Origin of the sequence: Azohydromonas caseinilytica, assembly GCF_012927045.1 — a bacterium.
GTDB classification, from domain to species: domain Bacteria; phylum Pseudomonadota; class Gammaproteobacteria; order Burkholderiales; family Burkholderiaceae_C; genus Azohydromonas; species Azohydromonas caseinilytica.
In genome coordinates this window covers 1-56,671 of the sequence record NZ_JABBFW010000027.1, presented here as the reverse complement: position 1 = coordinate 56,671, position 56,671 = coordinate 1, and the positions used below count along the sequence as shown (strand labels likewise).

Sequence of the window (56,671 nt, the reverse complement as noted above, 5' to 3'; positions counted from 1 at the left end):
ACTGGCGCAGCAGGTCCAGGGCTTGCGCATCGTCGTCCACCACCAGCGCCTGGCGGCCGCGCAGGTGGGCCGCCGGGGGTTGGTGCGCGTCCTCCAGCAGCGATGCCTGCCCGGCCAGCGGCAGGCACACCGTGAAGCAGGCGCCGTGGCCCGGCCCGTCGGACTCGGCCCGCACCTGCCCGCCATGGCCCCGCACCAGGTTGCGCACCAGCGCCAGCCCGATGCCCAGGCCGCCCTGGCGCCGCGCGGCCGGGTCGGCCTGCTTGAACATGTCGAACACGTGGGGCAGGGCCTCGGGCGCAATGCCCTGGCCGCTGTCGCGCACCTGCAGCTCGGCGTACCTGCCTTCGCAGCGCAGTCGCACCTCCACGCGGCCCCCGGCGGGCGTGAACTTCAGCGCGTTCCTCAGCAGGTTCCACACCACCTGCTCGATGCGCACCGGGTCGGCGTCGAGCATCACCGGCTCTGCCGGCAACTCCAGCGCCAGCGTGAGGCCCTTGGCCAACACCTCCTCCTGCATCGCCTGGGTGATGGTGCGCACCGTGGCGGCCCAGTCCATGGGCGTGCGGTGCAGCGCCAACTTGCCGGTGTGCAGCCGTGACAGGTCCAGCAGGTCCTCGATGATCTGCGCCTGGCTGTGCACCGTGCGCTGGATGGTCTCGGCCGCGCGCGTGACCACCGGCAGCGCGCGTGCCTCGGGCGCGCGCAGCAGCAGCTCGGCGCTGAGCTGGATCAGGTTCAGCGGGTTCTTGAGCTCGTGCGAGAGCACGGCCATGAACTCGTCCTTCATCTCGCTGGCCGCCTGCGCCTGCGCGCGCCCCGCGGCCGTGCGCTGCAGCAGTGCCTCGCGTTCGGCCTCGGCGCGCTTGCTGCCGGTGAGGTCGCGCGCGATCTTGCCGTAGCCGCGCAGCTGCCCGGCCTCGTACAGCGGCGTGGTCGTGCCGCTGCAGTACAGGCGGCTGCCGTCCTTGCGCAGGTGCCAGCGCTCGTCATCGCAGCGGCCCTGGTCGCGCGCCTTCTGGCGCTCCGCTTCAGGCTGGCCGCTGGCGCGGTCCTCGGGCGTGAAGATCATGTTCACCAACTGCCCCAGCGCCTCGGCTTCGCTCCAGCCGAACACGCGCTCGGCGCCGGGATTCCAGGTCGTCAGGCGGCCCTCGGGGTCGAAGGTGAGGATGGCGTGGTCCTTGGTGCTCTCGGCCAGCAACCGCATCGTCTCCTCGGCCCGGCGCCGGCCGGTGATGTCCACGAAGGTCAGCACCGCGCCCTCGATGCGATCCTCGCTGGTGCGGTAGGGCAGCACGCGCGCGAGGTACCAGCGCCCCTCGTGGCTGCTCACCTCGCGCTCGATCAGGCGCAGCGACTGGAAGGCCTCCACCGCGTCGTCGGCGAGGGTCGGGTAGTCCAGCTTGTGGGTGATGTCCAGCAGCGAGCGGCCGACGTCGGTGGGAATGAGGTTGAAGAGCTTGGTGGCGTGGGGCGTGAAGCGCTTGATGCTCATGGCCCGGTCCACGAACACGGTGGCGATGTCGGTGGAGGCGATGAGGTTCTGCAGGTCGTCGTTGATCTTGCCCGTCTCCTCCACCTTGGTCTTGAGCTCGTGGTTGACGGTGATGAGCTCCTCGTTGATCGACTGCAGCTCTTCCTTGCTGGTCTCCAGTTCCTCGGTGGCGGAGCGCAGCTCCTCGTTGATGGATTGCAGCTCCTCGTTGCTGGCCTTGAGTTCCTCGTTGGAGGCCCCGGACTGCTCGATGGTGGCCTGCAGCTGCTCTTTGACGCGGCGCAGCTCCTGCTCCAGCTGCGTCACCAGCGGGTCCCGCCCCTGCACGTCGGGCGCGTGCGCCTGGCCGGCCATGGAGTCTTCGACCTCGTCGAAGAGCACCAGCGTCAGCGGCGTGCCGGACGCGGCTTCCTGCACCGGGCGCACCGTCATCGTCACGTAGCGGCTGTGGCCGTTGCTGGTGAGACGCACGCGGCGCGCCTCCACGCTCTTGCCCGTCTGCGCAGCCTGGAACAGCGCGGTGCGCAGCTCCAGCCGCAGATCCGGCGGCACCAGATCGAGCAGCTGCAGCGAGGGCACGCCGCCGCCGTAGCGCAGGAAGCGGCCGGCCCGATCCGACAGGTGCACGATGTTGCCCTCGCCATCGACGAGCACCGACGGCGGCGCGTACTGCTGGGCCAGCCGCTGGTGCAGCTCGGCAAAGTCCTGGGCCGGCTGGGCCGCGCGTGGCGCTGCGGCCAAAGGCACGCGGCCGGCTGGCCTGAGCGTGGGCAGCACCGGCACCTGGTGGAGCGTGCGCGCTGCGGGGTTGGCGCGGTAGATGCGGTTCTTCTTGTCCACCACCGTGAACAGCTGCGCCGCCGTGTCGACCGACTCCGAGCTGCCCAGCACCAGGATGCCGCCGGGGCGCAGCGCGTAATGGAACATCTCCAGGAGCCCGCCGTGCACCTCGCGGTCCAGGTAGATGAGCAGATTGCGGCAGCTGATGAGGTCCAGCCGCGAGAACGGCGGGTCGCGCAGGATGTTGTGCGCGGCAAACATCACCTTCTCGCGCAGCTCCTTGCGGATGCGGTACTGGTGGCCGTCCTTCTCGAAGAAGCGCCGCAGCCGGGTGGGCGAGACGTCGGTCTCGATGGCCCCGGGGTAGCAGCCCAGCCGCGCCGTGCCGATGGCGGCCTCGTCGATGTCGGTGGCGAAGACCTGGATCTGGGGCGGCTGCGCCAGCTGTGCCGCCTGCTCGGTGAGCAGCATGGTCACGGTGTAGGCCTCCTCGCCCGTGGCGCAGCCCGCCACCCAGGCGCGCAGTCCCGAAGGCGAGTCGGCCGCCTGCTTCACGAGGTCGGGCAGGACCTCACGCTGCAGTTGCTCGAAGGTCTCGGCGTCGCGGAAGAAGTTGGTCACGCCGATGAGCAGGTCCTTGAGCAGCGCCGGCGCCTCCTCGGCGTGGTCCTTGAGGAACGCGCGGTAGGCCGGCAGGTTGGGCATGCCGTTGACCTGCATGCGCCGCTCCAGCCGGCGCAGCACCGTGGCGCGCTTGTAGTTGCGGAAGTCGTGGCCCGTGCGCGCGCGCAGCAGCACCAGCACGTCGCGCAGCGCCTGCTCGGCTTCCTGCGTGGCCTCGGCGCTGGGGGGCACGTCCACGCGCAGACCCAGCTCGGCCGCCCCGGGCAGCTCCATGACGCGGGCGTTGGCCCAGAGCTCTATGAGCTTGGCGGGCATCTGCGCCACCGGCAGTACCCAGTCCACCGCACCGGTGGCCATCGCGGCCCGGGGCATGGCGTCGAACTCCGCCTCCTGCGGCAGTTGCACCAGCGTCACGCCGCCTTCCTCCTTGATGCGAGCAATGCCCACCGCGCCGTCCGAGCCGGTGCCCGAGAGCACCACCGCGAAGGCGCGCTCGCGGTGCACCACCGCCAGCGTGCGGAAGAACAGGTCGATCGTGACGGTGTGGCCGCGCGCGCGCTCCAGCGTGCTGACGCTCAGGTAGCTGTCGTTCATCGCCAGCATGTTGCTGGGCGTGACGACGTAGACATGGTTGCTTTCCAGGGGCGTGGCGCTCTCGGGTGCCGCCACCGGCATCGGCGTGGCCGCCTGCAGCACGTTGGCGAGGTTGCTGCTGTGCTCGGGCGAGAGGTGCAGCACCACCACGAAAGCCATGCCGCAGTCGGCCGGCATGGCCTTGAAGAAGCTCTGCAGCGCCGGGATGCCGCCGGCCGAGGCACCGATGCCGACCACCGGGAAGTTGAGCCGGCTGGGCTTGAGGTTCGACTCGCTCACGCCGCTGGGGGTTGGATCGTCACTCATGGGCGGACTCCAGGCTCGGCCTGCCATTGTCTCGCTGCGCAGGCCCACGCCGGGAAACCGCTACCGGGAGCCCGGTTTGCTCCCAGGGCGGCATCTTCACAACGGACGCCGCCATGCCCCGTCGCGACATCGTGGTGATCGGCGCCAGTGCCGGCGGCGTGCACGCGCTGCGTGTAGTGGCCGCGGGGCTGTCGGCGGACTTCGCCGCCGCGGTGTGCGTGGTGCTGCACATCGGCGCCCATGAGAGCACGCTGCCTGCGCTGCTGGAGGCGGTCGGGCCGCTACCCGCCGCCCATGCCTGCTTCGGGCCACGCGATCCGGCCCGGGCGCATCCTGGTGGCCCCGCCCGACCACCACCTGCTGCTGCAGGGTGAGATGGTGCTGCTCTCGCGCGGGCCCAGGGAGCACCACACCCGCCCGGCGGTGGACCCGCTGTTCCGCTCGGCTGCGCTGAGCCAGGGCCCGCGCGTCATCGGCGTGCTGCTCAGCGGCGGGCTCGATGACGACACCGCCGGGCTGCAGGCCATCAAGCAGTGCGGCGGCCTGGCCGTCGTACAGGACCCGGACGGCGCCGAGGACCCGTGCATGCCCGGCGCGGCGTTGCAGGCGGTGGAAGTGGATCATTGCGTGCCGCTGGCGCGCATCGCGCCGCTGCTGGTGGAGCTGGTGCGGCAGACTGCCCCGGCCACGGTCGCGGCACCGTCGCCACACTTGGTACACGAGCACTTGGCCGGGCTGGGAGCTGACAACGCGATGGACGAGCTACGGCAGATCGGCGTGCCTTCGACGCTGGCGTGCCCGGACTGCAAGGGTGCACTGTGGGAGATCCAGGGCGCCCACCCGCCGCGCTACCGTTGCCACACCGGGCACGGCTTCTCGCTGCGCTCGCTGGCGGCGGTGCAGCAGGAGGCCACCGAGAATGCACTTTGGTCAGCCGTGCGCGCGCTGCAGGAGAAGGAACTGCTGCGCAAAGTCGCTGCGCTGGAGCGCTCGGCGGGTGATGAGGACCGCGCGCAGCAGGCCGAGGACGAGGCCGGCAGCCTCGGCGATCAGGCGCGGATGCTGCGCAGCCTGGTGGAAAGACCCTGAGCGACCGTCGCTGGGCTCTGCCGGCCCCGGGGAGCCTTCTGAAGGCCCGGGCGTGTCCAGGGGTTAGAGTGCCCAAGCAGTGCCGGAGCCGGTGCACCGTGATCCTGCCGAGCGGCGCGCCCATGGTGCACCGGGCTTGCCACTCCGACACGGTGGCGCTGCCGGATGTCGGCTCCTGATCGGCAGGCCTTGAAGCCAAGGTCCGCGGCAGGCGCAGCATCTGCCTGCCCAAACGGGTTGTTTCGCGAGACGACTGCCATGGAACACGACCACGACACTCAACGCGCCTCTACCGGCGTGCCCGGCCTCGACGACGTGCTGCATGGCGGGCTGATCGAGCACCGGCTCTACCTCATCGATGGCAACCCGGGCGCGGGCAAGACCACGCTGGCGCTGCAGTTCCTGCGCGAAGGCATCCGCGCGGGCGAACGCTGCCTCTACATCACGCTCTCCGAAACCCGCGAGGAGCTGCTCGCCGGTGCCGCCTCCCATGGGATGGGCCTGGACGGGGTCGAGATCGAGGAGCTCATCGGGCGCGAAGGCGAGCTCGACGGCGATGCCGAGCTGACGATGTACCACCCGTCGGAGGTGGAGCTCACCGAGACGACACGCCAGGTGCTGCAGGCCGTGCAGCGCGTCAACCCGAGCCGCATGGTCTTCGACTCCCTGTCGGAGCTGCGGCTGCTGGCGCAGAGCTCGCTGCGCTACCGGCGCCAGATCCTGGCGCTCAAGCAGTTCTTCGCCGCGCGCCGCTGCACGGTGCTGCTGCTCGACGACCGCACGGCCGAAGGGCCCGACCTGCAGCTGCAGAGCATCGCCCACGGCGTGATCGCGCTGGACCAGCGCGCGCCGAGCTATGGGCAGGCGCAGCGGCAGCTGCAGGTGGTGAAGTTCCGCGGCAGCGACTTTCGCAGCGGCTTTCACGACATGGCCATCCGCCGCGGCGGTCTGCAGGTGTTTGCACGCCTGGCCGCAGCCAACCTCGGCACCGACTTCCAGCGTGAGACCGTGCCCAGCGGCGTGGCGGCCCTGGACGCGCTGCTGGGCGGAGGCATCGACCGGGGCACGACGACGCTGCTGCTCGGGCCGCCGGGCAGCGGCAAGTCCACCGTGGCGCTGCAGTACGCGCAGGCGGCCGCGGCCCGTGGGGCCCATGCGGCGGTGTTCACCTTCGACGAGTCGCGCGCCATTCTCCTGGCCCGCTGCGCGGGGTTGGGCATGCCGCTTCCGGAGGGCGCCGGGGCGGGCCAGGTGCACGTACGCCAGATTGACCCCGCAGAGATCGCGCCGGGCGAGTTCGCCGCGCTGGTGCGCGAGGCGGTGGAGGTTTCCGAGGCCCGGGTCATCATCATCGACAGCCTCAACGGCTATCTCAATGCGATGCCCGACGGGCGCCTCCTCACGGCGCAGTTGCACGAGCTGCTGAGCTACCTCAACAACCACGGCGTGGCAACCTTCCTGGTCGCGGCGCAAAGCGGCCTGCTGGGCCCCAACATGCAAGCGCCCGTGGATGCCAGCTACCTGGCCGACACCGTCATCATGCTGCGCATGTTCGAACACGAGGGCCGGGTGAAGAAGGCCATCTCGGTGCTCAAGAAGCGCAGTGGCCGCCATGAGGAGACGATCCGGCAGATCTGGTTCGATGGCGAAGGCGTGCACCTGAGCGCGCCGCTGACGCAGCTGCGCGGCGTCCTGGCCGGCGTGCCCATGGAAATCAGCCTGCACCCCGAGGGCCTCATGTCGTGACGCGCTCGCAACGCGATGCCGACCGACTCGCCAGCATGAAACCGCCCGGACAACGCGTGCTGGTGTTGCCGCCGACGCGCCGCGACGGCGAAGTCACGCTGGCCTTGCTGGCACAGAACGGCCTCGACGGCGTGGTGTGCGCCACCCCGGCCGTGCTGTGCGAGCACATGGCGCAAGGCGTGGGCGTGGTCATGCTCACCGAAGCTGCGTTGTGCGAGCCGGCCATCGAGGCGCTCGTGGCCGCGCTGGCGCTGCAGCCGCCCTGGTCAGACGTGCCGGTGGTGGCGCTGGCGCGCGACCGCCAGCCGCCGCCGGTGGTGGCCCAGGTGCTGGAGCGGCTGGGCAACGTGACGCTGCTGGACCGTCCCGTCTCGGCCCGTTCGATGCTCAGCGCCGTCCGGTCCGCACTGCGGGCGCGCGAGCGCCAGTACCAAATTCGCGATCACCTGCTCCTGCAGGAACGTGCGGAAGTCGAGTTGCGCGAAAGCGACCGGCGCAAGGACGAGTTTCTGGCCACCCTGGCGCACGAGCTGCGCAACCCGCTGGCGCCCTTGCGCACCGGGCTGTCGGTGCTGCGCGCCATGGTCTTGCCATCGTCCGATCCGCGCCTCGCGGGCGTGCTGGGGATGATGGAGCGGCAGATGGGGCTGATGGTGCGGCTCGTCGACGACCTGCTGGACGTGGCGCGCATCTCGCGCGGCAAGATCGAGCTGGTGCGCCAGCCGCTGGAGTTGCGCGAGGTGGTGGACGCCGCCCTGGAGGGCTGTGCGCCGATGATCGGGGCCGCGCGCCACGGGGTCGAGCTCAAGCTGGCACATCAACCCATCTGGGTCGAAGCCGACCGCGCCCGGCTCGTGCAGGTGTTGGGCAACCTCATCGGCAACGCGGCCAAGTACACGCCCGATGGCGGCCGGATCACGGTGGAGCTGCGCTCGCGCGAGGGCAGGGCCGAACTGCGCGTGACCGACACCGGCGTGGGCATAGCGCCGGAAATGCTGACCCGGGTGTTCGACATGTACGTGCAGATCCGGGACGGTGCTTCGCGCACGCAGGGCGGGCTGGGTCTGGGCCTGTCGCTGGTGCGCCGGCTCGTCGAGATGCACGGCGGCACGGTGGCCGCCCACAGTCCCGGCCCGGATGAGGGCAGCACCTTCGTGGTGACGCTGCCGCTGCTGCCCGTGCCGGCGCCAGGAGTGCCGGGCACGCAGCGCACCGATCCGCCCAAGCCTGCCAGTGCGCTGCGCGTGCTCGTCATCGACGACAACGCCGACGCTGCTGACGCGCTGTGCCTGTGCTTGCAAACCATGGGCCACGCCGCATGCGCCCGGTACAGCGGCGGCGCCGGCTTGCAGGCCGCGCAGGCGCTGCAGCCTGACATCGTGTTCTGCGACATCGGGCTGCCCGACATCGACGGGCGCGAGGTGGCGGCACGGCTGCGCCAGGACCCGGTGCAGCGCGGTGTCACGTTGGTGGCGCTCACCGGCTGGGGCGCTGTGAAGGACCGGCAGCTGTCCAGCACGGCCGGCTTCGACGCCCACCTCACCAAGCCGGCCTCCATGGAGGACATTGGCCGGGTGCTGGGCTTGCGGCCGTGAGTCCGGGCCCGCCGGTTCCGGGATCTGCCGCCGCGCTCAGTTGCGGTCGGCTCGCGCAGGGCGGATGGTGGAGCGGTCCGTGTGCACGTCCACCGCCCCGTGGGCGTTGCGGCCGACGTCCACGTCGACGCCGGGCACGCCGCGTGCGGTCTCGTTGCGCGCCGGCGGCGCCTCGTTGGCATTGGCCTTGTTGACGTTGACGTCGATGGCGCCCTTGGCGTTCTTGCCGACGTCGACATCCACGCCCGGCACGCCGCGGTCCATCTCGCGCTGCGCGGCCGAGGTACCGGTGCCGACGTTGGACTGGTCCGCGGCCTGCGCGGCACCGGCAAGAGCGGCCAACGTGATGGCTGCGGCGAAGAAGCTGTGGCGGATGGCATTCATGGTGAAGTACTCCCGATATCGTTGAGCGAAGTTTCGGCCTGGATCATCAGGGGGCGCGGTCGAGTGCCTGCCCCGCTGCAGCCAGCGGCATTCAGAGCTTGTCGATGGCCCGCTTCACTTGTTCCTTGGCATCGCCGACGCCCTTGCGCACGCTGCCACCCACCTGATCGGCACGGCCTTCCTGCTGCAGTTGCCGGTTCCCGCTGAGGTCACCCGCAGCTTCCTTGAGCCTGCCCTTGGCCTGTTTAGCCACACCCTTGACCTGATCCTTGTTCATGCTTGCCTTTCATCGTGGTTCGGCACATGCCGGTGACGTGACTGTGGTGCGTGCGCGTCCTTCGTGCACTCGTCCAAGATCCCGTTGGTTTGTCGGAGGGGGCCGAACGCAATGTCAGACGAGGCTGACCCCAACCAAGGGATTCACCACGCTCGAAACTCAGTGGCCTGCAGCGCCAGCCGCCGGCCGCACGGTGTCCGTTCGAAACGGCAAGTCCGGCGGCTGGGTGCGACGTGTGCGATGCGCAGGCCATGCTCAGCAGCATCCTGGCGCGGCTCAATGAAGCAACTTCCTTCAAGAACGCTATCCACTGATGGACGGCGCACGCACGAGCCATACGGAGGACGATGCGGCCTCAACGTCACTCATGTCTTGTGCTACCATTCCCGGCTTGGCAGGGAACGACGGTGCGGCCTGGTCATGACTTCTTCTGCCGGCTTCAAGCCGGCACCACGCGCCTGTGGCGAAATTGGTAGACGCGCTGTCTTGAGGGGGCAGTGAGGAAACTCGTGCCAGTTCGAGTCTGGCCAGGCGCACCAACACCCGCCACTTGAGCGCGGACCTGCGCGAAGCGGGCCCCTGCACGAAGGCGCGCGGCGCCACGCGGCTGTACCTGCCGTCCTGCAGCGCCGACTTCAATTCCTTCGGGCAGGTCTTTTCCAAGCCCAAGCAGCTGTTGCAACGGGCTTCAGCGCGCACTGTGAAGGCGCTGTGGACCGCCATCGGCGAACTGCTGGATGCCTTCGGCCCAGCGGAGTGTCGCAGCCACTCCCGGCATTGCGGCTATGGCCGGTCAGGATGAAATGGCTGTCAGGTGAATTAGGGCAGCGGCTCTCAACAGGACTGCAATGGACGCCCTGCGCTGTCGTGCTGCGCCGCTCACCTGGGTGCGCGATAGCCGCTCTCGATCCATGCCCAAGCACTGGCCGTGTTGAGCTTGAAGTCGGGGCGCACGCGCACGCTGGCCAATTCCTCGCCAAAGATGTCCTTGGCCGACAGTACGGCATAGGGCTCGTACTCGTCGGGCACGATGTCGAGCTCGACGGTGATGCTTTCACCCCCGATGCTGACCGTGACGTTCTTGTGAAGCAGGGCGTGCCGGTGCTGCTCGGCGCGGCGCAGCACCTCGCTGGCAGTTTTCACGAGCGTGTTGAAGGCCGACACGTCCAGCGGTTTGGGATTCTTCTTGTCGCGGCCCATGGTCCACGGTCCGACCAGACTGGGCTCCGCATCGCCGTGGCGTGTCATGGACACCGCCCAGCCATCGTCATCCTCGTTCTTGATGACCTGCGCCGTCCAACCGTTGTCACTCCACAACCGCTCTTCGTGCACGGCTTCCGCTACCTCGCCAGCCAGTACCGAATTCAATGCCTCAGCTTCCATGTTCCCAGCTCGGAATACTGTATTAAACAACAGTATGCCAGATTGCAGCATCTTTCCCCGCGAGAGAGCACCGACTATCCAGGTCGGTTCAGGCCACTGCCGTCGATGCGAGGCCAACGGCCTGGGTATGCAAAGGATTTCTTCAATTCCACGGCGCGTCCTCGTCAGTCTGCGCCGCGGCGGCAGGCGGCACTGGCGCACGGTCGTCGTCCTGCGACGCGGGAAGCTTCTGCCCCAAAGGCCGGTCCGTGCTGCTCACGGCATCGCGCTTGCGCTTGACTTGGTAGGCCGTGAGGACCTGGCTGGCCACCATGTCGAGTGCCGGGCGCGCCTGGCCTTCCCGATCCGTCCAGACCTTGGGTGTGAGAGTACCTGCCAGCGACACAGCGTCGCCATCGGAAAGCGCCAGCAACGCCGCCTGGGCCGTGGCATCGAAAGCCAGGACGTTGACGAACAGCGTTTCCCCGTTGCTGGTGGCCGCCCGGACCTTGGCCGTCGCGAACGGCTTGCCGCTGTTGGTGCCCACACGCTGCTCAGGCCGGCCATAGACCTTCCCGGAAACCAGACCTTCGATCATGAGTGCTCCCCGGTCAGCTTGTTGCTCACCGCGACAAGGTAGCGCACTTGGCGTGGGCCATGCCATGTCCCTTCCGATGACCGAAGGCTGGCAACCGAGCAGGAAGCAGCGAACACGGCCTCCATAACCGGTGCGAGAGCCCCTTGCTGGCTCGCGTTCAGGACTGTGGTTGCAACGGTGGATCGTCGTCGCGGCGCTCGGACAGCGGCTGCTTGCTCCAAAGTCCGTGCAGCGTGTCGAGTGGCCGGTAGGCACGCCCGGGCAACTGCTGGAGCTCGACGGACGCCGCAATGGCGTCGACCAGGGCCTCGGGCGATACGAGCTGGGCAAACGGATTCATATGCTTCCTTTGGTTGCCGTAAGTCTCAGAATGTATCGATCGGTCGAGGACGCTTGGACCACCGACTTGCAGGGGATGGCGAGCTTTGAAGGGTCGCGACGGCATCCAGCGTGTTGCCGGTTGCGAGCGCGGTGCGCCTAAACGCTCCACCTGCCGGCAGTGCACCGGTGGCTTCAGCGGTTGACGTCGACCACGACGCGGCCGCGCACCCGGCCTGCGAGCAGCGCTTCTGCCGCGGGCAAGGCCTCTTCCAGCGCAATCTCGCTGGCCATCAGGCCCAGCCGCTCCAAATTGAGGTCGGAGGCCAGCCGCTGCCATGCCTGCAGCCGTTCGGGACGCGGGCACATCACGCTGTCGATGCCTGCCAGTGTGACGCCACGCAGGATGAACGGCGCCACAGTGCTGGGCAGATCCATCCCGCCAGCCAGGCCGCAGGCTGTCACGACACCGCGGTACTGCGTCTGCGCGCAGACGTTGGCCAGCGTGTGGCTGCCTACCGTGTCCACGGCGCCGGCCCATCGCTCCTTGGCCAGCGGGCGGGCCGGCGCGGTGAACTCGGCACGCTCCAGCACCTGGGTTGCGCCGAGTTGGCGGAGGTAGGCGGCCTCCTGAGGGCGCCCGGTGACGGCCGCCACGCTGTAGCCCAGCTTCGCCAGCACCGCCACGGCCACGCTGCCCACGCCGCCACTGGCGCCGGTGACCACGATCGGCCCCTTGTCGGGCGTGATGCCGTGCTGCTCCAGCGCCAGGACGCACAGCATGGCCGTGTAGCCTGCCGTGCCGATGGCCATGGCCTGGGCCGGTGTGAACGCTTGCGGCAGCGGCACCAGCCAGTCGCCACTCAGGCGTGCGCGCTGGGCCAGTCCGCCCCAGTGCGTCTCACCCACACCCCAACCGTTGAGCACAACGGCATCCCCCGGCTTGTAGTCCGGATGCGTGCTGCTCTCCACCGTTCCGGCCAGGTCGATGCCCGGCACCAACGGGAACTTGCGCACCACTGGCGATTTGCCGGTGATGGCGAGCGCGTCCTTGTAGTTGAGTGTCGAGTACGCGACGCGCAACCTCACGTCGCCGTCGGGCAGTGCCGTGTCATCGAGCTCACGCACCGTTGCGCGGTAGCCCGCCTCATCCTTCTCCACCAGGATCGCCTTGAACATGCTCTGCTCCTCAGAAAAATAGACTGGTCGTCTAGAAAAAGCCAAAAAAAGACTTACCGAGGCAAGCCGGCAAAAAACATGTCGGCAAAAAGACGCAGCGGTGCCGCGTCGCGCTCGAGCTTGGCGCGCAGTACCGCGCCTTCCCAGCCGATCCAGAAGTACGCCGCCAGCCGCTGGCAGTCGGCTGCCGACGCCAGCTCGCCGCTGGCCCGTGCGGCTTCAAGGCAACGCGCGGTGCGCTGTTGCCAGTCGTCGAAGACCTGCCTGAGCCTGGTGCGGTAGGACTCCGGCAGAGCGCCTGACTCCTGGCCGAGGTTGCCCACCAGACAGCCCCGCTCGAAGCCATGGCGCGCCATGGCGCTCTCGGCGTCGGAAGTGAAGTTGCGCAGGCGCTGCAGCGGCGGCTCCTGCTCGTCGAGCAGGAAGTCGTCGAGCCGGCGGGCAAAGTACTCCGCGTAACGATCGATGAGCTCGGCGCCGAAAGCTTCCTTGCTGCCGAAGTAGTGATAGAAGGAGCCCTTGGGCACGCCCACGCCGCGCAGGATTTCGTCCAGGCCGGTGGAGGAGAAGCCCTTCGTGGTCAGTGCAACCACGCCGGCCCGCACCAAGGCTTCGCGGGTGTCGCCATAGCCCTCGTGCTCTCTGGCCGGGCGTCCGCGGCGGCGCGCGACGGCAGTTTGTTGGCTCATGAGCGCATTATTGGACTGATCGTCTAGACCGGGAAGGGTTCCCCTGCTGGTTGCCGGGCCTAGACCCTGCCGCGCAAGCCGTCGGCTCAACGTGCCGTGATGGCCGCCGCCACGGCGCACACGCCCAGAACGAGGTTCACGGCCACGAGCCGGCGGATGCGGTTGAGGGTTTCGGCTGCCGCCGGCCAGGACGAGGCCGCGCAGTGCCTGCGCAGTTGCGGATACAGCACTCCGTACACGCAGGCAAACACGGCGGTCATGACCAGCCCCAGTGTCATCATGACGTGCCAGCCCAAGGGCGCCTGCCTGAAGCCGACCTGGCCGAGCAGGGCAAAACCCGTGGCCAGGAGCACGGCCACCGCCACGGCGGTGTAGCGCAGGAAACGCGCAAACACCGCCGACCACAGCCGCAGCCGGCCGGGCGGATCAAGTGCCTCGGTGGCTGCGGGCCGGAGACAGAAGTACGCGAAGAACATGCCGCCGATCCAGGCTATCGCGGCCAGCAGGTGCAGGAATATCAGCGGCTGGCGCGGCATGGTGGTGGCGGCAGGTTGCAGTGGAAGCAACAGTCTACCGAGAGGGTGAACCGACGCGCGGGGTGTGGGGTCGGTGGTGGCAACCCCGCATGCCGTCGCGGCTTGGCTGGCGGAAAGCCGCTCCGGTGTCTTTAGCACCGCCGCGCCCCTTGGGGCACGGGTGAGCGCTCAGAAGCTGGTCCACTCGTCCGCGTCGTCCTGGACCTTGGCCTTCGCCGGCGTGGCGACCAGGTTGAGCGCGGGCGCAGCGAGGCGCGGGCTGGGAGCAGGGGCAACCGTCTTCGGTGCAGCGGCCCGAGCCGGGCTTTGCGGGGGTTGCGTCATCACCGGCGTCGAGGCGGGCGCCGGTGCGGACGCCGCGGCGTCGTCGCCGAGCCGGAACACGCTCACCACTCCGGCCAGCCGGATGGCTTGCTGGTTCAAGCTATCGGCAGCGGCGGCGCTTTCCTCCACCAACGCCGCGTTCTGCTGCGTGACCTTGTCGAGCTGCTCCACGGCCGCGTCGATCTGGGCAATGCCCTGGCTCTGCTCACTGCTGGCGGCCGTGATCTGGTTGATCAGGTCGCTCACGCGCTGCACCTGCTCCACGATGCCCGTGATGGTCTGGCCCGCGTCGTCCACCAGTTGCGATCCGACCGAAACCTTCTCCACGCTCGTGTTGATGAGCGTCTTGATCTCCTTGGCCGCCTCGGCGCTGCGCTGCGCCAGGCTGCGCACCTCGCCGGCCACTACGGCGAAGCCGCGGCCCTGCTCGCCGGCGCGCGCGGCTTCCACCGCGGCGTTGAGCGCCAGGATGTTGGTCTGGAAGGCGATGTCGTCGATGACGCCGATGATGTCGGCAATCTTGTGCGAGCTGGCGCTGATCTCCTGCATCGTCGCCACGACACGGCTCATGACTTCGCCACCCTCGGCCGCGGCGTGGCTGGCGCTGCTGGCCAGCTGGTTGGCCTGCACCGCGGTGTCGGCGTTTTGCTTGACGGTGGAAGTGAGCTGGTCCATCGAGGCCGCGGTCTGCTGCAGGTTGGCAGCCTGCTCTTCCGTGCGCTGGCTGAGGTCGGCGTTGCCGGAGGCAATCTGCGCGCTGCCGGTGGCGATCGACGAGCTGTCCTGCCGTACCTCGGTGACGATGCGGACCAGGCTGTCGTTCATGTCGTGCAGGGCCTTGAGCAGTTCGCCGGTTTCGTCATGGCGGGTGACCTCGATGCGCGAGGTTAGGTCGCCCGCGGCCACCGTCTCGGCCACCTTCACCGCCTGGTGGATGGGCTCGGTGATCGTGTGGGTGAGCCACCAGGCGAAGCCCGCACCGACCAACAGCCCCAGCACGCCCAGCGCCAGCATCTGCAGCCGCCCGGAATCGACGTCCTCTAGCAGCGTCTTGGCGCTGGCATCGACCAGCTGTTGCTGCAGCACCGCCAACTGCGTCACCTGCTCCTGCAGCGCGTCCAGCGCCGGCAGCGTCTCGCCTTCGAGCACCTTCACCGCGTCATCGCGTTGGCCAGCAGCCAGCAGCTTGTCGAGCTTGTCGATGGAGGCGCGGGCCGCGTCGTGGCGCTGCCCGATCCGGTTCAACATGGCCTTGCCTTCGGCCGTGTAGGCCAGCTTGATCACGGTGTTCAGGCTCTCGACGAACTTCTGCTGGTCGGCGGCGATGAACTGGCGGGCCTTGTCGGCACGGCCGGAGTCCGTGGCCATGACCAGCTCCAGCGCACGGCGCGCGCTGGAGCGCGTGTAGGCATTAAGCGCGGCCACGGCCTCGGCCTTCACGCCGTCCACGGAGACACTCCTCTCCGATGCCCTGTCAACCTTGTTGAAGTTCAGCACGGCAATGGTGACGCTGAGCAGCAGCAGTGCCAGCACAGCGGCGAAACCCATGCCCAGTCGGGTACCGATTCGAAATTTGTTGGCGAAACCCATGGTCCCAAAATTCGTGTGTTGTCTGGCCGGCCGGTACTGCACCGGTGCTGTGTCTCCATAAAGATTGCGAGTAGAAGGGAAAGGCCTTGAAAAATTGCAGCAGAAACGCTTCAACGGGCATGCAAAACGTGTAGATCTGTGCACAAATTCACAGCCCATGGCGGAATTGGCTTCTTGGTAAAACGCCTGGCGTAAACCGGTGCTGCTGGCTGAGCTCCAGGTGCTCGACAAACCGCTGACAATGCCGCATATCTTCACCGGTTATTTCCGGACGCCACTTTCCTCGCGCATTCTCATCACGCAAGCACAGCGCCGGTGTTCCAAAGGGGTTTGGCAGCGGCGTCGATCTGAAGTGTGTTTTAGCGGATGCCGGTAACTACCGGCCAGGCATGGCGAGTTTGATGCCGTGAAGGTCATGCACGGCCGACTTTCTTTTGGAGCATGTGGCAATGGCCTGCGCTTGCTTGAGCTGGCAGACGCAGCGCGCGACGTGATTTCTTCTGCGGGACTTTCGGTGTCAATTCTTGGAAGCCGACCACAGCGCCACGCTATTTGGCTGTTCTGCTTGGTCATGACGACACCGATATGTCGCTGAAGGTGAGTGGCATGAGGTGCTTGATTGACTCGTCTGGCGCTACGTGTGGTCGCCAAGGGCAACCCCGTGTCTTTCGCCGCACCACGTGTAGCCAGGTGCCCCAGTCGCAGCGCCTGTGGACATGTTTGGCCGGCTCAACGGGCCAAGCTGATCGCAAGGCTATAGAACTGGTGCGCTGATCAGCGAAGTCGGTGGAGCGGGGCACTCCAAGCCGTCGCAGCGGCCTCAGCCCAAGCGTGCATCGCCGGACAGATGGGGGCCGTCCCTCGCTCGACTCGGCTGAAGTGGCTCCGTGCTGTACAGCCTACGGACTCTGAAAAGACGTGACTGCCTGATCGTGCTCACCAGAGGGCCGCGTGCAGCCCAAAAACCGATCTGTGCGTTATCGGCGTTTTCCAGCGCAATCGTGTTGGTTAGCGCGGTGGGCGAGACGATGCGCTATCGGACTTATGAAGCCGCCAGGCAAGAGTGCCTGACCAGGCACTACCGGGCATAAACACATCGATGACCCCGGTGTCAGTGCTGACCGCTCCACGGTCCGGGCCGACATTGGCGACGCACAAGGGTTGCTCGGCCTCATGAGTCCAAGATAGCCAGCGCGCCCCGGCAACTGCTGCGAGGACCGACGCGAATGCGGACGAGGCTTGGACCTCTACCATGATGGTTTTGATTTCTGAAGCTAGACTTCGGGATGCAAGCCTTCTCTTTCACGCATGGCCGCTGCCCTTCCGAGCCCCGGCTTGGCAGTGTGAAAGCCAAGGACTTCGCTGTATCACGGCTCTGGCGGGCTGATTGTGTCAAGCCGATGCGCCCGACTCCGGAGTTTTCTGACTCTTCGCAACTGAAAATGATTGAACAAGAAACCCCAACTGGCTGGGTAAAGCCTGTTGCCAAGCCTACGCGCGAATCTCTCAAGGCCCGCATTGCCGATTTGCGCGCCGAACTGACCGAAGCCGAAGAGCAACTCAAACAAATGGAAGAAGACGCCCGACTCGAGGCGTTGGTGAAAATCCGGAACCTTATGCGCGGCTTTCAGTTGACGCCGGAGGATCTGGGGCTGGAAGCGGCACCCAAGCGTCGCGGCCGTCCACGTAAGGTCGCCGCGTAGACGAAACTGAAAACACCGGCGGGGCCGCCTTCCTCCGAGCCCCGCTCGTCAGGCATGGCAGAGCATTCCCGCTTTGTAACGCGTGTCTGCGTACTGGCTCCACCCCGAGAAACGAGTTAGTGCGAGCGCACTAAGCTCCGTGGCCAATGAACGGTTCGACCAGTCGGTATGGCTGCTCGCAGCGGCAGTAGTTCAGGACTCAAGGCAACGCGACGGCCAGCAAGCAACGCAGCCCTTCACTCTGCTTCATGGGTCGGTGGCTGGACTCAATATTGCCCAGAACTGGTTTATTGTCACGACCGTCACAGAGTTCGGCATTCGATGCGGGAATTTGAATCGCCAGGATGGCGCTGCGCCATATCCGGTGGTTCCCCTGGCATCGCTTATGTTGGCGAGCCCCAAGCCCCCAACCTGCCTTTGCGCGGCGCGTCGGCTCTTGGCGCAAGCCCCAGTAATCAAAAAGCGTGACTACTTTTGGACTGCATCGATGCTGCGGCAGCATCGGCCTCGCATGCGTGAGCACAAGGAAGCAGCCCGAGATGATCGAATTGCTGTTTCGGTCTCTGATATGTGTGACGTGATGCTGTCATTGCCCGAAAATGAATTAAACAACTTCGGTCGAATCATATCGAGCCTTTGGTGGCTTGCTAAATATATTGATAATCGTGTTGCCCTGATGGCCGCTACTTCTGTGGCTTTTGGGTCTTCATGGGGCAGTTATCTCGTATTTCAGCTGGCGCTGAGTGATTGTCCGGAGTAATCCCTAAAAGCCACTCTATTGGCTGCAATCGAACAGGTGATCGGCAATGCACTTCTGGAAAGAGTGCGGTCTGGAGTGACTTGACGAGAAAATGCCGACATGTAGGGCGGCGTCGCCTCAGAAAGTGTGAATCAATTGACCGAGTGCGATTCCGGGCAACTTCAAGGGGTCCTTGAGCCCTTCGGCTGCCAATAAATCGCTCTGTGGTCATTTTATCAGATCACTTCTTTGGGCTCTGAGCGTTTATACGGCGGCTCCCGATTTATTCATGCATTTCTAGGGGTGCCTCTCATGTGCGCCGGGAGAGCAGGCTTTCCTGGAAGTCGTGCAGTGGTCGTCACGCCAATTCAATAAGCGACAGCGCACGGTGAAAATGCACTGACCCGAAGATCAAGTAGTCGAACACCCAAACTGCGGCGATCCAGCACATGACCACTACAAACGAATCGGCGCGCCCGGATTTCCAAAGATTGAGCGAGTGCCGGGACCACAGAATGGGCACGCCTCTGGGGTTGGGCCAGTCGATAAGCAGGTGTATCAGGCCCCCTGCCGCAAACCCGAATAGGGGCGCGCACCACCAGCAGCCTGGGAGCCCGAGATTGCTGCCATAGAGCAGCCCTGCCCAGGCTGGCACCCAATGCGTAATCGTGCGATGCGTGCACCAGCGCTTGCCTTTACGCCAAGGGATGAGTTCCAGCCAATCCGGCGCAGTGCCCCCCAGATAGCCGGCCACTACGGTTACCAATGCCCATACATGGTAAGGACCAGCCGCCTCTCGGTGCAGGATCCACGCTGCCGCTGCAATACCTGCAGCCCACCCTGTCAATTCATGCGCCTGCCGCGAAGCCAAAACTGCCAAACCCGAAATCGATAATCTTTGATTCTAAAGGTAAAGTTAGTAGGCGCCGACCATTGAACCACGGCTCGCGTAGGGTCTGTCTGCTGCCTAAAAAACTTGTTGCGCTTGAGGAGATGCTTTGTGCACTTTCCTGTGTCGGCACTTTCTAAGTGCCGACACCGATGTAAACCTGGCGCTCCCTCAATCTCTGCAGCAGAGCCCAGTTCAGATGCCGCGGGCGAATTCCCATCAGGTCAAGCTCGGCCTTCCCGTCATCTGCCGCTTGAGGTTCTTCAGCCAGTTGACCCGGCCCTGAACCTGCCCGCTGCTCCACATGGAGAACTGAACGCGGCTCACACGGCTGACAGATCAGCCTCAAACCCTGCCGCAACGCGTTGCAAATCTGGCATCGGGCAGGCGCGCGCCTGGGGCAGTCCACGATCGAATCCGTCGAGGTTACGACTCTGCGCGCAAGGCCGAACAACCGAAGCGCCAGTTCACGTGCCGCGGCCACCGTCGGCTCGATGCGGCAGAGGGTCTCGATGGAGCGTTCCCGGTCGCTGCGCTCGGTCTGCATGAGTGGGCCCTCCTACCAGCCCAGCAGCCAAGCACAGACGCGACGTGCAGACGGCGCAGAGAGCATGCGCACGGCGGCCGCTGTCGGTTGCGGCCTGCCGCCAACACTGAAGGCGGCACTGCGGGAGCTGCGGGCAGCCCTTGGACGAGGCGCAGTTGCTGCGCTTCACGCGCCACGTGGGCGACCTGCTGCAGTCAGCGACGACGCGGCGGTGACGCGGTCTGGCTCAATGTCGCCGGCGCTTGCGACCTGATCGATGCCGGGACCAAGCGCGAGATCGGCGCGCTGCAGCTCATCACCGACAACCCCTTCCTGCGCCGGCTCAGGGTGTTGCCCTCGGGGCAGTGAGCGGGCTGGAAGCGACCCGTACGCACTCGGCGGCGGGGGGCAGCGCGCTTTTCCGCAAGGGTGGGGCGCTTCGACTGCGCCGCAGCGCTGCTCGGTTCCACGGCGTACCAAGGATCGCCGCCACCCGGCAACGCCGGTCGCGCAGGCCCGGCCACACGGCGCCGTACCCGTCGCACTCCATGCGGCGGATCGCGCCTCAAAGTTTTGCCGGCTCGCCCCGAGGCGACGGGCCAGGTCGCCCATGCCCATGCAGCCTCGCGCCTTGTCGCGTGACAGCGCCGCCAGGACGGCTCACCGCTGCGTGGTCAGCTCTGCGTTCTCCACGGTTTGCGCGTTGTCATGTGTAAACATGTTGGTATATAGGCAAAAGTAGGGGAACAACGGCTCGATCAGGATTCAGCCATGCTTCCGCACTGTAGCCTTGAATGCCTAGGGAATACCACAGAACGTCGCCACGGCGCTTGGCTTGTTTATTTCTGGTGTGGTGTCTAAGATGAGTAAACATATTGACCGAACGGGGTACGTGATACCCAAGCGTGGGCCTGACCCCGCCACGCAACCGCGTCATGGCGCGCTTTCGCAAGGAAGCACGCCAGGGCAAGCCTCACCCAACGACACGCACCACCCATGAACCCGTACCTCGATGACGACCTGGTGTCCCTGGCCGACCATGCCCGCCGCTACGCGACCGACCGCGTGGCGCCGGGCTTCCAGGAACGCGACAACACCCGCGTGCTCGACCGCCGACTCATGCGCGAGATGGGCGAGATGGGCTTCATCGCGCCCGAGCTGCCCGAGGAGTACGGGGGCCAGGGCCTCGGTGTGCTGGCCGCCGGGGTCATCCATGAGGAGATCGCCCGTGCCGATCTCAGCATTTCTTACATCAACCTGCTGGCCTCGCTCAACGGCCAGATCCTGTCGCAGCACGGCGAGCCCGAGATCGTGCAGCCCTGGCTGACGCGGCTGACGCGTGGCGAGGCGCTGCTGGCCATCGCGCTGACCGAGCCGCGCGGCGGCTCCGACGCGGCCAACCTGCGCCTGCGCATCGAGCGCGACGGCGACACGTACATCCTCAACGGCGAGAAGACCTCGATCTCCGCCGCAGACCAAGCCGACGCGGCGGTCGTCTTCGGCCGCACCGGCAGTGTGGAGTCCGCGGCCCACGGCGTGACGGCGCTGCTGGTGCCCATGGACCTGCCCGGCGTCACGCGCAACCGCTTTGACTGCCACGGCCAGCGCGCCATCGGCCGCGGCTCGATCTTCTTCGAGAACGTGCGGGTGCCCGTGTCGCACCGCCTGGGCGACGAGAACAAGGGCTTCGTGCAGGTGATGCAGGGCTTCGACTACTCGCGCGCGCTCATCGGGCTGCAGGTGCTGGCGGTGGCCCGCGTGGCGCTGGAGGAAACCTGGGCCTACGTGGCCGAGCGCCAGGCCTTCGGCAAGCCGCTGTCGGCCTTCCAGGGGGTGTCGCACCCGCTGGCCGACTACGACACGCAGGTCGAGGCGGCGCGGCTGCTGTGCCTGCAGGCACTGTGGCTCAAGGACAAGGACCTGCCGCACAGCGCGGAAGCGGCGATGTGCAAGTGGTGGGCGCCGAAGCTGGCCTACGACGTGGTGCACCAGTGCCTGCTGATGCACGGCCATGGCGGCTACGACCGCGGCGTGATGGAGCAGCGCCTGCGCGACGTGCTGGGCTTCCAGATCGGCGACGGCACGGCCCAGATCATGAAAACCATCATCGCCCGCACCCGCGCCGGCCGCGGCGCCGTGCCGGCTTGAACGGATCGTTGACCCACCGAGGAAGGAGACAGCCCATGGAATTCGACGCCGTCCTGTTGCCGCCGCGCCGCGCGCACAGCATCGCGCAGGGCCTCTGGCATGACCGCACCATCAACGACGCGCTGGACGCCTGCGTGGCGGCCTGCCCCGACAAGCTGGCGCTCACGGCGCTGCGGGTGGAGACGGGCGAGCTGCGCCGCTTCACCTACCGCGAACTCGGCGACGTAGCCGACCGCCTCGCGCTGGGCCTGGCACGGCTGGGTATCGGGCGCAACGACGTGGTGGCCATGCAGCTGCCCAACTGGTGGCAGTTCACGGCGCTGTACCTGGCGTGCTCGCGCATCGGTGCCGTGCTCAACCCGCTGATGCCCATCTTCCGCGAGCGCGAACTGACCTTCATGCTCAACCACGGCGAGGCCAGGCTGCTGGTGGTGCCCAAGGTGTTCCGCGGCTTCGACCACGAAGCGATGGCGCGCGCCCTCAAGCCGGCCGTGCCCTCGCTGCAGCATATCGTCGTGGTGGACGGCGAAGGCCCTGATGCCTTCGATACCCTGCTGGCGGGCCACGACGCACAGCGCGGCTCGGACGCCGCGGGCATCCTCAGCCGCCACCGTCCGGGCCCGGACGACATCACCCAGCTGCTCTACACCTCGGGCACCACTGGGGAGCCCAAGGGCGTGATGCACTCGGCCAACACGCTGATGGCCAACATCATTCCCTACGCCGAGCGGCTGGGCCTGGGCCAACATGACGTGGTGCTGATGGCCTCGCCCATGGCGCACCAGACGGGTTTCATGTACGGGCTGATGATGCCGATCATGCTGCGCGCCAGCGCGGTGCTGCAGGACACCTGGGAGCCGCGCAGGGTTGCGGAGCTGGTGCGCGCCGAGGGCGCCAGCTTCACGATGGCGTCCACGCCCTTCCTGACCGATCTCACCAAGGCAGTCCGCGAGAGCGGCCAGCCGGTGCCCAGCCTCAAGACCTTCCTGTGTGCCGGAGCGCCTATCCCCGGGCCGCTGGTCGAGCAGGCGCGCTCTGTCCTGGGCACCAAGATAGTGTCGGCCTGGGGCATGACCGAGAACGGCGCCGTCACGCTCATCAGGCTCGACGATCCCGACGAGCTGGCGTTCTCCACCGACGGCTGTCCGCTGCCCGGTGTCGAGCTGAAGGTGGTGGACTCCGACGGCAAGGAACTGCCCGCGGGCCAGGTCGGCAACCTCCTGGTGCGTTCCTGCTCCAATTTCGGCGGCTACCTCAAGCGCCCGCAATTGAACGGCACCGACGCCGACGGCTGGTTCGACACCGGCGACCGCGCGCGCATGGACGCCAACGGCTACATCCGCATCAGCGGACGCAGCAAGGACGTGATCATCCGCGGCGGCGAGAACATCCCGGTGCTGGAGGTCGAGGCGCTGCTCTACAGGCACCCGGCCGTGGCGCAGGTGGCCATCGTGGCTTATGCGGACGAGCGCCTGGGCGAGCGGGCCTGCGCCATCGTCGTGCCCAAGCCCGGTCAGCAGCTGGACTTCGAAGGCATGGTCGCCTTTCTCAAGGAGCAGCGGATCGCCCTCCAGTACATCCCCGAGCGGCTGGTCGTGCGCGAAGCGATGCCGGCCACGCCCACGGGGAAGGTGCAGAAGTTCAGGCTGCGCGAAATGCTCAACGACGGCTCGCTCTGAGCAAGGCTGTCCCCTTGAACGGCCCGTGCCCAGGCTCGGTTTCTCAAGCTGCCGGGCAACGAGGGCCGCGTGCTGAGCACGCTGATCCGCGACGCAGAGAGCGCCATCAATTGAACGCCAGGAGACCCCTGATGCAAGAACCCATCATCTGCGTCGAGCGCAGCGGCCGCGTGGGCATCGTCACGCTCAACCGCCCCAGGCAGCTCAACGCCCTCAACGACGAAGTCATGGACGGCCTGGGCCAGGCGTTGCTGGAGCTTGATGCCGATGACGGCATCGGCGCCATCGTCGTCACCGGCGGTCCCAAAGCCTTCGCCGCCGGGGCGGACATCGCCGCCATGGCCGACTGGAGCTACATCGACGTCTACCGCAGCGAGTTCATCACCCGCAACTGGGAAACGATCCGCCGCGTGCGCAAGCCCGTCATCGCCGCCGTGGCCGGCTTCGCCATGGGCGGCGGCTGCGAGCTGGCGCTGTCCTGCGACATCGTCATCGCCGCGCACAGCGCGCGCTTCGCGCTGCCGGAAATCAAGCTGGCGCTGATGCCCGGCGCCGGCGGCACCCAGCGGCTGCCGCGCGCCATCGGCAAGGCCAAGGCCATGGACCTGTGCCTGTCGGCGCGCACGCTCGATGCCGAGGAGGCCGACCGCTACGGGCTGGTGTCGCGTGTCGTGCCCGACGACCGGCTGATGGACGAGGCCCTGGCCCTGGCCGCCACCATCGCCGGCTTCTCGGCGCCGGCGCTCATGGCGATCAAGGAGTCCGTGAACCGGGCCTACGAGGCCTCGCTCAACGAGGGCATCCATTTCGAGCGCCGGCAACTGCACGCGCGCTTCGCCAGCGCCGACGCGCACGAGGGCATGAAGGCCTTCCTCGAGAAGCGCAAGCCCGCCTTCGACCACCGCTGAACCCTACGCCCGAGGGCATCGGGGCCCACGGCCGCGATGCCCTCGGGCTCAGCCATTTCCCCGCCCATCGCCTCGCATGGCCCGCCCGCTGCGGGCGCGCCAAGCCAGCGGCAGCCATCCCGGCCTCAGTGCTCCTCGGCGTCGCCGCCGCCGTCCGGATTGCCGCGCTCGCTGTCGATCCGCTGCATGTTCTCCAGCATCTTGAGCAGGTAGTGCAGCGTGTGGGTGACGTCCTCGACCGAGAAGCCGCCCAGGATCTGCTCGTAGTACGTCCTGATCTTCGGGAGCGCCAGCACTTCCCACACGTGCCGGCCCGAGTCCGTCATGGTGACCACCCGGGAGCGCCGGTCGCGCGGGTCCGGTAGCACGGCCACGTGCCCGTCGCGCTCCATGCGGCTGATCACGCCCGACAGGTTCTGCCGGCTCACCATCAGGTAGCGGGCCAGGTCGCCCATGCTCATGCCGCCCTGCGCCTTGTCGCGTGACAGCGCCCCGAGGATGGCCCACTGCTGCGTCGTCAGCCCCTCGTCCTCCACCGCTCGGGTGCCGGTTTTGTGCAACATGTTTGCGCATTGATAGAGGCGAAAGAAAAGCCTGTTGGCGAGTTCCAGCTTCGTTTCCGCGCTGCGTTGCTCAGTAGTTCTAGGGAAAACCATGGGATTTTGGCGTGATGTCGGGCTTGTTTGTTCCCGTTTGAGAATCTAATATACGTCAACATGTTGACCAAATCGAATGTGCGACGCGGTCAACTTCGATCACTCCCCAACCCTGGACAGCGAAAGGAAGCGCGATGCGGCGATTTGACAACCAGACGGTGATCGTCACCGGTGGCGGTGGCGGTATTGGCGGGGCCACCTGCCGCCGGTTTGCCAAGGAGGGCGCCCGGGTGGCGGTCTTCGATCTGAACCTGGAGGCCGCCGAGAAGGTGGCCGCGGACATCCGGGCCGAGGGCGGCATGGCCGAGGCGCTGCGCTGCGACATCACCGACCGCGACAGCGTCAACGCTGCCGTCGCCGCCACCGAATCCAAGCTTGGCCCCGTGGACGTGCTGGTGAACAACGCCGGCTGGGACGTCTTCAAGCCCTTCGTCAAGACCGAACCGGCGCAGTGGGAGCGGCTCATCGCCATCAACCTCACCGGTGCGCTGCACATGCACCACGCGGTGCTGCCCGGCATGGCCGCGCGCAAAAAGGGCCGCATTGTCAACATCGCCTCCGACGCCGCGCGCGTGGGCTCCTCGGGCGAGGCGGTCTACGCCGCGTGCAAGGGCGGGCTGGTGTCCTTCTCCAAGACCATCGCCCGGGAGCATGCGCGCCACGGCATCACGGTCAACGTCGTGTGCCCCGGGCCCACCGACACCGCGCTGTTCGCCGACTACAAGGAAGGCGCGGGCAACCCCGAAAAGCTCATGGAGGCCTTCACGCGCTCCATTCCGCTCGGCCGCATCGGCCAGCCCCAGGACCTGCCCGGCGCGGTGCTGTTCTTCGCCAGCGAGGACGCCGCCTACGTCACCGGCCAGGTGCTGAGCGTGTCGGGCGGTCTGACGATGAACGGCTGAAGCAACGCAACGCAAAAGGAGACTGGACATGAACTTCGAAGACATTCTGTACGAGGTCCGCAACGGGGTGGCCTGGATCACGATCAACCGCCCCGAGAAGATGAACGCCTTCCGCGGCCAGACCTGCGACGAGATCATCAAGGCGCTGAACAAGGCCGGCTACGACCGCAGCGTCGGCGCCATCGTGCTGGCCGGGGCCGGCGACCGCGCCTTCTGCACCGGCGGCGACCAGTCCGCGCACGACGGCAACTACGACGGCCGCGGCACCATCGGGCTGCCGATGGAGGAACTGCACGACGCCATCCGCAACGTGCCCAAGCCCGTCATCGCCCGGGTGCAGGGCTTCGCCATCGGCGGCGGCAACGTGCTGTGCACGATCTGCGACCTGACCATCTGCTCCGAGAAGGCCGTCTTCGGCCAGGTCGGCCCCAAGATGGGCTCGGTGGACCCGGGCTACGGCACGGCCTTCCTGGCCCGCGTGGTGGGCGAGAAGAAGGCGCGCGAGATCTGGTACCTGAACCGGCGCTACTCGGGCCAGGAAGCCGTGGCCATGGGCCTGGCCAACATCTGCGTCCCCGCCGACAAGCTCGACGAGACGGTGCAGCAGTGGGCCGAGGAGATCTGCGAGCGCAGCCCGACCGCGATCGCCATCGCCAAGCGCAGCTTCAACATGGACACGGCCCACCAGGCCGGCATCGCCGGCATGGGCATGTACGCCCTGAAGCTCTACTACGACACCGATGAGTCGCGCGAGGGCGTCAACGCGTTCAAGGACAAGCGCAAGCCCGACTTCCGCAAGTACGCCAAGTAAGTCGGAGAGGGAGTGCGAATCATGCCTGTCGATGTTTCCAACGCCCCGGCCGTCGTATGGCGGCCCGACGCCGCCACCGTGGCAGGGGCCAACCTGACCCGCTTCATGCGTGCGCTCGAAGTGGACAGCTTCGAGTCGCTCAACGAGCGCGCCAGTGCCGACCCGGCCTGGTTCAACGACGCGCTGATTCGCTTCCTCGACTATCGCTTCGAGCGTCCCTACGAGCAGGTGCTGGACCTCGGCGCCGGGCTGCCCTTCGCGCGCTGGTGCGTGGGCGGCGTGACCAACGTGGTGCTCAACTGCATCGACCGGCGGCGCGGCACGGCGCGTTACGAACAGCCGGTCCTGGTCTGGGAAGGTGAAGACGGCGCCGAGTCCTCCTGGACCTTCGCCGATCTGGACCGCGAGGTGTGTCGCCTCGGCTGGGGCCTGCGCCGCCTCGGCCTGGGCCGGGGCGACGTGGTGGGCATGTACATGCCCAACCTGCCGCATGCCGCCGCCGCGATGCTGGCCGTCGCGAAGATCGGTGCCATCGTGCTGCCGATGTTCTCGGGCTTCGGCGCCGACGCGCTGGCACAGCGCCTGGGCGATGGGCAGGCCAAGGCGGTGATCACCGTCGATGGCTCGCTGCGCCGCGGCAAGCCGGTCGGCGCCAAGGCCGTCGTTGACGAGGCGCTGGCCCATTGCCCCGGCGTGCGCCACGTCGTGGTCCTGAGCCACCTGGCTACCGAACACGGCTGGATCGACGGGCGCGATCACTGGTGGCACGAGCTCGCCGCGGGCGCTCCCGAGGACGTCACGGCCGTGCCCACGGAACCGATGCCGGCCGACGATCCCTTGATGCTGATGTTCACCTCGGGCACCAGCGGCAAGCCCAAGGGCGTGGTGCACTCGCACTGCGGCTTCCCGGTCAAGACCGCGCTGGACCTGTCGATCTGCATGGACCTCAAGCCCGAGGACCGCTTCCTGTGGATGTCGGACATGGGCTGGCTGGTCGGCCCGATCCTCGTGTTCGGCGGCCTGCTGGTCGGCTCCACGATCGTGCTGGCTGAAGGCGCGCCCAACTACCCGCAGCCCGACCGCCTGTGGCGGCTGATCGAGCGTCACCGCGTCAGCTACCTGGGCCTGGCGCCGACGGTGGCGCGCCTGTCGATGTCGCTGAGCGACGCCGAAGTCGCGCAGAGGGACCTGAGCTCCTTGCGCGTCATGGTCTCCACCGGTGAGCCGTGGACGCCGGAGGCCTGGCAGTGGACTTTCGAGCGCGTGGGCCAGCGGCGCGTGCCCCTGCTCAACTACTCCGGCGGAACCGAGGTGGGTGGCATCCTGACCGGTACCGTGATCCACCCGCTCAAGCCTTGCGCGTTCGCAGGCCCGGTGCCGGGCACCGGCGCCGACGTGGTCGATGCCGAAGGGGCCTCCGTCCCCTGCGGTGTCACGGGCGAGCTGGTGATGCGCACGCCCAGCATCGGACTCACGCGCGGACTGTGGCAAGACCGCGAGCGCTACCTTGAGAGCTACTGGTCGCGGCTGCCGAACCTCTGGGTGCATGGCGACTTCGCCAGCCGCGATGCCGAAGGCCTGTGGTACGTGCACGGGCGTTCGGACGACACGCTCAAGATCGCCGGCAAGCGCACGGGCCCCTCCGAGATCGAGGCGCTGCTGATGGGCACGGGGCTGGTGCTCGACGCGGCTGCCGTCGGCATGCCCGACCCCGTCAAGGGCACCGCCGTGGTGTGCGTCTGTGTCCCGCGGCCGGACATCGCGCTGGATGCCGCGGCCAAGAGCCTGTCGGCCGCGGTCGTCACGGGCCTGGGCGGGGCGTTCCGGCCGGCCAGGGTGGTCTTCGTCCCCGACCTGCCGCGCACCCGCAGCTCGAAGCTGATGCGCCGCGTGGTGCGCGCGGCCTGGCTGGGCGAAGACGTGGGCGACCTCAGCACGCTGGTCAACCCGGAGGCGGTGGAGGCCATCCGTGCAGCGCGCGGTGATGACGCCATGACGAGCCGCACCTGAGAGAACCAAGCCTCGCGGGCTCACCCGTGAGGACGCGCCCTTGCGCTGCCCCGGTCCCAGGCCGGTACCCGATCAACCCGTGCACACGCCCACCGAGCCGTGAGCGAACCGCGGCTGGCTTGCCAGCCGCTCGCCGACATCAGGAGACAACCATGACTTCCAGGTCCAAGCACCCCATCCGTTCCCTATCGCGCCGTTCGCTGACTCTCTGCGCGGCCGCGCTCCTGGCCGGCACAGCCCTTCCGGCGGTCAGCCAGACCACGGCGTGGCCGTCCAAGCCCGTGCGCCTGGTGGTGGGCTTCGCCGCCGGCGGCGGCACGGACGTGATGGCCCGCGTCCTGGCGCAGTCGCTCACCGAGGCGCTGGGGCAGACCGTCATCGTCGACAACAAGCCCGGTGCCAGCGGCAACCTCAGCGCGGGCGAAGTGGCGCGGGCCCCGGCCGACGGCTACACCTTCCTCGTCGCGCCGACCTCGGTCGAGACGGCCAACCCCTCCCTGTTCAAGTCCAACGTGCTGCCCTCGCGCGACCTGACGCCCGTGATGGGCTTCGGGCGCATGCAGATGTACCTGCTGGCCCGCCCCACGCTGGAGGTCAAGGATGCCAAGCAGCTCGTCGCCCTGGCCAAGTCCCAGCCGGCCAAGCTGACCTATGCATCGTCCGGCACCGGCACGCCGCCCCACCTCGCCGGCGAGCTGTTCGTGCAGAGCACGGGCGCCTCGATCACGCACATCCCCTACCGCGGCTCCGCGCCCGCGCTGCAGGACGTGATGGGCGGCCAGGCCGACCTCGTCTTCGACCCGGGCATCGCCTTTCCGCACATCAAGAGCGGCAAGGTCAAGCTGCTGGCCGTGGCCAGCGACAGGAAGTCGCCCTTCTTCCCGGAGGCGCCCACCTACGCCGACCTGGGGCTTCACAACGCCAGCCTGGACATCTGGTTCGGCATCTGGGCGCCGAACAAGGTGCCCGCCGAGGTCACCGAGCGGCTGTCGCGCGAGCTGACCAAGGCCCTGGCGGCACCAGCGGTCAAGCAACGCTTCGCCGAGCTGGGCGCCGAGCCCGCTCCGCTGGAGCAGGCGGCTTTTCGCAAGCTGCTGGCCGACGAGGGCAAGACGCTGTCCACCCTCATCAAGGACCGCAAGATCATCGTCGAGTGAGCAGCACGAGAGCATGAACGCCTTTTGACCACCGCTGAACCTTTCGCTTCTTCCAAGGCACCCCACCATGGCCATCGACCAGGAATCGTTCGAGCTGTTGCTCTCGTCCGTCCAGCGCTTCGTCCGCGAGCGCCTCATGCCCGCCGAGGACGCGGTGGAGGAGCATGACGAAGTGCCCGCCGACATCGTCCAGGACATGAAGGCCATGGGCCTGTTCGGCATCTCCATCCCCGAGGAATACGGCGGCATCGGGCTGTCGATGAGCCAGGAATGCCGCGTGGCCTACGAGATCGGCCACACCTCGCTGGCCTTCCGCTCGGTGTTCGGCACCAACGTCGGCATCGGCTCGCAGGGCATCCTGATGGACGGCACCGAGGAGCAAAAGCGCGTGATCCTGCCGCGCGTGGCCACGGGCGAGCTGATCATGTCCTTCGCCCTCACCGAGCCCGACGCCGGCTCCGACTCGGCCGCTCTCAAGACCCGCGGCGAGCTCGTGGGCGACCATTACGTGCTCAACGGCACCAAGCGCTTCATCACCAACGCGCCGCGCGCGGGCGCGTTCACGCTGATGGCGCGCACCGACGGCCCCGGCCCCGGCGGCATCTCGGCCTTCATCGTCCCGGCGGACCTGGCCGGGCTGAGCCTGGGCAAGCCCGACAAGAAGATGGGCCAGCGCGGCACCAAGACCTGCGACGTGGTGCTCGACAACGTGCGCGTGCCGGCGTCCAACGTGATCGGCGGCAAGCCGGGCCAGGGCTTCAAGACCGCCATGAAGGTGCTGGACCGCGGCCGCCTGCACATCTCCGCGGTGGCCTGCGGCATGGCGCAGCGCATCCTCGACGAGTCCGTGGCCTACGCCCGCGAGCGGCGCCAGTTCGGCAAGCGCATCGGCGACTTCCAGCTGATCCAGGCCATGCTGGCCGACAGCCAGGCCGAACTCTACGCCGGCTGGAGCATGGTGCAGGACTGCGCGCTGCGCTACGACGCCAAGCCCGCGGGCCAGAGCGACCCGCAGGTCAGCATGCGGGCCTCGTGCTGCAAGCTGTTCTGCACCGAGATGGTGGGCCGCGTGGCCGACCGCGGCGTCCAGGTGCACGGCGGCTCGGGCTACATCAACGAGTACCCGGTGGAGCGCTTCTACCGCGACGTGCGGCTGCTGCGCCTGTACGAGGGCACCACGCAGATCCAGCAGATGATCATCGGCCGCGAGCTGGTGGGCCGGGACTGACGGCGCAGTGCAGCCCAACACCTGCGGCATCAAGGACCCGACGCAGAACATCAACCGGGTCACGCCCAAGGGCGGTGGCGGACCCCACTACGCCGGCATGTGAAGTCGGACCGGCCCAAGCATTCCTACCAGGAGACCCCATGCAATCCACTCAGACCAAGCCCGCGTTCCGCTGGGACGATCCGCTGCTGCTCGACGACCAGCTCAGCGCCGACGAGCGCGCCATCCGGGAGGCCGCCGCCGTGTACTGCCAGGAACGCTTGCTGCCGCGTGCGCAGGAGGCCTTCCGGCACGAGAAGACCGATGCCGCCATCTTCCGCGAGATGGGCGAGCTGGGCCTGCTGGGCCCCACCATCCCCGAGCAGTACGGCGGCACCGGGCTGAACTACGTCAGCTACGGCCTGATCGCCCGCGAGGTGGAGCGCGTCGATTCAGGCTACCGCTCGATGATGAGCGTGCAGTCCTCGCTGGTGATGGTGCCGATCAACGAGTTCGGCACCGAGGCGCAGAAGCAGAAGTACCTGCCCAGGCTGGCCAGCGGCGAGTGGATCGGCTGCTTCGGCCTGACCGAGCCGGACCACGGCTCGGACCCCGGCAGCATGATCACGCGCGCCAGGAAGGTGCCCGGCGGCTACAGTCTCACGGGCAGCAAAATGTGGATCACCAACAGCCCGATCGCCGACGTCTTCGTCGTCTGGGCCAAGGACGACGACGGGGCGATCCGCGGCTTCGTGCTGGAGAAGGGTTTCAAGGGGCTGTCCGCGCCGGCCGTCCACGGCAAGGTGGGGCTGCGCGCCAGCATCACGGGCGAGATCGTGATGGACGGGGTGTTTTGCCCCGAGGAGAACGCTTTTCCGGAAGTGCGCGGCCTCAAGGGCCCCTTCACCTGCCTCAACAGCGCGCGCTACGGCATCGCCTGGGGTGCGCTGGGCGCCGCCGAGGACTGCTACCAGCGGGCACGCCAGTACGTGCTCGACCGGCGCCAGTTCGGGCGTCCGCTGGCCGCCAACCAGCTGATCCAGAAGAAGCTGGCCGACATGCTCACCGAGATCACGCTGGGCCTGCAGGGCTGCCTGCGCCTGGGCCGCATGAAGGACGAGGGCACGGCCGCGGTGGAGCTGACCTCGATCATGAAGCGCAACAGCTGCGGCAAGGCGCTGGACATCGCCCGCGTGGCGCGCGACATGCTCGGCGGCAACGGCATCAGCGACGAGTACGGCGTGGCGCGCCACCTGGTGAACCTGGAAGTGGTCAACACCTACGAGGGCACGCATGACGTGCATGCGCTGATCCTGGGCCGGGCCATCACCGGCATCGCCGCGTTCTGCTGATATCAGCACTGCGGACCAGCATGTGCTGACAGACCCTTTTCGATGGGAGCGCAAGCCATGGCCTTTCTTCGGCAGTGCCTGGTCGAGCTGCGAAAGCGGCATGCGGACGACGGGCTGATGGACTTGCCCGGCTGTTGCGCCCCGCAACTGCCAGCGCGTGCCGATGCACGGGCCGCTGAGGCATCCACAGCACGGTTGGCTTCCCCGCCGCCATGGACCCAGGCAAGCGCCGGGAGCCGATCGAACGTGGTTGCCACCATGAGGAAGACCTGAATGAACGATCTCAACGGCTACGACATCGAGGACTTGCGTGCGGGCATGCACGCGACGTACTCCAAAACGATCACGGAAGCGGACATCGTGCTGTTTGCCGGTGTCTCGGGCGACAACAACGCCGTGCACACCAACGAGGAGTACGCGGCGACCACGAGCTTCAAGGGCCGCATCGCCCATGGCTTCCTGAGTGCCAGCGTGATCTCCGCGGCCGTGGCGAACCGGCTTCCCGGACCAGGGACGGTGTACCTGGCGCAGCAGCTGAAGTTTCGCGCCCCGGTGCGTCCCGGCGACACCGTTCATGCCACGGTGACCGTGCTCTCCACCGACGAGGCCAAGGCGCGGGCGGTGCTTTCGACGGTATGCCGCGTGGGCGAAACGGTCGTCATCGAGGGCGAAGCCACCGTTATGACGACGTCGCTGGTGCGGCGGCTCGCCACCAACCCGGCGCAGCAAGGCGGCAAGGTGCCAGCGGCTGCCGCCACTGTGAACTGAGAGGAGTTTCCACGATGAAAGTGATCGTCGCCGTCAAGCGCGTGATCGACTACAACGTCAAGGCGCGCGTGAAGTCCGACGGCTCGGGCATGGACCTGGCCGGCGTGAAGATGAGCATGAACCCCTTCGACGAGATCGCCGTCGAAGAAGCGGTGCGGCTCAAGGAAAAGGGCGTCGCCACGGAGATCATCGCCGTGTCCTGCGGCGTGGCGCAGTGCCAGGAGACGCTGCGCACGGCGCTGGCCATCGGCGCGGACCGCGCCATCCTGGTGGAAACCGATGCCGAGCTGCAGCCGCTGGCCGTGGCCAAGCTCCTCAAGGCCCTGGTGGACAAGGAACAGCCGGGCCTGGTGATCCTGGGCAAGCAGGCCATCGATGACGACTGCAACCAGACCGGCCAGATGCTCGCCGCGCTGGCCGACCTGCCGCAGGCCACCTTCGCCTCCAAGGTCGAAGTGGCAGACGGCAAGGCCCAGGTGACGCGCGAGGTGGACGGTGGTCTCGAAACGGTCTCCGTGACGCTGCCGGCGGTGGTGACCACCGACCTGCGCCTGAACGAGCCGCGCTACGTGACGCTGCCCAACATCATGAAGGCCAAGAAGAAGCCGCTGGAGACCGTCAAGCCGGCCGACCTGGGCGTGGACGTGAGCCCGCGCATCAAGACCGTCAAGGTCAGCGAGCCGCCCAAGCGCGGCGCTGGCGTGAAGGTGCCCGACGTGGCCACCCTCGTGGACAAGCTCAAAAACGTTGCCAAGGTGATCTGACATGGCCGCCCTCGTCATTGCCGAACACGACAACGCGACCCTCAAGGGCGCGACCCTCAACACCGTCACCGCCGCGGCCCAGTGCGGTGGCGAAGTCCACGTGCTGGTGGCCGGCGAGAACGCCGCCGCCGTGGCCCAGGCCGCCGCGCAGGTCCAGGGCGTCGCCAAGGTGCTGCACGCCGACTCGGCAGCGCTCGCCACGCAGCTGGCCGAGAACGTGGCTGCACAGGTGCTGGCCCTCGCCGGCAGCTACAGCCACATCCTGTTTCCCGCGACGGCTTCCGGCCGCAACGCCGCCCCGCGCGTGGCCGCCAAGCTTGACGTGGCACAGCTCAGCGACGTCACCAAGGTGCTGTCCGCCGACACCTTCGAGCGCCCGATCTACGCCGGCAACGCCATCGCCACCGTGCAGAGCGGCGACGCGGTGAAGGTCATCACCGTGCGCACCACCGGCTTCGACGCCGCGCCGGTCACGGGCGGCAGCGCCGCGGTGGAAACCCTGGCGCCGGTGGCCGACAGCGGCCAGAGCGCCTTCGTCGGCCGCGAGCTGACCAAGAGCGACCGCCCCGAGCTGACCGCCGCCAAGATCATCGTTTCCGGTGGCCGCGCGCTGGGCTCGGCCGAGAAGTTCACCGAAGTGCTCACGCCGCTGGCCGACAAGCTGGGCGCCGCGCTGGGCGCCTCGCGCGCGGCGGTGGATGCCGGCTACGCCCCGAACGACTGGCAGGTGGGCCAGACCGGCAAGATCGTGGCGCCCACGCTCTACGTCGCCTGCGGCATCAGCGGCGCGATCCAGCATCTGGCGGGCATGAAGGACTCCAAGGTGATCGTGGCGATCAACAAGGACCCGGAGGCGCCGATCTTCTCGGTGGCGGATTACGGCCTGGAGGCAGACGTCTTCGCCGCCGTGCCTGAACTGGTCAAGGCCCTGTGACCATGAAGGCCGCTTACATCACGGGGCATGGCGGCAACGAGGTCGTGGTCGTGGGCGAACGGCCCATGCCTCAACGACGGGCTGGTGAGGTGCTGGTTCGCATCCGGGCCGCCACGCTGAACCGGGTGGACCTGTACATGCGCGACAGCGGCGCGGGCATCACGCACCGGCTGCCGCAAGTCATGGGCCTGGACGGTGCGGGCGTGGTGGAGGAGGTGGATACCGACGAGCCCCTGCTGCACCCTGGCCAACGTGTGCTGCTGCACCCGGGCATCAGCTGCGGACGCTGCGAGTTCTGCGCCCGCGGCGAAGGCGTGCTCTGCACCGGCATCGGCTACCTGGGCGAGCACCGCGACGGCACGCTGGCGCAATACGTGGCGCTGCCGGCGCGCAACGTCTTTCCCATGCCCGAGGGCTTCAGCTTCGAGGAGGCCGCTGCCCTGGGCGTCAACCACCTCACGGCCTGGCGCATGCTGTTCAACAGGGCGCAATTGAAGCCCTGGGAGACGGTGCTGATCTTCGGCATCGGCGGCGGCGTGTCGCTGGCGGCGCTGCAACTGGCGAAGTGGGCCGGCGCGCGGACGATCGTCACCTCGCGCGAGGACGCCAAGCTTGAGCGCGCGCTGGCGCTGGGCGCGGACCATGCCATCAACGGCGCGCGCGAGGACGTGGCCAAGGCGGTGCTCGGGCTCACGCACGGGCGCGGCGTGGACGTGGTCATCGAGAACGTGGGCGCGGCCGTATGGGCCAGCGCCATGAAGTCCGTGGTGCGCGGTGGACGCATCGTCACCTGCGGCGCCACCAGCGGTGACCAGCCGCCGGCGGACCTGCGCCGCATCTTCATTCGCCAGCTGCAGATCCTGGGCTCCACGCTGGGGGACCTGCACGAGATGGCGGACTTGCTGCAGGCGGTGCAGCGCGGTGGCATCCGGCCGGTGATCGACTCCACCTGGGCGCTGGACGAGGTGCACGGCGCACTGAGCCGGCTGGAGGCCGGCACCCAGTTCGGAAAAGTTGCCATCACCTTGCCCGACTGAAGCACTACACCCTGCATGACGGCATCGCCGTCCTCACCCTGGACCACCCGCCCGTCAACAGCCTCAGCCATGCGCTGCGCAGCTTCATCGTGCAGGCGCTCGATGCGGCCTAAGCCGACCCAGCCGTGCGCGGCATCGTGCTGGCCGGCAATGCCAAGGCCTTTCCCGCGGGCGCCGACGTGTCCAAGCTGGGCACGCCGCCGGGACCGTGCCACGCCGCCGCTGCGGCCTGTGGCGCCAGGGGCAGAGATTCAGCAGGTTGCCCGACACCGGACATCGGATTGACGGGGCGAAAATCCTTCCCGCAGGAGGGCAGCCGCCCGATCGAAACCCTCGTCAATCTCCGATGGCCAAATCCTTCGTCGATGCCAATTACCGTTTCATCGCTGCCAACCAAGAGGTGAATGCGCGCATCACGCAGCGCCAGCAGGCGCTGGCGCTGTACGTCAGCCTGGTCGTGAGCCTGCTGGCGGTGCTGGTGGCGCTGCGCCCGGCCGGGGGTGCCAAGGAGCCGCCGGTGGAATGGCTGATCTTCGGCTTCCCGGTGGCGTCGCTGTGCCTGGCCTTTCTCAATTACATGGCCGAGCGGGCGATTTCGAATCTGCGAACTTTCATCGCGGTGCTGGAACAGCTGGAGGACGCGCACCACCACCTGCCCAGCTACAACACCGACCCGCGCTGGTCCCAGGGCGCGAACCAGGCGCGGCGCTTTCGCGATTTCGCCGCCGCCATCCTGGCGCTGGCGGGCAATGCCGCCGGGCTGGGCGCCGCGCGGACCATTTACCCACAGCGCTTCAGTGACGCGCCGGTATTTCTGTACGTGGCCATGGCGCTGGCGGGCGTGTCACTGCTGGTGCTGCTGGTGACGCCAAAATGGAGCTATGCGCCCGCGGGCCATGCCCGACCAGGTTTCAACCGCCAGTCATGATTTCACCCGGGCGTTGCCCCGGCCTTGTCGCGCAAACAGGGTGGACAGCAAGTTTTCATGGGCCCCGGACGCTTTGCAGCCGCGCATCTTGGTTTCCACCGGCGCCTCCTGAGATATTCCCGCGACAGGCTTTGTGAATCTGGCGATCCAAGCGTACGTGGCATGCAGGATATCGCTGCATGCCTGTGGCGTTGCTCATCCGCCCCGTGCTGTCAGCGCTTGCGTTGGCTTGCAACGAAGTCATAGGCAATCACCACGGTGACGTTGGTCACCTTTACTCCACCTGACCCCTGGTCTATTTTTTCCAGGCCGGCCCAGCAAAGCCGCTTCCAGGCCATTTTTGCAATGAGTTCTCCATACTTTTGTGGATGAAGTTTTTGCATGAAGGGCCTATAGTGAAACTGCCAAATAACCTTGGCTGGGGAGCTTCATATCAGATAAATCAATGCGTCAACAGCATGTGGGAGATGTCGGCTATCGAATTTATGTCGAGGTGACAGCACGAGTATCAAAGCGCCGACGGCTTGCTGTTCTATGCAAAATCACTTTTCCATTGGAGAAACTCATGTCAAATGGTAGTGGTGTTCGCATGGCGGTCGCCGCCGCGCTGTTATTGGGCGGCGGCGGTGCCGTATTCGGGCAAGAGACGGCGCCCGACATCAGGCACTTGGCCGGCGCCGCAAAGTTCGTCGTGCACAGCCGCGTCAGCAAGGTTGAATACCGCATGTCAGCGGCCGGCGAGAAAGGCCAGCCTCCGGTTCCTTTCACGATCGTGACATACGACGTGATCCGGTCAGTGCGGGGGGCGGCATCCAGCGGGTCCTTCAGCCTGCGCTACATCGGCGGGCCGGACGGTCGCGGCCATTTCCTCCGGGCCTCCAACGTTCCAGTCTTTCAGGCCGGTGACGAGGACATCCTGTTCGTCCAGAACAATGGTGCGAACGGCGGTTGCCCGCTGGTGGGCTGCATTGAGGGTCGCTTCCGGGTGCTCAACGGCGCGCTCTACGATGGCACCGGCACACCCGTGCAAGCCATTGACGCCAACAACAAGGTGGTGGCGCGCGGAAAGCCACCGGCCGAGTTCGGCAAGGTCAGTTATCCCGCCCCGGCTTTCGACGAGCTGCTGAAGAACCCCGAGGTGCGCGACATCATCAACAAGCGCGGCATGTCGGTGGACGAGGCGCGGCGTCAGTACGAAGCGCAGGGACCGGCAACGGTCGAGATGACAGCCGGTGCGGGCGGCGCAATGGGCGGTGACTCCGCCGGTTACAGCGGTCGACAGTCCGCCGCCGAGGGTGCCCCGCCGCAGCAGGAAGCTCGCCCCATGTCCGTCGACCGCTTCGTGGCGGCGGTGAAAGCCGTGCCGGCGACTGCAGGCACGGCGGAATCCGGATTCCAGAGCGCCGACCCGAATGCGCAGATCGCTGCACCGGCACCGCGGCCGGTGCCGCCCCCCAGCGCCTCGGAGCGAAGCATCGTCACGCCACGCTCGCCGGCCGACGTTGCCGAGGAGCGCGCCCTGCCCAAGGACGACCCGACGAGCACTCGGAACAAGTCGCGCTGAGCAGCCCCGATTTGCAATTTCACCAAGGGTAACCGTCATGAAAACGAAACTTGCCCTGTTCGGGGCGGCATTGTCATGCCTGGCTGCAACGCCCTCCATGGCATTCAATATCAATACTTGCTTTGGCGTCCCCATCAAATGGGGAACCAACGGCCCGGCCATGGGTGCCAGTTCAATAAGCTTCCCGACGGGATACTGGCGGGATGGGCTGCAGCGGACCGTCGATCTTTTGAATCAAAATCCGAGTCCCTTCTTCTTCGCGTTGCAGACCGATACCGGCGGTCTTGCGCTGGGCAATGGGCAAAACGAGGTCTGGGGCAGCAGCGATAACGGCATTCTCCAGGGTGCGCCGGCCATCACGTACTGGAGAGATACTTGCTTTCAGTTTCTCGGTGTCGTCGTTACCCATCGAGACGAGGCCGATGTCATTTTTGACTACCGGGCGCCATTCCAATGGACCGCGGACGAGCTGAAGTCCAGCATCATCAGGTACACCGGAACGCGGCGTCAGTTGCAGAGCACCGGGGTCCATGAATTTGGGCACGCGATGGGGCTGCTGCACGTCAACACGGAGTACAACATCATGGGCGCCGATTTCGAGCACATTTGGGCAAATGGCTCGGCGGCACGCGGATATCTCGGCGAAGACGCCAGCGATGGCGCAGTTTTCCTGTACGGCCTATGGTCCGCCAATTATCAGGATTTGGGTGTCGCCCACTGGAAATACGCATTTGCGGATGGCCAGTATTCTCGCCACGTCAAGACCGGCATCTACGACGCGTCTGGAGTCGCGCTGCCCACGGTGTCCGTCAATGGCGAGACGGGCTATCGCGTCAACCGCGGCCAGACGGTTCAAGTCGAGTTCAGCTATGAAAACAACGGCAAGGATACGCAGACCGTCAATACAGGCTGGTACGTTTCGACGAATGACATTATTTCGCGGTCGGATCTGCGCATCGCTACCAACACGGGCATGACGCTCGCACGGAACAACGTGCTGACCTATCGCAGGACTTTGACGATTCCGAATAACTTGGCGCGTGGTACAAACTACTGGGTCGGGACCATCGTTGATATGGAAGGCCGAGTGCCGGACAGCGTTCCCAGCAACAACGCCACCTACATTCCCATCCGAATCAACTGAGCAGGGATTCGCGCGCGAGCATTATTCCTGAAGTATTTTAGTCAAGGCAAGCAACGGCGATGGTCGACTGCACCGTTGCTTGCCCATAAACGGCCCATCGTCGCCCTGCGCCCTATTGAGAGCATCGGCCACGCTGGCGGCGCCGAAGCGGACCGGCTCGGGCTAATGGAGTGGATGCCCCCGCTCGAACTGGCATCAGTGTGTCCAGGGTGGTGGATATAACCACCGTTGAATAATGGTGTTCCCAGTATGGCGGAGCAACTGCCTTTGCTGCATAGGGTGGGTGCCAAGGGCAATTGCAGTTGCGCCACGCGGTGATCGCTAGAATCGTCAAACGAAGCTTTGTGCGAAAGTGTCCGCTTGGCAATAAGGGCCCTGGCTGCACTCATTACGTGCGCGGGAAAGGCCTCGTGATAATGAAAGCCACCTTGTCTCCGGCGCCGTGGGCAGATGCTTCAACAGTCCACGCATGAGTTACCAAGCGCTTTCGGAAGCAATTGCCTCAATGGAATTGATAAGCTTGAGGAAGACGGGGTAAAAAGCCAAGCCAATCAGATAAGCAATCAAGGCAACAGATAAAAACCTGCACGCCGCGAATAGCATGACGCCTTTAGGTCGTTCCAGTGGCTGCATTGGCAGTTCACGTTCTTTGGCATATCCGATGTATTGCCTCGATTTCGAGCCGCGCGAACACCAAGCAGCATCTCCATGGTTGTCCGTGTTTTTCGTTGATGGCTTCTTCACGTCTCAGGTGTACATGAGTATTTCGCTCGCGTCGACCATTGGGATGCGCGTCGTCGGTGCGTCAAGCCAGGAATTTCAAGCTCACCGGCTATGAAATTTCCGCAGAGCTCTGTTGCTATGCAATTTGTGTGAGTTTGTTCAAGCAGTAACGACGGCCGTGGCATTTGCAATGGCATGACGTTACCGCGTGCGGCTGGCAGTGCTCCTGCTGGACCGGGACTGCTCCAAGCGGATTAACGGCGCATCGAATCACAAGGTCGATGACAGGGCACTGCAGTTGGTGGCCGAGCAACTGCACCGGTGCCTGCGCCGAGGCGACTTGAGCTGCCGCCAAGGGCGGTGGCGAATTCATTGTGGTGCCGCGGCAAAACAGAAACCGGGGAAGTCGCCACTTCACTGCGGCACGCAACGCCGCTTGGGCCAGCCGTCCAGTGACGACCGGCAGCGGCTTTTCGAGGCAGCTAAGCCGGTTGCAAGAGGGGCGACGGCGGTGCTGTGCAGGTCGTTGCAGCCCGGCGGCCGAGACCGGCTCGTGCAGGTCCAGCCGCTCCAGCGCATGCTCGGTGGCCCGCTGCCGCCGGGCCTTGGGGATGATCCAAGGTCGAAATGCCGCGGGGCTGCATCGTGACGTGCCCAGGAGCGACAGACGCTTCTTGCTGAACCAGCAGCAGTACCGATGGAGCACAGCGCCAGGCCCGGTTAGGCTGCCGTGCAGTGATGACTTCAATTCTCAACGGCGCCTGACGCGGCCAGCGAGACAGCGCAGATTCCCGTCCGGATGGCTTGCAGGCCTTTGGCCCACGATGATGAACACCCGCCATCAGCGCTTTGGTTTCCTGGTCGTTCCCAACTTTTCGCTCATCGCGCTGAGCTCGGCGGTGGATCCGCTGCGCTTGGCCAACGGTGTGCTGGAGCGCAAGGCCTACGAGTTCGTGGTGGTGGCAGCCACCGCGGAGCCGGTGCCATCCAGCGACGGCATCCGGGTGATGCCCGACTGCGCGATAGCCCAGTCCGGCGAGTTCGACGCCGTGTTTGTCATCGGCCCCAACCCACTGCCGCGGCTCGGCTACAGGGAGAGCACCGCCTGGCTGCGCCGCATGGCTGCGCAGGGTGCCGCGCTGGGGGGCATCGACACCGGCAGCTACTTCTTGGCCAAGGCCGGCTTGCTGGCCGGATACCGGTGCACCATCCACTGGGAAGACCGTGACGCGCTGCTGGAGGACTTTCCCGGCATCGAGGTTTCGGATCAGCTGTTCGAGATCGACCGCGACCGCTACACCTGTAGCGGCGGCATCAGCCCGCTGGATCTGATGACCACGTTGTTGAGCCGACCGCCCGGCAGCCGCAGCTTGGCCGAGCAAGTGACCGACCTGTTGGTGGCGCAGCGCCGCAGCCCCGACGAAAAGCAGGTGGTACCACTGCGCCATCGTCTGTCCGGCAGCCACCCGCTGGTGGTGTCGGCGCTGGAGATGATGGAGAACAACCTGGAAGAGCCGTTGAGTCCAGTCGAGATTGCTGACTACCTTGGCATATCGCGGCGCCAACTGGAGCGGCTGTTCGGCGAGCAGTTGGGCATGTCACCGGCGCGCAAGTACCTGCAGCTGCGCCTGGAGCGTGCCCGGCTGGCGCTTTTGCGCAGCACCCGCGCGCCTGAGGACATCGCTCAGTCCACGGGCTTCGTCTCGATGCCCCACTTCATCACACGCTACCGCGAAGCCTACGGCTGCACGCCGGCGGCCGATCGCGCGCGACGCTGCGGGACACCATAGGGAATGGGCCCGAGCGGGAAAACCCCGCGCCCTCTCGTCGCAACCGGGAAACGGCATGTCGCAAAGGACAGCAGGCCGCTGTGCGACCGTCGCACCATCAGGCCACCTTCCACCTCCAAGGAAAGACCTCGTGGACATGCCCCGCACCATCCGCCTGCGCAATGGCGACAAGGCCTGGAACAGTGTTTCGAAGGACGGATGCGCACGCCGCGTCAAGAAGTTGCGTGTGCACATGGCCAGGCCCGATATCCACTGACGGCACGCTCCGCGGAGCGTACCTGTTTATAAGCGTTCTTCGGAACGCTCAGCCTCGGCTCCCTTCCGGTCGGTATTGAAAATTCGGAGACAAGCCAAATGAATAGCCAAAGTGGCGATGCGGACAATCTCGAAGAGATGCTGCAACCAATTCCTGAAAATAGACGAACCAAGAGCGTCTGGGGCCAGTTTTGGATATGGTCAGGGGCAAATGTGGCCCCGATCAACTGGATCTTGGGCGCACTCGGGATAAATCTGGGGCTCTCGCTGGCAGACACGGTTACTGTTCTGGTGCTTGGCAACCTGATCGGGATGATAGGTTTTGGCGCCTTTGTGCTGCTCGGACAACGAACGGGCGTCACCGGAATGGTGCTTTCCCGCGCTGCCTTCGGGCGCAAGGGCGCGTACCTGCCCGCGGCCATCCAGGCGGCGCTGGCCGTTGGCTGGACAGCGGTAAACACCTGGATCATTCTTGACCTCGTGATGGCGCTTTTCGGCAAGATCGGCTGGGTCGATCCCGGTGCGGAGAATTTCTGGTGGCGTCTGTCTACCGCCGCCACCATCATGACCATTCAGGTCGTTATCTGCTACCTCGGATATCGTGCAATTGCAGCCTTCGAGAAATGGACTGTGCCACCTACAATTCTGGTTCTCGTGGTCATGAGCATCGTGGCCTGGACTCAGTTTGATATTGACTGGTCTTACGCTGGCCCTGCCGACGAGGTTCTGACCGGCATGCCGCGCCTTGCAGCGATGAGTGGAGTGATGACCGCGATCGGTATCGGGTGGGGCATCGGCTGGTTTACCTACGCCCCTGACTACTCGCGCTTCGTCTCGGGGTCCGTGTCGAAGGCGCGCCTTTACCTTGCCAGCACGCTGGGCCAGTTCATTCCGGTCGTATGGCTGGGCGTGCTGGGAGCAAGCCTGGCCACGAAGAATGGAAGCGCCGACCCCGGTGCGCTCATTGTCGATAACTTCGGGGTACTCGCGATCCCGGTACTGGCGCTCGTGATACACGGCCCAATCGCCACCAACATCATCAATCTTTACACTTTTGGTGTCGCGGCTCAGGCTATGGATATCAAAGTTTCCCGGCAAAGGCTGTCCATCCTGGTCGGTGTCTTTGCAATGGTCGCGGTCATGTTCTTCATGAAGCAGGAAAACTTCGCCCATGCGCTGGATGCCTGGCTGGTTTCGATCGTCGCCTGGGTTGCCACTTGGGGCGGCATCATGGCCGTGCATTGCTTCATTTTTGAGCGCAATACCAGGAATTTCGACTTCCTTTTCGAGGGGACGGAATCCAGGCATATGGACCGCTTCAATCCTGCGGCGCTTGTGGCTTTTGCTGGCGGATTGGTCTGCACTTATATGTTCATGTATGGAATCATCCCGCTGTTTCAGGGTCCTGTTGCCAAGGCAATGGGTGGCGTGGATCTTTCCTGGCTCGCTGGCGGCAGCAGCGCCGCAACCCTGTACTACTTGTTGGGTCGAAAATACGCCCGCCGATACAGGCAATCGTCATTTTCGGGAATGATCCAAACGGGTATCTCCAGAAAATCGGCATGATGCCTGGAGTTCAACGATTTTCGAAAGGAGTGTTCCATGGACAGCGTCCACATTTCCGAGCTGAGTTGGCCGGTGTACGACGAGAAGGTGCGCGACGGCCGGACCATGGTGCTGCTGCCCATCGGGGCACTGGAGCAGCACGGTCCGCACATGTCGATGAACCCTGACGTGCTGCTGCCCACCGCGATGGCCGAGCGCGTGGCCCGCAAGATCGGTGCGCTGGTGGCGCCCGCGATCGCCTACGGCTACAAGTCCCAGCAAAAAAGTGGTGGCGGCAACCACATGCCGGGCACGACCAGCCTGGACGGGCTGACCCTGACCAGCACCATCAAGGACGTGCTCAAGGAGTTTGCGCGCCACGGCGTGCGCAAGGTGGCCATGGTCAACGGCCACTTCGAAAACTCGATGTTCATTGCCGAAGGCGTGGACCTGGCGATCCGCGAGTTGCGCTGGGATGGCATCAGGGACTTCTCCGTGGTCGTGCTCTCCTACTGGGACTTCGTCACCGAAGAGACGATTCGCGAGATCTACCCTTATGGATTTCCGGGCTGGGCGGTGGAGCACGGCGGCGTGCTGGAAACGTCGCTGATGCTGCACCTCCATCCGCACCTGGTGGACATGAGCAAGGCCGTGGACCAGCCGGCCGCCACCTTCCCGCCCTACGACTTCTTCCCGACCAAGCCGCACTGGACGCCTTGCTCTGGTTGCCTGTCCTCCGCCAAGCCGGCCTCGGCCGCCAAGGGCAAGCTGCTGCTGGAAGTCTGCGTCGAAGGCATCTCGCAGCAGCTGCGCACGGCTTTCGACTGAACCACAGCGCCCAAGCAGCGGCCGGGGCTGGCGCAATGTCAGCCCGTTGCGTGCAACCTGTGGCACGCCTGGCCGTCGCCGTTTGCGCGGCGGTTTGCGTTTCCATTGCTGCCGGGGTTCTCGCCGGTTGCCCTCGGCGCAGCGATCGGTCCGCCGTGGCTGGGCACCCAGTCGCGGCGGTGACCGGCTCGGAGCCGGTTGACGCTCGGTACGTTGAATGACCCGTCGCGCTCCAGCGACGGAGCCGGGCTTCCACCTGGCGCTGCCTTCGATGACGGAAAGAGCTTTGATTCCACTTCTGGCTTCTGAGTGAAGTAATCCCGTTCGTCCTGAGGTATCGAAGGATGAACGGCCCCTGCCGCGGTGCCGCCATCGCAGCCTGTCGGATTCGTACTTCGATACCTCAGTACGAACGGGTCATTTCACGACCAAAGTGGAATCGGTATGACGCCGTTTTTGTCGTCGGTCCGCACCCGATCCCGCGTCGCGATCCGCCGGGCCTTGACGCCTGGTCGCGCAAGTCGGCCATGGCCGGCGTCCTGCTGTGCGGCATCGATCGCGGCGGCGCCTCTCCGGCCTGCGCCGGGGCCTGCCTGACGGCTGCTGTTGCGCCGTTCACTGCGAAGACCGGGAGACGCCGCCGGCCAGGTTTTCGCGGGCGACCACCAGCTCCCACGTCTTCTGAATCGATCGCGACCGCTGCCGCAGCGGTGGCGGCCCGCTCGACATGAGCAAGCGGGTGCCAGGGCCCAGGTCGCCAACCGGGTGGTACCTCGCGCCGATGAACAACACCGTGTCAGCGCTGCCATTGCGGCTCCCCGCTACCGGCGCCACCACCGGCCCGCAGTCGCAGTTCAGCGAGGCAGCATCGCGAGCCCATGGCGGTTCATGCGGTGTCAGCCAGTGCCGCGGTTCGTTGGGTACGGTGAGGCGGTGAAGGACAGGCGACGTGTCCATGGCCGCACTGGGTCGGAGCTGTCGCCAGCCGCACCGAGTCGGGAAAACCCGTCTCAGCCTTGGCGCAAACGGGAAACGGCATGTCGCAGAACTGAAGCGCCACCAGGGCAGCGGAAGCACCATGGCTTCACCCCAACCCAACCGGAGACAACCGATGGAAATGCCCCAAGTGATCCGCCTGCGCAACGGCGACAAGGCCTGGAACAGCTTCTCGAAGGACGAGTACGCACGCCGCATCAGCAAGTTGCGCGCGCACATGGCAACGCAAGGCATCGACGCGGTGCTGTTCAGCTCGTACCACAACATCGCCTACTACAGCGACTTCCTCTACTGCAGCTTCGGCCGCTCCTACGGCCTGGCAGTGACGCATGAGAAGACCACCGTCATCGCCGCCAACATCGACGGCGCCCAGCCGTGGCGCAAAGCGGTGGCGGACGACGCGCTGACCTACACCGACTGGCAGCGCGGCAACTACTTCGTGGCGGCGGCGCAGTGCCTGCCCGCGCGCGGGCGCGTCGGGGTGGAGCTCGACCAGCTCCCGGTGGATCGCTTGAACGCGCTGCGCGAAACCCTGCCGGGCGTCGAGTTCGTGGACATCTCGGCGGCGTGCATGCGCATGCGCATGGTCAAGAGCGCCGAGGAGATCGAGTTCATTGCCGCCGGCGCGCAGGTGTGCGACATCGGCGGTGCGGCGCTGGTGGCCGCGGTGAAGGAGGGCGTGCCCGAGCACGAGGTGGCGCTGGCCTCCACCGCGGCCATGGTGCGCGAGATCGCGCGCCGCTACCCGGGCAGCGAGCTGATGGACACCTGGACCTGGTTCCAGTCGGGCGTCAACACCGACGGCGCGCACAACCCGGTGACCACGCGCCGCGTGCGCAAGGGCGACATCCTGAGCCTGAACTGCTTCTCGATGATCAGCGGCTACTACACCGCGCTGGAGCGCACGCTGTTCCTGGACCACGCCAGCGACGCGCACCTCAAGCTCTGGGAGATCAATTGCAAGGTGCATGACGAGGGCAAGAAGCTGCTGGTGCCTGGGGCCAAGTGCAGCGACATTGCGCGCCAGCTCAACGAGATCTACCTGCAGCACGATCTGCTGCAGTACCGGACGTTCGGGTACGGGCACAGCTTCGGCGTTCTGAGCCACTACTACGGGCGAGAGGCCGGGCTGGAGCTGCGCGAGGACATCGACACCGTGCTGGAGCCGGGCATGGTGATCTCGATGGAGCCCATGATCATGCTGCCCGAAGGTATGCCGGGCGCCGGCGGCTACCGCGAGCACGACATCCTCGTCATCACCGCGCAGGGCAACCGCAACCTCACCGGGTTCCCCTACGGTCCCGAGCACAACATCATCCCGGCCTGACCGGCTCAACGCGGCCTGCTGTGTATTGAGCCGCACAAGCGACGAAAAGGGACGCTGCGTTGCTGCACCGCGCAGTCGCGCAGCGTCCGGGAGCAGCCATGGCCCTGCGCGCCAAGTGGACTGTCAAGATCGAGAAGCTTCCCACCTGGCTGGCCGACGGCCAGCCGCTACTGGTCAGCCTGGCGGTGAGCGGCCTGTACGGTGCGGCACCCACAGCCGCAGCCGACTGCCTGGACCCGGAGTCGATCTGCCAGTGGATCCTCAAAGAATGGCCGCACCTGCCGCCTCAAGCGCTGCTGCAGGCACGGGTCAATGAACTGCTGGCCCATTTGTTCAACCGGGACCGCCAGGTGCAGGACGTCTGGGTAGGCGTCTACCGCACTGGCGCGCCGGGCAGCGGCGAACTCGTCGGCGTGGAGCGCCACGCCACGCGGCGGCAGTTCGAGGATTTGCACCGGGCGCTGGCGCGGCCGACCCCTGACCTTGCTCCTGCAACGAAACATCGTCCGGACCGCGCCGTACATGGTGCGCGTTTGAAGCTTGGCCAGCGTGAATAGGCTTGTTGGTGCTCCCGGTTTGTCCGGCCTTTTGGAATCTTGGGTCGGAAATCGTGCCCCGGTATGGGCAGACGCGCATGAGGAAACTGCGCTGCTGAAAACCACCAAGGTGGTCCTCATTGAATTGGAGCGCGCAAGCGCCTTGTTGTACGTACCGCTGTAGGAATCGTCTTCATGGAATCGCATGCACACGAAAAAGCAGAGTCGAAGCTGCGTGTTGGCTTTGTGCTTTCCCCTCGCTTCACGCTGACGGCTTTTGCGGGTTTTGTCGATGCCTTGCGCCTGGCTGCCGACGAAGGCGATAGAAGCCGTCCGCTGCTCGCCCACTGGGCAGTCCTGGACGCCACGCATGGACCGGTCGTGTCCAGCTGCGGTGTCAGCGTGACGCCCGACGCGCCGCTGGCGTCGCCCGAACAGTATGACTATCTGGTGGTGGTCGGGGGGTTACTCCATGGCGGTCAGCAGGTCCCTGTGCGACTGATGTCGTTCTTGCGCGAGGCAGCGGCTGCCGGTGTGAACTTGGTCGGACTCTGCACCGGTTCTTTTGTGCTCGCGCGTGCCGGCCTGCTGGATGGGCATGTGGCGTGTGTCAGCTGGTTTCACCGGGAGGAATTCGCTGCCGAATTTCCGGATTGCCGCATCGTGTCAAATCAGATGTTTGTCGCCGACCGAGACCGTCTGACGTGCGCGGGCGGCACGAGCGTAGTGCACTTGGCCGCACATATCATCGAGCGTTTCATTGGCCGTGCAAGCGCGGTAAAGGCACTGCGTATCATGATTGAAGAGCAACCGCTTCCGGCCCGCACGCTGCAGCCGGAGGAAGTTGTTTCCGTACGATCCACGGACACGGTGGTGCACAAGGCGATGCTCATACTTGAGCAGAAACTGGATTCCGCTGCAACGATCGATGAATTGTGTGAGCCACTGGGTATCGGCCGCCGGCAGCTTGAGCGCCGTTTTCAACGGGACGTGGGGCTCAGCCCCGCGGAATACCGGAGCCGGCTGCGACTGGAGCGCGCGCGCTGGCTGCTGCAAAACACGGACCTCGACGTCATCGAAGTATCGTTCGAATGCGGCTTCCACGAAGGGGCAAGCTTTGCGCGCTTCGTACGCCGGGGGACGGGGATGAGCCCGCGTGATGTGCGCCAAATGGGGCGCCGCGCCGCGCGGTAACCCTCGTCACGCCAGGACGGGGGCCGTCACACCTTTCATCGAATTCCGCCTTTCAGCCCAGCATGTGGTGAATTCCACGCGAATCCACGCAGCTGCGCCTCGTGCAATTTTCGGTGCAGTATTTGTGAATTGTTATGCGGCGTTGAGTGTCGTGCTCGACTGGCTTGCAGTCGGAGCCCGGCGCATTGGCATCGGATTGGCGGGGTAATCTATTCTTGGTTCATGCGGGGAACCATATTTCAACCGCGCCGTGTGTGTCATCGTAACGAGAAGCAGTTTCTCTGAATGCAGATAAAGTGCCGGCGACCAAGATGGCGGCATTACTTGGCCCCGGGCTCATCGCGACAAGCTGTGCGCTGAAAAACACGGGGTTTTGTGCGTGATCGCATTCGGAAGTTTTTGACGCGCGTTGGGAATTGCGTTACTCGTCCACCGGCACGGCCATCCCGGTCTTTACCCGGTTCATCGCCACCAGCGTCTTGAAGGACTTGACATTGTTGCTCTTGAAGAAAAGCTGGCGCGTGAGCTCCACGTATTGCTCCATGTTGCGCACCAGGAAGATCAGCACGAAATCACAGTCGCCAGCCACGTAGTAGCACTGCTGCACCTGCGGACAGGCCGCGAAGCTGCGCTGCATCTCGTCGAGCAGGTCGGCGCGCTCGCTCTCGACCTTGACCTCCACGACGATCGTCAGGTCGTAGCCCACGGCCTTGGGGTTGACGCAGGCGGTGTAGCGCTCGATCACACCCTCGCTGGAGAGCAGCTTGAGCCGGCGGTTCACCGCGGCAGTGGACAGGCTGGCGCGTTCGCCCAGCTCGCTTTGTGCCACCCGGGCGTCCTCCTGGACCGCGCGGAGCAGCACCCGGTCATAGCTATTGAGCTTCATCACCATGGTGAAAACCGATTCAAGTCAATGGCCCAATTTCGATAAAACGTTCAACGGCAGGCACAAGGTTTCGAAAAATCCAGCGTCTTGCATAAATATTATTTCAACAAACAACTTGCGCTGGAGATATGGATGTCTGCGTTCCCTGTCACGCTGGATACCGAACTGCTGCTGAAGCAGATCCACGAGCTTGGCACCGTTGGCCTCGACGGCGCCGGTGGCGGCCGTACACGCATCGCGCTGACGGACGCTGAGAAGGCCGGCCGCGACCTGCTGGTGCGCTGGATGCGTGAGCTGGACCTGGAGGTGCGCATCGACCGCATCGGCAACGTCTTCGGCATCCTCCGTGCGGCTGCGGACGAGGCTGGGCGCAAGCCCCTGATGATCGGCTCGCACATCGACACGGTGCGCAATGCGGGTGCCCTGGACGGCTGCTACGGCGTGCTGGCCGGCTTGGCTGTGGCGCGGGCTTACCGCAGTGCGGGGCTGTTGCCGGCACGCTCCATGGTCGTCGGCGCCTTCACCAACGAGGAAGGCGTGCGCTACCAGCCCGACATGATGGGCTCCCTGGTCCATGCCGGTGGGCTGCCGGTGCAGGTCGCGCTCGATACGGTCGGCACCGACGGCACGCGGCTGGGCGACGAGCTGCAACGCATCGGCTACGCCGGCGACCTGGAGCCCGGCGCCATCGTGCCGCAGGAGTACCTGGAGCTGCACATCGAGCAAGGGTCCCTCCTGGAAGCCGAAGGCCGGCTCATCGGCGTGGTGGAGAACCTGCAGGGCATCTCCTGGCAGAAGGTTACCGTGCACGGCACGGCCAACCACGCCGGCACCACGCCCACGCGGCTGCGCCACGATGCAGGCTACGTGGCGGCGGCCATCGTCGCGTTCCTGCGCGAGCAGGTCGTGGCCGCGGCGCCCGAGACAACGCTGGCCACGACCGGCTCGCTGCGGCTGGAGCCGGATCTCATCAACGTCATCCCGCGCAGGGCCACGTTCACGGTGGACCTGCGCGATCCGGACGAGCAGCGGCTGCAGGCGGCAGAGCAGCGCCTGGCTGATTTCCTCGTGGAGATCGCCGGGCGCGAGGGCGTGAGGATCGAGACCGAGCGCCTGGTGCGTTTCGAGCCCGTGGTGTTCGATGCCGGCCTGGTGGACGAGATCGAGGCCTCGGCCCGCCGCCTGGGCTTCACGCACCGGCGCATGACCTCGGGCGCGGGGCACGACGCCCAGATGGTTGCGCGCATTGCGCCGGCGGCCATGATCTTCGTGCCCAGCCGCGCCGGCATCAGCCACAACCCGCGCGAGCACACCGACGATGCGCAGCTCGTGCAAGGCGCGCAGGTGCTGCTGGACGTGGTCCGGCGGCGCCTCACTGCCGCCTGAGCGCTTTCGCACCCCGCGCGGTCAGCGCGCCGCAGCCCGCGCCCTGGGCCTTCTTCCTTGCATCCCGATCCCCGGAGACATTCCATGCTGGTTGCCAACCCGCGTGCCGTGCGCGCGCCTTACCCCGCGGAGCTCAAGTCGCTCATGAGCATCGAGCGGGCGCAGGAAAGCCGGCTCTGGCTTTCCCCATGGCCGGAGCTCGCGCGCGGCGCGACACCGCTGTACGAGCTGCCCGACCTGGCCGCCAAGCTCAACGTCGCGCGTATCAGCGTCAAGGACGAATCCGTGCGCTCGCCGCTGGGCAGCTTCAAGGCCCTGGGGGCGCCGATCGCCCTGGTTCGCCAGGTCCTGCGCCTGCATCCGGACCTCGATCCTGCCGCGCTGCTCACCGGCCGCCATGCCGAGATGCTCAAGGACTACACCGTGATCAGCGCCACCGACGGCAACCACGGCCGGGGCCTGGCCGCCGCGGCGCGCAGCGTGGGCTGCCGCTGCGTGATCGTGCTGCACGCCAACGTGAGCCTGGAGCGCGAGCAGGCCATCGCCGTGCACGGCGCGCGCATCGTGCGCATCGCGGGCAACTACGACGAGTCGGTCGAGGAAGCGGCGCGCCTGGCGGCAGCCCACGGCTGGCAGGTGGTTTCCGATACCTCCTACGACGGTTACGAGGACATCCCCCGTGACGTGATGCAGGGCTACGCCACCATCGCGGCGGAGATCGTAGAGCAGACCGGCGCGGTCGCGAACGAGGCTGGCGCCTTCACGCATGTCTTCCTGCAAGGCGGCGTCGGCGGACTGGCGGCGGGGCTGGCCAGCTATTTGTGGGAGCACCACGGGGCACAGCGGCCATGCTTCATCGTGGTGGAGCCGCGGCAGGCCGACTGCCTGTTCCAGAGCGCCCTTCAGGGCCGCGCCGCCAAGGCGACCGGCTCCGTGGACTCCGTGATGGCGGGCCTGGCCTGTGGCGAAACCTCGCCCCTGGCCTGGCGCTTCCTGCAACCCGGCATCGATGCCTTCATGACCATCGAGGACGGCGCGGCCGTGCAGGCCATGCGGGTGCTGGCCGCGGGCAGCGGCAGGGACATCCCGATCGTTGCCGGCGAGTCCGGCGTCGCGGGGCTGGCCGGGCTGCTGGCATTGCGCCGCGACGCTGCGTGGTCGCAGCAGGTCGGGCTCGACGAGTGCTCCCGGGTGCTGCTCATCAGCACCGAGGGTGCGACCGCACCGGCCGTCTATGAGGAACTGGTTGGCGAGCCGGCCGACGCGGTGCTGAAGCGGCAGGCAGCCTGGCTGGCACGTTGACCGGTTCCCTTGCTACTGCGGCACCGGGCTGCCAAGTCCGGCTGCAACCTCACCAGGAACGAGACATGTACGTTGACGACGAGCTTCAGACCCGGATGGTGCGCTGGCGCCATCACTTCCACCAGTTTCCGGAAACCGGGTTCAACGAGCACCGCACTGCGGACTACGTCGCCGGCGTGCTGGAGCTGCTGGGCCCGGAGGTTTACCGCGGCATCGGCGGTACCGGCCTGGTGGCGAGCCTGCGTGCGGGCGACGGCCCCGGCGTGATCGGCCTGCGCGCGGACATGGATGCCCTGGCCATGACGGAAACGGCGCAGGACCGCCCCCATGCCTCTAGAAATGCCGGGTGCATGCATGGTTGCGGACATGACGGCCACATGGCCATGGTGCTGGGGGCGGCCCAGCTGCTGGCGCAGCAACCCGACTTCAACGGGACGGTGCGCTTCATCTTCCAGCCCGCGGAGGAGCACGGGCGCGGCGCGGCAGCCATGATCGAGGACGGATTGTTCGGGCGCTTCCCCGTGGACGAGATCTACGGGGCACACAACATCCCCGGCATGCCGGTGGGCCACATCGCCACGCGCGTGGGCGGCATCATGGCCAGCGAGGACAACTTTGTGATCCGCATCCACGGCCGTGGCGGTCATGCCGCCCGGCCGCACATGGCCGCCGATTCGCTGGTCATCGCCGCGGAGATCATCCTGGCGCTGCAGACGATCGTGGCGCGGTCGGTCGATCCGGGCGAGCCGGCCGTCGTCTCCTGCACCGAGATCTTCAGCGACGGCATCCGCAATGCCATCCCGTCGAACGTGACCATCAAGGGCGACACGCGCAGCTACTCGCCCGAGGTGCAGGCCTTGCTGGAGCGCCGGATGCGCGAGTTGTGCCACGGCATCTGTAGCGCGCACGGAGCGCAATGCGAGGTGGAGTACACCCGCGAGTTCGCCCCGACGGTGAACTGGCCGCAGTGCGTGCCCGTTGCAGCGGCCGCTGCGGTCGCCGTGGTGGGCCAGGACAAGGTCGATGCCGACGTGCGGCCCATGATGATTTCGGAGGACTTCGGCGCGTTCCTGAAGGTCGTGCCCGGCGCCTTCGTCTTCATCGGCAACGGCGCCGCTGGCAGTCCGGGCGGCGTGCCGCTTCACAACGGCACGTATGACTTCAACGACAGCGTCCTGCCCATTGGCGCGAGGTATTTCGTCGAATTGGTGCGCCAACGGCTCCCTTCGCAGGCATCAACCTCAGACGCATGAGCGAGTTGACGAGCAATTTGCATCGTCAACCAGCTGTTTCTCTGTTACCGAGGTGGCATGGCCGGGTGGCCAGGCGGGTACCGCGCAATACATGCGGTGCGGACCGGGCTGCAGTGCCACAAGTCCGAGGCCATGCCCACACGGCCGTAAGTACCTGCCGCCATGGCTGCTGCACACGCCTTATCCGCCTCGTGCGGCCTTGATGCTGCGTCCCGGCGACTGATGGCGCCTGCTCCTGGTCCCGGCGAGAACCTTGGGTCCGGCACCGCCTACCGGTGAACAAAGGACTACGGGCATCGGGCTCAATGGAGAAAACCTCCATACCGGGCTGGGCCTCAAGAAAGGGCGGGGAAATGTCGATATTTCATCCAGCAAGTCCGCAACGAGAGCAACACGATGAGCACATTCCAGACAGCGCACGTGGCGTTGGCCGTGGCGCATGAACGCCTGAAGGCAGCGCTGTTGCTTCGCAGAAGAAGAAAGGCCTTTCACGGCTGACAAGAAACGCAGGCCAAGCAACCTTTGTTACTTAAAGTTACTCATAAGACATTTGTGTACGATGCCGGCAGCTTGTGAGAACACTCGGTGTGCAGGGCACTTCGCTCCCCGATTCATCCCGACTTCGACGGTGTTCGAGTACGGCAGAACCGGTCGGGTCAAGCGCCTCACTACTGCGTTCAAGGGCCGGTCGTTGAAGTATCAAATAAAGTTGTACGGTCAACATGCAGTGCAGATTTGTCCTTTGGCCTAAAGGAGTGTTCGTGTAATCGTTGGGCAGCTAAGGTTTCTTTATCACCCGTTTCCGGGCCTTTGGCCCCACTCGAGAAGCTGTCGAAACCGTGCTGTTGAACTGGCTCTGAATTCGGGCACAACGTCACACTTGGACTTCGGCATGGTGGCGAAGGGTCAAAGAAGGATTGAACGCCGCAAGTTACAGTTGGCATGAAAATTTTCAAGCGCGTTGCATTGAGGTGCCCCCTTAAGGGGCTTTCCCCATGGTGATTTTTCGAATGTCCCACCTTCACGATGTCGTTGCCGCCTCATCAAATGCCGGAGTCCGCGGGACTTCATGCAGACAAATGCGGCAGCAAATGCCGGGCTGGCCAGCGCGCTTGTGAATCGACGGACGGCACCGCAAACACAAGCCGGGTCAAGGCAAGAGCGTTGGTCAGGCAAACGGCAGCAAAGGAACCGGTGTGCTGCGGCAAAGGTGCCGGCCATGTGGCTTTTCTCCATCAACGAGCAACGAGTTCCTGATATGACTTTCTTCCGCAAGATTCTTGCTGTCCTGGCCCTATGCGCGCCGCTGGCGACCTTCGCCGCTCCCACGGCCACCAACCTTGACCCGCTGTTTGCTGTCGTACCGGACCCCAACGTCTATGAGTCCGCGACCGCGAAGCACGTTACGGTTGAAGGGGCGCTTGCCGGCGTCAACGACGTGGTCTGGTACACCTTCTCGGGCCAGGCGGGCCAGCGCCTTTTCGTGGACCACGATGACGCCATCAACGGCGACACGCTGACCGACACGGTGCTGTCGGTGTTCGATGCCAACGGCCAGCTGCTGGCCATGGGCGACGACAGCGACGTCGATCCCGGCTCCATTGGCGACACCGGCAGCATCACTCCCAACGGCTTCCTGGGCGTGTACACCCTGCCCACCAGCGGCTTGTACTACCTGGGCCTGAGTTCCTTGGGCAACAGCGCCGACATCACCGGGTGCACCGCGGCGGACTTCCTGCACCAGCCCGGCAGCAACAGCATCAGCAGCCAGCGCTACACGGGGTGCAGCGAGGTTTTCGCCTACACGAATGGCGGTACCGCCGAAGGCACCTTCACGCTGCATGTGAGCCTGAGTGACGGCAATGCCGTGCCTGAACCCGGCTCCCTGGCACTGGCCGGCGTGGCACTGGCCGGGCTGATGATGCGCCGCCGCCGCAGCTGAATCCGTCTGTTGCCGCCTTGACGTCCGGGCGGCAAAACCATTTGCACCAACCCCTCAAGCACTGATGTCCGTGCCGCCGGAATGCAGGCCTGTCTCGAGCCCGTCCGGCGCTGAAGCACGGCCCCGATAGGAGCGATCAATCATGGCGACGTACACGGCACCTGCCGGTGGCGGAAAGTTCAGCGGCACCAGCGCCGCGGACCTGGTCTACGGCCAGGGCGGCAACGACACGGTCTATTCCGGTGCCGGCGACGACATCATCTACGGCGGCGGCGGCCAGGACCTGGTGTACGCCCAGGACGGCAATGACACGGTTGACGGTAACGCCGGCAACGACGCCGTCGACGCTGGCGCGGGCAACGACCTGCTGATCTATCGCCTGGCCGAGAATGCCGGCAACGGCGATCTGTACAGCGGCAACATCGGCACCGACACGCTGCGCCTGGAGTTCACGGCGGCCGAGTGGGCCAGCGCGCGGGTGCAGTCGGAGGTGGCGCGTTACGTGGCGCATCTGGCCTCCGTGGCGCGCACCAGCAACGGCGAGGTGGCCAGCGGCAGCGCGTCGGATTTCGTCTTTGACTTCGGCGCTGGCACGACGCTGAAGGTGCAGATGATCGAGAAGCTGCTGCTGTCGGTAGACGGCCAGCTGGTGGACTACAACGCGCCTCGCATCACGGCGCATACCGATACAGCCGCGGGTGAGGACGACGGCTCGGGCATCACGCTCTCGGCGCAAGGCAGCGTCAACTTCAGCGATGTGGACCGCCTGCAGTCGCACCAGGTGAGCGTGGCGGCCATGGCCGGCAACACGCTGGGCGGCAGCGTCACGGGCGTCATCACGAATGTGGCCACGGGGGACGGCCTGGGCCAGGTGACCTGGACCTACAGCGTGGACCGCGCCGTGGCACAGCGGCTGGCCGCCGGCGAGACGGCCATCGAGCGCTTCAACGTCACCATCACGGACAGCAGCGGCAAGAGCGCCACGCAAGTCGTCACCGTGACGATCACGGGCAGCAACGATGCACCGGTGCTCAGCGGCACCGCGGCCAAGCTCGTCGCGGGCACCGAGGACAACGCCTACACGGTGACGCTGGAGCAGCTGCTGCAGGGCTTCAATGACGTGGACGGCGACCGGCTCTCGGTCACCGGCCTGACGGTGGACCACGGCACGGCGGTGCGCAACGCCGATGGCAGCTGGACCATCACGCCGCAGGCCAACTACCACGGGCCGCTGACGCTGGTCTACGGCGTGAGCGACGGCAGGGTCACCACGCCGGCCACGCTGGCCGTGGAGCTGGCCGCCGTCGAGGACGCGCCGGCGCTCACCGGCGAGCCCGCCACGCTGGCCAACGGCACCGAAGACCGCGCCTACACGGTGACGGCCGAGCAGCTG

General features: G+C 66.2%; 51 protein-coding genes, 1 tRNA gene and 1 pseudogene (1 of these 53 cut by a window edge). 38 read left to right on the top strand and 15 right to left on the bottom strand.

Annotated elements, in window-relative coordinates; all coding sequences use genetic code 11:
- Positions 1–3,802, bottom strand: the 5' portion of a protein-coding gene (locus HHL10_RS24490; protein ID WP_169163033.1) for a chemotaxis protein CheB. It extends 317 nt beyond the left edge of the window; the window shows 3,802 of its 4,119 coding nt (coding positions 1–3,802); the start codon lies at positions 3,800–3,802; its stop codon lies off the left edge, out of view.
- A 113-nt stretch (positions 3,803–3,915) separates the two neighbouring features.
- Between HHL10_RS24490 and HHL10_RS31080 the strand changes: the two genes are divergently transcribed.
- The 4 genes from HHL10_RS31080 to HHL10_RS24475 all read left to right on the top strand — a co-directional run bounded on the left by HHL10_RS31080 (position 3,916) and on the right by HHL10_RS24475 (position 8,232).
- Positions 3,916–4,176 (top strand): chemotaxis protein CheB, encoded by a 261-nt coding sequence (locus HHL10_RS31080; RefSeq protein ID WP_259373292.1) that lies wholly within the window; start codon positions 3,916–3,918, stop codon positions 4,174–4,176.
- Positions 4,097–4,891 (top strand): chemotaxis protein CheB, encoded by a 795-nt coding sequence (locus HHL10_RS24485; RefSeq protein WP_259373291.1) that lies wholly within the window; start codon positions 4,097–4,099, stop codon positions 4,889–4,891. The genes HHL10_RS31080 and HHL10_RS24485 overlap by 80 nt, the downstream gene beginning before the upstream one ends.
- Positions 4,892–5,149: 258 nt before the next feature.
- Positions 5,150–6,637, top strand: a complete 1,488-nt coding sequence (locus HHL10_RS24480) for a DUF7125 family protein (protein ID WP_169163032.1) — start codon at positions 5,150–5,152, stop codon at positions 6,635–6,637.
- A 35-nt stretch (positions 6,638–6,672) separates the two neighbouring features.
- Entirely contained in the window at positions 6,673–8,232 is a 1,560-nt protein-coding gene (locus HHL10_RS24475) for a hybrid sensor histidine kinase/response regulator (RefSeq protein WP_169163031.1), read from the top strand.
- Positions 8,233–8,268: 36 nt separating this feature from the next.
- On the opposite strand, the gene HHL10_RS24470 is transcribed toward HHL10_RS24475, so the two are convergent.
- Positions 8,269–8,616, bottom strand: coding sequence for a hypothetical protein (locus tag HHL10_RS24470; protein WP_169163030.1), 348 nt, complete (start codon positions 8,614–8,616; stop codon positions 8,269–8,271).
- A 91-nt stretch (positions 8,617–8,707) separates the two neighbouring features.
- Positions 8,708–8,893: a CsbD family protein gene (locus HHL10_RS24465; RefSeq protein WP_169163029.1), complete on the bottom strand. Its 186-nt coding sequence runs from the start codon at positions 8,891–8,893 to the stop codon at positions 8,708–8,710.
- 454 nt (positions 8,894–9,347) lie between these two features.
- Here HHL10_RS24465 and HHL10_RS24460 point away from each other — a divergent pair.
- Positions 9,348–9,432: transfer RNA gene (locus HHL10_RS24460), tRNA-Leu, on the top strand.
- 11 nt (positions 9,433–9,443) lie between these two features.
- Positions 9,444–9,695 (top strand): hypothetical protein, encoded by a 252-nt coding sequence (locus HHL10_RS24455; protein ID WP_169163028.1) that lies wholly within the window; start codon positions 9,444–9,446, stop codon positions 9,693–9,695.
- Positions 9,696–9,772: 77 nt separating this feature from the next.
- Here the strand turns inward: HHL10_RS24455 and HHL10_RS24450 are convergent, their stop codons facing one another.
- The 7 genes from HHL10_RS24450 to HHL10_RS24420 form a co-directional block, all read right to left on the bottom strand.
- Positions 9,773–10,276, bottom strand: coding sequence for a hypothetical protein (locus HHL10_RS24450; RefSeq protein ID WP_169163027.1), 504 nt, complete (start codon positions 10,274–10,276; stop codon positions 9,773–9,775).
- A gap of 142 nt (positions 10,277–10,418) precedes the next feature.
- On the bottom strand, positions 10,419–10,853 hold the full coding sequence (locus HHL10_RS24445) for a single-stranded DNA-binding protein (protein ID WP_169163026.1): 435 nt from the start codon (positions 10,851–10,853) through the stop codon (positions 10,419–10,421).
- Positions 10,854–11,010: 157 nt separating this feature from the next.
- Entirely contained in the window at positions 11,011–11,193 is a 183-nt protein-coding gene (locus HHL10_RS24440) for a hypothetical protein (RefSeq protein ID WP_169163025.1), read from the bottom strand.
- Between the two features lie 173 nt (positions 11,194–11,366).
- Positions 11,367–12,350: an acrylyl-CoA reductase (NADPH) gene (acuI, locus tag HHL10_RS24435; protein WP_169163024.1), complete on the bottom strand. Its 984-nt coding sequence runs from the start codon at positions 12,348–12,350 to the stop codon at positions 11,367–11,369.
- Between the two features lie 53 nt (positions 12,351–12,403).
- Positions 12,404–13,039 carry an acrylate utilization transcriptional regulator AcuR gene (gene acuR, locus HHL10_RS24430; protein ID WP_169163023.1) on the bottom strand — a complete coding sequence of 212 codons (636 nt, stop codon included), beginning with the start codon at positions 13,037–13,039 and terminating at the stop codon, positions 12,404–12,406.
- Positions 13,040–13,125: 86 nt separating this feature from the next.
- Positions 13,126–13,713 carry a CopD family protein gene (locus HHL10_RS24425; RefSeq protein ID WP_310734669.1) on the bottom strand — a complete coding sequence of 196 codons (588 nt, stop codon included), beginning with the start codon at positions 13,711–13,713 and terminating at the stop codon, positions 13,126–13,128.
- 30 nt (positions 13,714–13,743) lie between these two features.
- Positions 13,744–15,489, bottom strand: coding sequence for a methyl-accepting chemotaxis protein (locus HHL10_RS24420; RefSeq protein ID WP_169163022.1), 1,746 nt, complete (start codon positions 15,487–15,489; stop codon positions 13,744–13,746).
- Positions 15,490–16,832: 1,343 nt separating this feature from the next.
- Between HHL10_RS24420 and HHL10_RS31075 the strand changes: the two genes are divergently transcribed.
- On the top strand, positions 16,833–17,192 hold the full coding sequence (locus tag HHL10_RS31075; RefSeq protein WP_169163021.1) for an H-NS family nucleoid-associated regulatory protein: 360 nt from the start codon (positions 16,833–16,835) through the stop codon (positions 17,190–17,192).
- 139 nt (positions 17,193–17,331) lie between these two features.
- On the top strand, positions 17,332–17,952 hold the full coding sequence (locus HHL10_RS24410) for a hypothetical protein (protein ID WP_169163020.1): 621 nt from the start codon (positions 17,332–17,334) through the stop codon (positions 17,950–17,952).
- 337 nt (positions 17,953–18,289) lie between these two features.
- Here HHL10_RS24410 and HHL10_RS24405 read toward each other — a convergent pair whose 3' ends face one another.
- Both HHL10_RS24405 and HHL10_RS24400 read right to left on the bottom strand, forming a co-directional pair.
- Positions 18,290–18,778: a metal-dependent hydrolase gene (locus HHL10_RS24405; RefSeq protein ID WP_235971776.1), complete on the bottom strand. Its 489-nt coding sequence runs from the start codon at positions 18,776–18,778 to the stop codon at positions 18,290–18,292.
- 178 nt (positions 18,779–18,956) lie between these two features.
- Positions 18,957–19,367, bottom strand: a complete 411-nt coding sequence (locus tag HHL10_RS24400) for a hypothetical protein (protein WP_169163019.1) — start codon at positions 19,365–19,367, stop codon at positions 18,957–18,959.
- A 975-nt stretch (positions 19,368–20,342) separates the two neighbouring features.
- Here HHL10_RS24400 and aliB point away from each other — a divergent pair.
- The 3 genes from aliB (at position 20,343) to HHL10_RS24385 (ending at position 24,081) form a co-directional block, all read left to right on the top strand.
- Positions 20,343–21,494 (top strand): cyclohexanecarboxyl-CoA dehydrogenase, encoded by a 1,152-nt coding sequence (gene aliB, locus HHL10_RS24395; protein ID WP_169163018.1) that lies wholly within the window; start codon positions 20,343–20,345, stop codon positions 21,492–21,494.
- A 35-nt stretch (positions 21,495–21,529) separates the two neighbouring features.
- On the top strand, positions 21,530–23,173 hold the full coding sequence (gene aliA / locus HHL10_RS24390; protein ID WP_169163017.1) for a cyclohexanecarboxylate-CoA ligase: 1,644 nt from the start codon (positions 21,530–21,532) through the stop codon (positions 23,171–23,173).
- 131 nt (positions 23,174–23,304) lie between these two features.
- Complete coding sequence (locus tag HHL10_RS24385; protein ID WP_169163016.1) at positions 23,305–24,081, top strand: enoyl-CoA hydratase; 777 nt, start codon at positions 23,305–23,307, stop codon at positions 24,079–24,081.
- 125 nt (positions 24,082–24,206) lie between these two features.
- On the opposite strand, the gene HHL10_RS24380 is transcribed toward HHL10_RS24385, so the two are convergent.
- Positions 24,207–24,737, bottom strand: a complete 531-nt coding sequence (locus HHL10_RS24380; protein WP_169163015.1) for a MarR family winged helix-turn-helix transcriptional regulator — start codon at positions 24,735–24,737, stop codon at positions 24,207–24,209.
- 134 nt (positions 24,738–24,871) lie between these two features.
- Here HHL10_RS24380 and badH point away from each other — a divergent pair, with 134 nt between their 5' ends.
- From badH to HHL10_RS24320, 12 genes and pseudogenes are all read left to right on the top strand, one after another.
- Positions 24,872–25,639, top strand: coding sequence for a 2-hydroxycyclohexanecarboxyl-CoA dehydrogenase (gene badH, locus HHL10_RS24375; protein WP_169163014.1), 768 nt, complete (start codon positions 24,872–24,874; stop codon positions 25,637–25,639).
- A gap of 28 nt (positions 25,640–25,667) precedes the next feature.
- A complete protein-coding gene (badI, locus tag HHL10_RS24370; protein ID WP_169163013.1) occupies positions 25,668–26,450 on the top strand; it encodes a 2-ketocyclohexanecarboxyl-CoA hydrolase in 783 nt (260 codons plus the stop codon).
- Between the two features lie 21 nt (positions 26,451–26,471).
- Complete coding sequence (locus HHL10_RS24365; RefSeq protein ID WP_169163012.1) at positions 26,472–28,460, top strand: AMP-binding protein; 1,989 nt, start codon at positions 26,472–26,474, stop codon at positions 28,458–28,460.
- Positions 28,461–28,612: 152 nt separating this feature from the next.
- On the top strand, positions 28,613–29,617 hold the full coding sequence (locus HHL10_RS24360) for a tripartite tricarboxylate transporter substrate binding protein (RefSeq protein WP_169163011.1): 1,005 nt from the start codon (positions 28,613–28,615) through the stop codon (positions 29,615–29,617).
- Between the two features lie 67 nt (positions 29,618–29,684).
- Positions 29,685–30,845, top strand: a complete 1,161-nt coding sequence (locus HHL10_RS24355) for an acyl-CoA dehydrogenase family protein (protein ID WP_169163010.1) — start codon at positions 29,685–29,687, stop codon at positions 30,843–30,845.
- Positions 30,846–30,852: 7 nt separating this feature from the next.
- Positions 30,853–30,948 (top strand): annotated as a pseudogene (locus tag HHL10_RS24350) (4Fe-4S dicluster domain-containing protein); the annotation flags it as partial.
- Positions 30,949–30,985: 37 nt separating this feature from the next.
- On the top strand, positions 30,986–32,176 hold the full coding sequence (locus tag HHL10_RS24345) for an acyl-CoA dehydrogenase (protein ID WP_169163009.1): 1,191 nt from the start codon (positions 30,986–30,988) through the stop codon (positions 32,174–32,176).
- Between the two features lie 273 nt (positions 32,177–32,449).
- On the top strand, positions 32,450–32,944 hold the full coding sequence (locus HHL10_RS24340) for a MaoC family dehydratase (protein WP_169163008.1): 495 nt from the start codon (positions 32,450–32,452) through the stop codon (positions 32,942–32,944).
- Positions 32,945–32,958: 14 nt separating this feature from the next.
- A complete protein-coding gene (locus tag HHL10_RS24335) occupies positions 32,959–33,708 on the top strand; it encodes an electron transfer flavoprotein subunit beta/FixA family protein (protein WP_169163007.1) in 750 nt (249 codons plus the stop codon).
- A 1-nt stretch (position 33,709) separates the two neighbouring features.
- Positions 33,710–34,642, top strand: a complete 933-nt coding sequence (locus HHL10_RS24330) for an electron transfer flavoprotein subunit alpha/FixB family protein (RefSeq protein ID WP_169163006.1) — start codon at positions 33,710–33,712, stop codon at positions 34,640–34,642.
- Between the two features lie 2 nt (positions 34,643–34,644).
- Positions 34,645–35,679 carry a zinc-binding dehydrogenase gene (locus tag HHL10_RS24325; protein ID WP_169163005.1) on the top strand — a complete coding sequence of 345 codons (1,035 nt, stop codon included), beginning with the start codon at positions 34,645–34,647 and terminating at the stop codon, positions 35,677–35,679.
- A 346-nt stretch (positions 35,680–36,025) separates the two neighbouring features.
- A complete protein-coding gene (locus HHL10_RS24320; RefSeq protein WP_169163004.1) occupies positions 36,026–36,607 on the top strand; it encodes a hypothetical protein in 582 nt (193 codons plus the stop codon).
- Between the two features lie 212 nt (positions 36,608–36,819).
- Here HHL10_RS24320 and HHL10_RS24315 read toward each other — a convergent pair whose 3' ends face one another.
- Positions 36,820–36,990 (bottom strand): hypothetical protein, encoded by a 171-nt coding sequence (locus tag HHL10_RS24315; protein ID WP_169163003.1) that lies wholly within the window; start codon positions 36,988–36,990, stop codon positions 36,820–36,822.
- A 206-nt stretch (positions 36,991–37,196) separates the two neighbouring features.
- Between HHL10_RS24315 and HHL10_RS24310 the strand changes: the two genes are divergently transcribed.
- The 10 genes from HHL10_RS24310 (at position 37,197) to HHL10_RS24270 (ending at position 48,509) form a co-directional block, all read left to right on the top strand.
- Positions 37,197–38,171, top strand: coding sequence for a hypothetical protein (locus HHL10_RS24310; protein WP_169163002.1), 975 nt, complete (start codon positions 37,197–37,199; stop codon positions 38,169–38,171).
- A gap of 37 nt (positions 38,172–38,208) precedes the next feature.
- A complete protein-coding gene (locus HHL10_RS24305) occupies positions 38,209–39,315 on the top strand; it encodes a hypothetical protein (RefSeq protein ID WP_169163001.1) in 1,107 nt (368 codons plus the stop codon).
- A 931-nt stretch (positions 39,316–40,246) separates the two neighbouring features.
- A complete protein-coding gene (locus HHL10_RS31410; RefSeq protein ID WP_169163000.1) occupies positions 40,247–40,687 on the top strand; it encodes a diguanylate cyclase domain-containing protein in 441 nt (146 codons plus the stop codon).
- A 178-nt stretch (positions 40,688–40,865) separates the two neighbouring features.
- A complete protein-coding gene (locus tag HHL10_RS24295; protein ID WP_235971773.1) occupies positions 40,866–41,828 on the top strand; it encodes a GlxA family transcriptional regulator in 963 nt (320 codons plus the stop codon).
- Between the two features lie 130 nt (positions 41,829–41,958).
- A complete protein-coding gene (locus HHL10_RS31070) occupies positions 41,959–42,084 on the top strand; it encodes a hypothetical protein (RefSeq protein WP_259373290.1) in 126 nt (41 codons plus the stop codon).
- 98 nt (positions 42,085–42,182) lie between these two features.
- Positions 42,183–43,649, top strand: a complete 1,467-nt coding sequence (locus HHL10_RS24290; RefSeq protein ID WP_205833197.1) for a purine-cytosine permease family protein — start codon at positions 42,183–42,185, stop codon at positions 43,647–43,649.
- 36 nt (positions 43,650–43,685) lie between these two features.
- Positions 43,686–44,456, top strand: coding sequence for a creatininase (locus HHL10_RS24285; protein ID WP_169162998.1), 771 nt, complete (start codon positions 43,686–43,688; stop codon positions 44,454–44,456).
- A gap of 1,111 nt (positions 44,457–45,567) precedes the next feature.
- Positions 45,568–46,779, top strand: coding sequence for a M24 family metallopeptidase (locus HHL10_RS24280; RefSeq protein ID WP_169162997.1), 1,212 nt, complete (start codon positions 45,568–45,570; stop codon positions 46,777–46,779).
- 98 nt (positions 46,780–46,877) lie between these two features.
- Positions 46,878–47,336 carry a hypothetical protein gene (locus HHL10_RS24275; RefSeq protein ID WP_169162996.1) on the top strand — a complete coding sequence of 153 codons (459 nt, stop codon included), beginning with the start codon at positions 46,878–46,880 and terminating at the stop codon, positions 47,334–47,336.
- A gap of 174 nt (positions 47,337–47,510) precedes the next feature.
- Positions 47,511–48,509 carry a GlxA family transcriptional regulator gene (locus HHL10_RS24270; RefSeq protein WP_169162995.1) on the top strand — a complete coding sequence of 333 codons (999 nt, stop codon included), beginning with the start codon at positions 47,511–47,513 and terminating at the stop codon, positions 48,507–48,509.
- A gap of 421 nt (positions 48,510–48,930) precedes the next feature.
- Here the strand turns inward: HHL10_RS24270 and HHL10_RS24265 are convergent, their stop codons facing one another.
- Positions 48,931–49,395, bottom strand: coding sequence for an Lrp/AsnC family transcriptional regulator (locus HHL10_RS24265; RefSeq protein ID WP_375138979.1), 465 nt, complete (start codon positions 49,393–49,395; stop codon positions 48,931–48,933).
- Between the two features lie 132 nt (positions 49,396–49,527).
- On the opposite strand from HHL10_RS24265, the gene HHL10_RS24260 reads away from it, so the two are divergent.
- The 5 genes from HHL10_RS24260 to HHL10_RS24240 form a co-directional block, all read left to right on the top strand.
- Entirely contained in the window at positions 49,528–50,781 is a 1,254-nt protein-coding gene (locus tag HHL10_RS24260) for a Zn-dependent hydrolase (protein ID WP_169162993.1), read from the top strand.
- Positions 50,782–50,865: 84 nt separating this feature from the next.
- The gene (locus tag HHL10_RS24255; protein WP_169162992.1) at positions 50,866–52,083 is read left to right on the top strand and encodes a diaminopropionate ammonia-lyase; all 1,218 of its coding nucleotides are present in this window, start codon (positions 50,866–50,868) and stop codon (positions 52,081–52,083) included.
- A gap of 65 nt (positions 52,084–52,148) precedes the next feature.
- Positions 52,149–53,336, top strand: a complete 1,188-nt coding sequence (locus tag HHL10_RS24250) for a M20 aminoacylase family protein (RefSeq protein WP_169162991.1) — start codon at positions 52,149–52,151, stop codon at positions 53,334–53,336.
- A gap of 1,258 nt (positions 53,337–54,594) precedes the next feature.
- Positions 54,595–55,278 carry a PEP-CTERM sorting domain-containing protein gene (locus HHL10_RS24245; RefSeq protein WP_169162990.1) on the top strand — a complete coding sequence of 228 codons (684 nt, stop codon included), beginning with the start codon at positions 54,595–54,597 and terminating at the stop codon, positions 55,276–55,278.
- A gap of 142 nt (positions 55,279–55,420) precedes the next feature.
- A partial coding sequence (locus HHL10_RS24240; protein WP_169162989.1) for a cadherin-like domain-containing protein occupies positions 55,421–56,671 on the top strand: 1,251 nt, incomplete at its 3' end.

Bases quoted from the DNA above. Each gene is read 5' to 3' on its own strand.
- HHL10_RS24465 (WP_169163029.1), bottom strand. From the start codon at position 8,893: ATGAACAAGGATCAGGTCAAGGGTGTGGCTAAACAGGCCAAGGGCAGG.
- HHL10_RS24295 (WP_235971773.1), top strand. From the start codon at position 40,866: ATGAACACCCGCCATCAGCGCTTTGGTTTCCTGGTCGTTCCCAACTTT.
- acuR (WP_169163023.1), bottom strand. From the start codon at position 13,039: ATGAGCCAACAAACTGCCGTCGCGCGCCGCCGCGGACGCCCGGCCAGA.
- HHL10_RS24445 (WP_169163026.1), bottom strand. From the start codon at position 10,853: ATGATCGAAGGTCTGGTTTCCGGGAAGGTCTATGGCCGGCCTGAGCAG.
- HHL10_RS24335 (WP_169163007.1), top strand. From the start codon at position 32,959: ATGAAAGTGATCGTCGCCGTCAAGCGCGTGATCGACTACAACGTCAAG.
- badI (WP_169163013.1), top strand. From the start codon at position 25,668: ATGAACTTCGAAGACATTCTGTACGAGGTCCGCAACGGGGTGGCCTGG.
- HHL10_RS24470 (WP_169163030.1), bottom strand. From the start codon at position 8,616: ATGAATGCCATCCGCCACAGCTTCTTCGCCGCAGCCATCACGTTGGCC.
- HHL10_RS24260 (WP_169162993.1), top strand. From the start codon at position 49,528: ATGTCTGCGTTCCCTGTCACGCTGGATACCGAACTGCTGCTGAAGCAG.
- HHL10_RS24315 (WP_169163003.1), bottom strand. From the start codon at position 36,990: ATGCAAAAACTTCATCCACAAAAGTATGGAGAACTCATTGCAAAAATG.
- HHL10_RS24290 (WP_205833197.1), top strand. From the start codon at position 42,183: ATGAATAGCCAAAGTGGCGATGCGGACAATCTCGAAGAGATGCTGCAA.
- HHL10_RS24475 (WP_169163031.1), top strand. From the start codon at position 6,673: ATGAAACCGCCCGGACAACGCGTGCTGGTGTTGCCGCCGACGCGCCGC.
- HHL10_RS24380 (WP_169163015.1), bottom strand. From the start codon at position 24,737: ATGGTTTTCCCTAGAACTACTGAGCAACGCAGCGCGGAAACGAAGCTG.
- aliA (WP_169163017.1), top strand. From the start codon at position 21,530: ATGGAATTCGACGCCGTCCTGTTGCCGCCGCGCCGCGCGCACAGCATC.
- HHL10_RS24280 (WP_169162997.1), top strand. From the start codon at position 45,568: ATGGAAATGCCCCAAGTGATCCGCCTGCGCAACGGCGACAAGGCCTGG.
- HHL10_RS24360 (WP_169163011.1), top strand. From the start codon at position 28,613: ATGACTTCCAGGTCCAAGCACCCCATCCGTTCCCTATCGCGCCGTTCG.
- HHL10_RS24400 (WP_169163019.1), bottom strand. From the start codon at position 19,367: ATGCAGACCGAGCGCAGCGACCGGGAACGCTCCATCGAGACCCTCTGC.
- HHL10_RS24320 (WP_169163004.1), top strand. From the start codon at position 36,026: ATGGCCAAATCCTTCGTCGATGCCAATTACCGTTTCATCGCTGCCAAC.
- HHL10_RS24305 (WP_169163001.1), top strand. From the start codon at position 38,209: ATGAAAACGAAACTTGCCCTGTTCGGGGCGGCATTGTCATGCCTGGCT.
- HHL10_RS24310 (WP_169163002.1), top strand. From the start codon at position 37,197: ATGGCGGTCGCCGCCGCGCTGTTATTGGGCGGCGGCGGTGCCGTATTC.
- HHL10_RS24485 (WP_259373291.1), top strand. From the start codon at position 4,097: ATGCCTGCTTCGGGCCACGCGATCCGGCCCGGGCGCATCCTGGTGGCC.
- acuI (WP_169163024.1), bottom strand. From the start codon at position 12,350: ATGTTCAAGGCGATCCTGGTGGAGAAGGATGAGGCGGGCTACCGCGCA.
- HHL10_RS24340 (WP_169163008.1), top strand. From the start codon at position 32,450: ATGAACGATCTCAACGGCTACGACATCGAGGACTTGCGTGCGGGCATG.
- badH (WP_169163014.1), top strand. From the start codon at position 24,872: ATGCGGCGATTTGACAACCAGACGGTGATCGTCACCGGTGGCGGTGGC.
- HHL10_RS24245 (WP_169162990.1), top strand. From the start codon at position 54,595: ATGACTTTCTTCCGCAAGATTCTTGCTGTCCTGGCCCTATGCGCGCCG.
- HHL10_RS24365 (WP_169163012.1), top strand. From the start codon at position 26,472: ATGCCTGTCGATGTTTCCAACGCCCCGGCCGTCGTATGGCGGCCCGAC.
- HHL10_RS24355 (WP_169163010.1), top strand. From the start codon at position 29,685: ATGGCCATCGACCAGGAATCGTTCGAGCTGTTGCTCTCGTCCGTCCAG.
- aliB (WP_169163018.1), top strand. From the start codon at position 20,343: ATGAACCCGTACCTCGATGACGACCTGGTGTCCCTGGCCGACCATGCC.
- HHL10_RS24330 (WP_169163006.1), top strand. From the start codon at position 33,710: ATGGCCGCCCTCGTCATTGCCGAACACGACAACGCGACCCTCAAGGGC.
- HHL10_RS24440 (WP_169163025.1), bottom strand. From the start codon at position 11,193: ATGAATCCGTTTGCCCAGCTCGTATCGCCCGAGGCCCTGGTCGACGCC.
- HHL10_RS24345 (WP_169163009.1), top strand. From the start codon at position 30,986: ATGCAATCCACTCAGACCAAGCCCGCGTTCCGCTGGGACGATCCGCTG.
- HHL10_RS24285 (WP_169162998.1), top strand. From the start codon at position 43,686: ATGGACAGCGTCCACATTTCCGAGCTGAGTTGGCCGGTGTACGACGAG.
- HHL10_RS24325 (WP_169163005.1), top strand. From the start codon at position 34,645: ATGAAGGCCGCTTACATCACGGGGCATGGCGGCAACGAGGTCGTGGTC.
- HHL10_RS24255 (WP_169162992.1), top strand. From the start codon at position 50,866: ATGCTGGTTGCCAACCCGCGTGCCGTGCGCGCGCCTTACCCCGCGGAG.
- HHL10_RS24265 (WP_375138979.1), bottom strand. From the start codon at position 49,395: ATGAAGCTCAATAGCTATGACCGGGTGCTGCTCCGCGCGGTCCAGGAG.
- HHL10_RS24275 (WP_169162996.1), top strand. From the start codon at position 46,878: ATGGCCCTGCGCGCCAAGTGGACTGTCAAGATCGAGAAGCTTCCCACC.
- HHL10_RS24270 (WP_169162995.1), top strand. From the start codon at position 47,511: ATGGAATCGCATGCACACGAAAAAGCAGAGTCGAAGCTGCGTGTTGGC.
- HHL10_RS24450 (WP_169163027.1), bottom strand. From the start codon at position 10,276: ATGGAAGCTGAGGCATTGAATTCGGTACTGGCTGGCGAGGTAGCGGAA.
- HHL10_RS31080 (WP_259373292.1), top strand. From the start codon at position 3,916: ATGCCCCGTCGCGACATCGTGGTGATCGGCGCCAGTGCCGGCGGCGTG.
- HHL10_RS24250 (WP_169162991.1), top strand. From the start codon at position 52,149: ATGTACGTTGACGACGAGCTTCAGACCCGGATGGTGCGCTGGCGCCAT.
- HHL10_RS24385 (WP_169163016.1), top strand. From the start codon at position 23,305: ATGCAAGAACCCATCATCTGCGTCGAGCGCAGCGGCCGCGTGGGCATC.
- HHL10_RS24420 (WP_169163022.1), bottom strand. From the start codon at position 15,489: ATGGGTTTCGCCAACAAATTTCGAATCGGTACCCGACTGGGCATGGGT.
- HHL10_RS24480 (WP_169163032.1), top strand. From the start codon at position 5,150: ATGGAACACGACCACGACACTCAACGCGCCTCTACCGGCGTGCCCGGC.